We start from the raw sequence: 55,580 nt of genomic DNA, 5'->3' as shown, positions 1-55,580 counted from the left end.
CCGTCTGCAGGTTGTTCTTCACCCGGTGGTGGATCTCGCGGATCGTCGCGTCCTTGGTGATGAGCGTCTGCTCCTGCATGCGCAGGTCGGTGACGTCGCGCACGAGCACGATCGCCCCGAGCCTCGACGCCCCGCGCCGCAGCGGCAGCGCACGGAGCGTCAGCGTCACCGTGCGCGTCTCGATGTCGGTGCGCCAGGGCGCGCGACCGGTCACGACGAGCGGCAGCGCCTCGTCGACCTCGTGCGAGTCGTCGATGAGCTCGGTGGTGATCTCGGCGAGCGACTCCCCCTCGAGCTCGCCGACGAAGCCGAGCCGCGTGAAGGCCGAGAGCGCGTTGGGGCTCGCGAAGGTGACGGTGCCCGCCTGGTCGAGCCGGATCAGGCCGTCGGATGCGCGCGCGGCACCGCGGCGCGGACCGGACGGGGCCGCCTGGTCCGGGAAGTCGCCGTCGGCGATCATGCGGAACAGCTGGTCGGCGCACTCCTTGAAGGTGCGCTCGAGGCGGCCGGCGCTGCGCGTGTCGGCGTGGTTGGCGTGCCGCGTGATGACGGCGATCGGCTGCTCGACGAGCGCGATCGACGGCTCCGCCTCGCGCCGCCGCACGGGGATGGCCCGCACCTTCGCATCGGTCTCGACGCCCCACTCGGGCGAGTCGCCGTCGAGCGAGATGCCCTCCTCGAAGGCGCGGCCGACCTGCTCGCGCCACGCGTTCCGCACCGGCTGACCGACGATGTCGCGGTAGAAGAGCGTCGCCGCGCCGGCGGGACGCGCGTGCTGCACGGCGATGTAGCCGTGCTCGTCGCCGGTCGGCAGCCACAGCACGATGTCGCCGATGGCGAGGTCGGCCAGCAGCTGGAAGTCGGCCACGAGCCGGTGGAGCCAGCGCACTTCCTGCTCATCCAGGCGGCCGTAGCGCTCGGCGATCGACGTCAGGCTCGTCACCCGATCAGCGTAGCGCGGCGCGCCAGCTGCGCCTGGGCCGCTCGGCCGCGCGCAGGGCCGCCCGGCTGGGCGGCGCGTCGCCGGGCAGCAGCGCGGCGGCGAGCTCCTGCACGCGGCGGCGCAGCCGCGAGCGCCCCGCGACGTCGACGAGCGGCCGCCCCTCGAGCAGCGCCGCATCGGCGGCGCGCGCGTCGTAGGGCCAGCACGCCTCGGGCGTGACGGCGGCGAGCCGCCGCAGCGTCTCCTGCACCGCCAGCTCGGGCGCGACGCCGATCGCGGAGGCCCGCACCTTGTTCACCACGACCCGCACCCTGCCCTGCGGCACGAGCTCGCGCAGCTCGGGCAGGGCCCGCACGAGGCGCGCGATCCCGACCGCGTCGCCGCCCGACACCGCGACGATCTCGTCGGCGCCCTCGAGCGCCGCGATCGTCGCCGCATGGCGCCGCGGCGCGAACAGGTCGCTCGAGATCTCCTCGTCGCGCTCGAGGCTCGCGGCCACGTCGACGACGGTGCAGTCGACCCAGTCGCGGCAGCGCTCGAGCACCTCGGCGACGCGATCGCCGCCGAGCTCGGGCCAGCGGCTCGCGCGGCCGATCCCCGTGAGCACGCGCACGACCCCGCCCATCGTGGGCACCTGCTGGGCGACGCGGTCGAGCTCGTCGACGGTGAGGCTGCCGGCGCGCGCGAGGCGCGCCGCGGCGGCGAAGCCGGGCGACTCGTCGAGCAGCCCGAGCGCGGGGGCGACGGATGCGCTCGTGGTGTCGGCGTCGACGAGCGCGACCCTGCGGCCCAGCAGCGCGAGCTCCGCAGCGAGCGCGATGGCGGCCGTCGTGCGGCCGGGCGCGCCCGCCGGGCCCCACACCGCGATGACGCGGCCGCGCTCCCGCGCCGCGGCCGGCGCCTCGTCGGCCGAAGGCGTCGCGGCGGCCTCGACGGCCGCGAACCCGTCGGCCCACGCGACCGCCTCGAGGCCGAGCGTCGCGGCGCGGGCGCGCTCGGCGGCGCTGTCGGCGAGCGCGAGCAGCCGCAGCGCCCGCTCGTCGCACGCCTCGACGAGCGCGCGGCTCGCGTGGTGCTCGTCGGCCACGACCAGCACGAGGTCGATGCGCGGCTCGGCGTCGGCGGGACGGGCGGCGAGCCGCTCGATGAGGTCGGCGGCGGTCGCGGCGCGGATCGCGACGCGGTGCCCGTGCCGCGCGGCCTCGCGCACGATGGCGTCCTCGCGCTCGAGCGGCGCGGAGACGGCGATGCCGATCACGGCGCCGCCTCGACGGGCTGGGTGAGCGGCACGACGCTCAGCGCGTGCTGGTTCGAGACGGCCTCGAGCAGCCGCGCCGTCTCATCCCTCGGCACGAGCAGCTCGAGCTGCGCTCCCGAGGTCGCGAGGATCCCCTCGTCCTCGAGCAGCCCCACCACGACCGCGCCGTCGACCAGCACGTCGGGCGCGGCGAAGCCGTCGTCCGCGGGCGCCGCGGTCCACACGTCGACGATGGCGCCGGCGCGCACCGAGCGCGGCAGCGCGCCCTCGACGTCGATCACGACCGCGGCGCGATCCTCGCTCGCGGCGGTGCCGACCGCGCGCACCGGCAGCACCTCGCCCTGCCCGACCGTCGACGCGACGACGAGCCCCACCGGGTCGTGCGACGCATCCAGGTAGTGGGCGTGCGACTGCGGCAGGCGCACGTCGACCGGCTCGACGTCGCCGGCGCCGATCGTCTCGCCCGGCAGCAGCGTGCGGGTCGCCGACCACGCTCGTTCGGTGCGCGACGACTCCTGCACGACGAGCCACACGCCCGCGAGCGACGCGAGCACGAGGACGACGCCGATCACGAGCCTCGGATCCATCCAGGTGCGGCGTGCTGCCATGGCGTCCTCCCTCGTCGGTGGCACCACCGTGGCAGGACGCCCGGGCGCGTCGCTGAAGTTCTCCACAGGGTCGGCTCACGCGGCGCGACCCTCCCCCACAATGGGGCCATGCCCATCGAAGCCCGCCGGTTCCTCGCCGTCGCCGACGTCGCCGAGGTGCTCGGCACGACGCCGGCCGCGGTCGTCGAGCTGCTCGAGGCGGGCGAGCTGCGCGGCGTGCGCGTGGGCGGCGCCTGGCGCGTCGCCGACGACGAGGTGCAGTCGTGGGTCGACCGCGAGCTCGAGCTCGAGCGCCGTCGCGGGCTGTGGCGGCAGGCGCAGTCGGCGAGCATCGCCGACCTGTTCGGCCAGCGCTGACCCGCTACGGCAGCCGCACCCAGTCGAAGGCCGAGAACGGCACGATCCGCCACGAGCGCACGGTGCCGAGCCGCGGATGCGCGCCCGGCTCGTGCACAGCGAGGTCGAGGTGGTCTCGCCCGACGCGGTCGATCGTACCCGCGACCGGCAGAGCGCCCTCGAGGATGACCGGCGCGCGCCGGCGCGCGAGGTCGCGGAGCGCGAACGCGAAGCTGAGGCGCGCCTGCAGGTCGCCCGCGGCGTCGGTCGGCCGCACCGAGGCCGCGGCGCCGTCGGCGTCGAGCTCGATGCCGGCGATCGCCTGCAGCGGCACGATCGCGCCCGTCTCGGCGGGCGCGCCCTCGAGCACGACGCCGTTGAGCCAGTCGCGCCCGAGCGCCATGCGGCGCAGGCGCAGGCGCCCGCCGCCGCGGAGCGTCAGGTCGAGCGCCCGCGGCGCCGCGGCGATGCGCTCGCGCAGCTCGAGTCGGCCGACGCGGAACCGCTCCTCCTCGGCCTCGAGGTCGCGCCGCTCGGCCCCCAGCTCGGCCTCGAGCTGGCTCTCGAGGTCGTCGAAGAGGTCGTCGAAGCGCACGCGGGCGAATCTAACCGCCGCGCACGCGCCCGTGTCGAGCGCTCTCCACAGGGCAGATCTGCCCATCCCCCGCCCGCCGCGCATCCGGCTACCTTCTCCCGCGACGGCGTCGCCGCGGCGCGAGGCCGACCCGGGAGGCGCCGGATGCGAGGGGGCAGGGCATGACGAGACGACGGATGACGGCGGTCGACGCCGAGGAGTTCTTCGACTTCCAGCCGTGCTCGTCGGCGGCCCTGCCCGACCCGGCGCCGCTGCTCGAGAACCTCGCCACGAGCGTGATCGAGATCCTGCTCGGCGTGCGCGAGGTGCAGCAGATCGCGCGCTGGGTCACCGAGCCGACCTACGACCTGCTCGTGCAGCGGGCGCTCAGCGCCCGGCGAGGCCGTGGCCGCAGCGCCGAGCGCACCGTGCCCGGCTTCGCCATCACGAGCGTGCGCGCGTGCCACACGGCAGACGGGGTCGTCGAGGGCGCGGTGGTCGTGCGCTCGTCGGGGCGCAGCCGCGCGGTCGCGATCCGGCTCGAGGGCCTCGACGGCCGGTGGCGGGCGACGTCGCTCGCCGTGCTGTGAGCCGGCGCTAGAGGAACGGGCCCTCCGGCAGGTGCTCCGGGTCGCGCAGCACCTCGAAGCCCAGGACGTAGCGCGCGCCGCCGCCGGCGTGGTTCGTGAGGAAGTGGTACTCGAGGCCGGTGTGCCGCTGGCCCTCGCCGAGGTACGTCGCGCGATAGCTGGTCGACAGCGCCTCGAGCATGCCGCTCGAGTGCACCACCGTCTGCGTCTCGATCGGGTCGTCGGCGGTGTCGAGCAGCCAGTTGACCGCGTCGGTGATCGTGGAGCTCAGCAGCTGGGCGAGCGCCGCGGGCGGGTAGAAGTAGGCGAGCACGGCGAGCGCCGCCTTGACGAGCGCGTCGATCTCCTCCCGGTACGCGTCCGGGTCGCCCATGTCGTGCTCCATCACGACTGCGGTGAGCGAGACGGTGTCGGCCCTGCCGTGCCAGCACGCGGCGACCGGGCCGAGCCTCGCCTCGTCGGAGTCGACGTCCTCGTACCAGCGATCGTCCTCGGCGACCGGGTGCCGCTCGGTGCGCACCACGTTCGCACCGCCCTCGACGTACACGGCGCTCGTGATGACGTAGATCTCGTCCGCCCACGACACCCAGTCCCAGGTGGTCTCGTCCTCGCACCAGAGCCCTCGGTAGTTGATCGTGTAGACGGGCGGCGCATCCGTCTGCTCGTCGAGCATCTCCTCCCGCACGTCGCCGGCCGCCACGGCCCCGGTGTCGATGAGGCGGCCGAGCCGCGCGAGCACCGTCGACGAGACGGTGAGCGTCACCGGCTGCGCGGTGCGCTCGGGGCGCTCGGGGGTGCGCTCGGCGGGCACGAAGCCCGGGTCGGCGACGTCGCCGAGCAGCGAGAGCAGCGCTCGCCGGGGCATCGCGTCGAGCGTCTGGAGCATGCGCCGGGCGGCGTCGACGGGCACGTCGTTCGCCCGCATCGACTCGGCGATGGCGCGCTCCGCGTCGTTGGCAGGATGCCGCTGCTCGAGATGGACGCGCAGGGCCGCGACGAGCCGGCCGAACCCGTCGATGTCCCTGGGGCTGCGAAGACGACGGCGCATGAGAGCTCCCTCCGGCGGGCATGCCGCGAGCGCCGCCCGGCGCGGGCGACGCTGCTGCGCTCAGTGTCCGCCCGGCCCTCGGGCCCGTCAAGGGGTCGTCTGCGGGGTTCCGGACTCGTCAGGGGGTGCGCGGCGGCGCCTCGTCGGCGCGCCCGTCCGCGTCGTCCGCGCGGTGCCCGGCGGGCGCATCCGGGGCCTCAGCCGCGCGCTGCTCGGCGAGCTCGGCCTCGATGCGCTCCTTCGCCTCGGCGCGGTCGCTGATGCGCCGCACCCGGCGGTTGAAGTCCCACATGAGCGCCATGATGACGATCGCCACGAGCGCCGTGGCGGTGAACCCGATCCAGCCCGGCGTGACCTGGTTGGGGTCGTAGGGCAGCTCCTCGAGCAGCAGCGGCATCATGCGTCCTCCTCGACGCCGGCGAAGAGGTCGTCCTCCGGCCCGTCGGCGGGCACGCGCGAGCGCACGAGCTCGTAGTCGTCGGTCGGCCACGTCTGGCGCAGCAGCTCGTTCGGCCAGAAGAAGAAGCGCGACTCGGGATCCACCTGGCTCGCGTGGGCCCGCAGCGCGAGGTCGCGCGCCTCGAGGTGCGCGGCCACGTCGACGCGGGTCGTCATCGTCTCGCCGCGGTCACCCATCCGCTCGGCCCATTCGCGCACGAACGGCAGCCGCTCGTCGTCGGGCGCCGTGTGCTCGAGCGCCCCCAGGAGCGCGCGCAGCCGTGCGCCGCTCATCGTGCGGTCGAAGTACACCTTCGGCACCTCCCACGGCTCGCCGAGCTCCGGCAGGCCGCTCGCCGCGTGCTCGACCGCCCACATCGTCACCTCGTGGCAGCGGATGTGGTCGGGGTGCGGGTAGCCGCCCGTCTCGTCGTAGGTCACGACCACGTGGGGCCGGAGGCGGCGGATGAGCCGCACGAGCGGGCGGCCCGAGATCTCGAGCGGGATGGTGGCGAACGAGAGCTCGCGCAGCGGCTCGCCCTCGTCGGGCATCCCCGAGTCGACGTAGCCGAGCCACGCGTGGTCGATGCCGAGCGCCTCCTGCGCCGCCGCCATCTCGAGGCGGCGCACGCCCGTCATGTCGCGCACGGCGCGGTGCAGCGGCTCGAAGCGCTCGTTGAGCACGCTGCCGCTCTCGCCGCCGGTGCAGGAGACGACCGTCACCTGCGCGCCCTCGGCGGCGTAGCGGGCGAGCGTCGCCGCGCCCTTGCTGGACTCGTCGTCAGGGTGCGCATGCACCGCGAGCAGCCGTCGCACGGGCTCTCCCCTCGAAGTGCAGCCCGAGCCGCGCCGAGCGGCGCGACGGTAGGCTGGATGGACGCACCCATCCTCCCACGACAGGCCCGCATGACCGATCTCGAAGCCCGCTACGGGCGCACGCGCAGCTGGTCGCGCCGGGAGCGGATCCTGGGCATCGCGGCGGGCGTCGCGGTGCTGGTGGTCGCGACCCTGTGGGTGTGGTGGGTCGGCACCGACCCGAGCCGCACATCTCTGCAGACGCGCGACATCGGCTTCTCGATCGTCGACGACACGACCGTCGAGGTGATCTTCGAGGTGTCGGTCGACGCGGGCACCGAAGTGTCGTGCGCGGTGCAGGCGCTCAACCCCGCGTACGGCGTCGTGGGCTGGCTCGAGCTCGACCTGCCGCCCGCCGAGGGCTTCACGAGCACCCACCGGGTCGAGGTGCGCACGAGCGAGCCGGCGACCACGGGATTGGTCTCGGAGTGCTGGCTGTCATAGACTGTCCCCCGGACCGGCCCACTCGGGGCCGGTTCTGTGCATATCGGGAGACCACATGAACGGCACCACGGAGACCTGGCTGACCCAGGAGGCCCACGACCGCCTGCAGGGTGAGCTGGAGCACCTGCAGGGTCCCGTCCGCGCCGAGATCGCCAAGCGCATCGAGGAGGCCCGCGACGAGGGCGACCTCAAGGAGAACGGCGGCTACCACGCGGCCAAGGACGACCAGGCGCAGATCGAGGCCCGCATCGCCCAGCTCACGCAGCTGCTGCGCACCGCCAAGGTCGGCGACGCGCCCACGGCGAGCGGCGTCGTCGAGCTCGGCACCGTTGTCACGGCGACGATCGCCGGCGACAAGACCACCTTCCTGGTCGGCAACCGCGAGATCGCGGAGGCCGGCGACGACCTCGACGTCTACAGCGAGGCGAGCCCGCTCGGCGCAGCGATCCTCGGCCTGAAGATCGGCGAGAAGGCCAGCTACCAGACGCCGTCGGGCGCGACGATCGACGTCGAGATCACCGACGTGCAGACGTACCGCGGCTAGGCTCGCGCACCGCGGCCGACCGCCGCGACCGACGAAGGGCCCCGCGCTGCGCGGGGCCCTTCGTCGTGCGGCAGCTCGGCTGCGGTCTAGAGCACCTGCGGCTCGTAGCCCGCGCGCCGCAGCGCCTCGAGCACCCGCTCGGCGTGCTCGGGCCCGCGCGTCGTGACCGAGATGTCGATCGAGACGTCGGTGATCGACGTCCACGCGTCGTGCTGCGTGTGCAGCACCTCGACGACGTTGGCCTGCTCGTCGGAGACGATCTGCGCGATGATCGCGAGCTGGCCCGGACGATCGGGCAGGGCCATCCGCACCTTCAGGTAGCGCTGCGAGGCTGCGAGACCGCGCGAGATGACCCGCTCCATGAACAGCGGGTCGACGTTGCCGCCCGAGAGCACCGTGACCGTCGGGCCGTCGGCCGCGACGAGCCCGGTCATGATCGCCGCGATCGCCACCGCCCCGGCCGGCTCGACGACGAGCTTCGCGCGCTCGAGCAGCACGATGAGCGCCCGCGCGATGTCGTCGTCGGAGACCGTGACGACCTCGTCGACGGCGTCGCGGATGATCGCGAACGGCAGGGCGCCGGGGCGCGCGACCGCGATGCCGTCGGCGATGGTCGGGCGCGTGACGATCGTCGTCGGCTCCCCCGCCGCGAGCGAGTCGACGTAGCTCGCCGCGCGCTCCGCCTGCACGCCGATGATGCGGATCTCGCGGCCGTCGAGCGCGGCGCGCTGCCGGATGGCGGAGGCGACCCCGGCCGCGAGCCCGCCGCCGCCGATGGGCACGACCACCGTCGTCGCATCCGGCACCTGGTCGAGGATCTCGAGCCCGAGCGTGCCCTGCCCCTCGATGATGTCGGGGTGGTCGTAGGGCGGCACGAAGGTGGCGCCGGTGCGTTCGACGTGCTCGATCGCGGCCGCGAGCGCCGTCTGGAAGTCGAGGCCGCGCAGCTCGACCGCCGCGCCGTAGTCGCGCGTCGCCTGCAGCTTCGGCAGCGCGACGCCGACGGGCATGAAGATCGTCGAGCGCATGCCGAGCTCGGTCGCGGCGAACGCGACGCCCTGCGCGTGGTTGCCGGCCGATGCGGCGACGACGCCGCGGGCGCGCTGCTCGGCGTCGAGCTTCGCGAGCATGTTGTAGGCGCCGCGGATCTTGTAGGCGCCGGTGCGCTGCAGGTTCTCGCACTTGAGGAACACCTCGGCGCCGAGCATGCCGCTCAGGTAGCGCGAGCGCTCCATCGGCGTGACCTGCACGACGTCGACGAGGCGCGCGCGGGCGGCCTCGAAGCCGGCGAGGTCGGGGCCGGGCAGGGCCGACCCGGTCGGGGCCGGGGCTGCGGTACCGGGCAGCGCGGCGGCTCCCGGTCGGGTCGTGTCGGTCATCGGACGACGTCCTCCACGGATGGGTCGGGGTTGGTGCGCCAGGATCCGGTCGCGATGGTCTTGACGAAGTTGTTGAGGAACGCGACCACCGGCACGGCGAAGAACGCGCCCGCGATGCCCGCGATCGTCGAACCGGCGCCGACCGCGAGCACGACCGCGAGCGGGTGCACCTTGACGGCCGTGCCCATGATGAGCGGCTGCAGCACGTGGCTCTCGATCTGCTGCACGAGCAGCACGATGCCGAGCATGATGACCGCCGGCCAGAAGCCGAACGAGACGAGCACGACGAGCACCGCGATGGTGCCGGTGACGATCGCGCCGATGATGGGGATGAACGAGCCGAGGAAGACGAGGATCGCGATCGGCAGCACGATCGGCATGCCGCCCTCGAAGAACAGCCCCAGGATGAAGGCGCCGAGGCCGATGCCGACCGCGTCGATGAACGCGACGAGCACCTGCACCCGCACGAAGTTGCCGAGCGTGACCCAGCCGGCGCGAGCCGCGCCGTCGGTGGCGGCCTGCGCGTTCTTCGGCAGCACGCCGACGAGCCAGCGCCAGATCCGCTGGCCGTCGGCGAGCACGAAGATGAGCGCGAAGAGCGTCAGCAGCACGCCCGCGAGGAAGTGCCCGACCGAGGAGCCGACCGACAGCGCGCTCGAGAGCACGGAGGAGACGTCGTCGCGGATCGTGCCGATGATGTTGGTGCCGAACCCCTGCAGATCCTGCGCGTCGATCTCGAACGGGAGCGACAGGATCCAGCCGCGCGTCTCATCCCAGAACTCGACCGCCTGCTCCTGCAGCGCCGGGTACTCGTCGCGGATCTGCGAGACCGCGAGCCAGCCGAGCGCGACGACCCCGACGAGCAGGCCCACGATCGACACCGCGACCGCGAGCCCGCGCGGCCAGCGGGCGCGCACGAGGCCGTCGACGACCGGCAGGAGCGCGCTGGTGATGAGGGCCGCGACCAGCAGCGGGATGACCACGATGCGGAAGACGACGATGAGCCAGATGACGATCGCGGCGGCCGCGGCGACGGCGACGAAGCGCCATGCCCAGGCGCCGGCGATGCGCATGCCGCGCGGCACCACCTCGTCGACCGCTCCCGAGGGCGCGTCAGGCCCCTCGGGCGTGGAGCGTCGGAGGACCATTGGTCGATCCTACGGCGCGGGGCGGTCACGGCGCGGGCATGCGTCGGCGGCCGTTGCTAGCCTCCGAGGCGTGACCGCAGCCCGCATCTCCGCCGCCCAGGCGCGCCGCATCGCGATCGCCGCGGGCGGGCTCGACGGGGCGCTGCCCGGCGAGCGCGGCCGCACCGGCGCCAAGACCCTGCAGCGGGCCATCGCCCGGCTCGGCCTCCTGCAGCTCGACTCGGTGAACGTGTTCGAGCGCAGCCACTACCTGCCGCTGCTGAGCCGGCTCGGGCCCTACGACCGCACCGCGCTCGACCGCCTGCTGCACCACGACCACGGGCGGCGGCTCGGCGGCTACACCGAGTACGTCGCGCACGAGGCCGCGGTCATCGACGTCGCCGACTGGCCGCTGTGGGCGTGGAAGCGGCAGCAGCCGATGCGCCCGAACGACGAGCGCTGGGCCGCCGAGCACTCGACGCTCATCGACGGCGTGCTCTCGGAGTTCGCCGAGCGCGGGCCGATGCGGCCGAGCGAGATGGAGCATCCGGCGCACCAGCGGCTGCCGGGCGGGTGGTGGAACAAGTCGGATGCGTACTGGGCGACGGCCGTGCTCTTCCGGCGCGGCGAGCTCGTCACCGTGGGGCGCTCGCGCTTCGAGCGCCGCTACGCGGTCGCCGACGCGGCGCTGCCCGAGGCCGCGCGCGGCGAGGTCGAGCGCGGCGAGGCCCACCGGGTGCTCGTCGCACGCGCCGCCGAGGCCTACGGCGTCGCGACGCTCGACGACCTCGCCGACTACCACCGCCTGCAGCGCGCCGACACGCAGGTGGCGGTGGATGCGCTCGTCGACGCGGGCGAGCTCGAGCCGGTCTCGGTCGAGGGCTGGGCCCGCCCCGCCTACCGGTGGGCGCGGACGCGCAACCCCCGCCGCGTGCGCTCGACGGCCCTGCTGTCGCCGTTCGACCCCATCGTCTGGCACCGCCCGCGCGCGGAGCGGCTGTGGGGCTTCGAGTACCGCATCTCGATCTACACGCCCGCGCCGCAGCGCCTGCACGGGTACTACGTGCTGCCGGTGCTGGTCGACGACGAGCTCGTCGGCCGCGTCGACCTCAAGAGCGACCGCCGAGCCGGCGTGCTGCGCGTGCAGCACGCGACCGTCGAGCCGTCGCACGCCGAGCGGGCCGGTGAGCTGGCCGAGCGGCTCGCGCCCGCGCTCGCCGAGGCGGCGGCGTGGCAGGGCCTCGGCAGCGTCGAGGTGACGGGCCCGGGCACGTGGGCGCGCGAGGTCGCGGCGGCGGTGCGGCGGGGCTGACACCGACCCCGTCCCCGCTCGGTCGAGGAGCGCGCGGGCGGAGCCCGCACGCGTCACGAGACCGGTCAGCTGTGTGGTCTGGTCTCGAGACGCCGCCTGCGGCGGCTCCTCGACCAGCGGGGAGCGTCCCGCTTGGTCGAGGAGCGCGCGGGCGCAGCCCGCACGCGTCACGAGACCTGGCGCACGCGGCTATCGGGTGGTCTCGAGACGCCGCCTGCGGCGGCTCCTCGACCAGCGGGAGGCTCCTTCTCGAGACGGCCGGCTGCGCCGGCTTCCTCGACCAGCGGAGGGTCAGAACTGGATGCGGGGCGGCTCCGCGACGGCGCCCGCCTGGTCGACCTCGAAGAACTCGCGCGGCACGCCCGCGGCGCCCTTGAACAGCGACGTCGGGAACCGGCGGCCCTTGGCGTTCAGCTCGCGCGCGCCCGTGTTGTAGTCGCGGCGGCGCGCCTGCGCCTCGTCGTCGAGCGCCGCGAGCGCGGCACGCGCATCCGCGGCCGCCGATCCCGAGGGCTGCGACCCGGCCGCCTGCACGAGCGGGCGCAGCGCCCGCTGCACCGCGGCCTCCGCCTCGGCCTTCGCCCCCGGCAGCCGCGCGCTCTCGAGCCGGCCGAAGGCATCCGCCGCCGTGCGGCGCTGCCCCTCGTCGGCGGTCGACAGCAGCGGATCGGCCACGCCGCGGCGGCGCTCGAGCGTCTCGGCGAGGGCACGCCAGCGCGCGTCGACCGTCTCGCCGAGGCGCCGCATCGACGCGGCGGCCGAGGCTGTCCACACGACGAGGACGAGCACGACGACGACGATCGCGCCGACCGCGATCCAGAGCCAGAGGAGGGGGTCTTCCATGCCCTCCACTGTAGGACGGTCAGGCCCCGAGCACCCTGCGCGTCCACGAGCTCGCGAAGACGCGCGCGGGGTCGAGCTCGTCGCGCGCCTGGGCGAACGCGGCGAAGCCCGGGAAGCGCTCGGCGAGCTCGGGCGCCCGCAGCGAGTGCAGCTTGCCCCAGTGCGGCCGGCCGTCGTGCGCGAGCAGGATGGGCTCGACGATCTCGAACAGCGGCCGCGGATCCTCGCGCCACCACCGGTGCGCCGCGATGTAGCCCGTGTCGCGCCCGAGCGCCGTCGACAGGTGGGCGTCGTCGGCGGCGGCGGCGCGCAGCTCGAACGGGAACGTCAGCACGAGGTCGGCGCGCCGCAGCGCCCGGTCGATCTCGCGCAGCGCCTCGGGCACGGCCTCGACCGGCAGCCCGTACTCGAGCTCGCGGAACCGCACCGCGCGCGGCGCCGCGAACACCTCGTGGCTCGGCTCGACGAACCTCCCGCGCGGCAGCAGCCGCGCCGACAGCTCGTTGAGCGGCGCGGCCGTCGCGGGCACGAGCGCGCCGAGCGCGAGCAGCGCCCGGTGGCCGACGTCGGTGAGCAGCCGCTCGTCGACGAAGCGGCCGACGGCCGAGCGCGGCCGGAGCGGCCCATCGACGCGCGTGTTCGACTTCGTCGCCGCGACCCGCGTGGCGGCGAACCAGTAGCACTCGAAGTGGTCGGTGCGCTCGAGGAGCCCCATCCAGTCGTCGAGCACGGCGTCGAGCGCCACCGTCGTCTCGACCGCGTCGAGCGCGAACGCGGGCACGCACTGCAGCGTCACGTCGACGAGCACGCCCAGCGCCCCGAGCCCCAGCCGCACGGCGGGGAGCAGGTCGGGCCGCTCCTCGACGCTCACGCGCACGAGGCTGCCGTCGCCCGCGACGAGCGTCGCCGCGACGACGGATGCGCCGATCGAGCGGTGCGCGAGCCCCGTGCCGTGGGTGCCGGTCGAGATCGCACCCGCGATCGTCTGCACGTCGACGTCGCCCAGGTTGTCGAGCGCGAGCCCGTGCTGCGCGAGCAGCAGCGACAGGTCGCGGATGCGCGTGCCGGCCAGCACCGTCGCCCGCCGGCGCTCGCGGTCGACGTCGAGCAGGCCGGTGAGGCCGTCGAGCCGCAGCTGCGCGTCGTCGGGCCGAGCGGCGCCCGAGAACGAGTGCCCGCTGCCCACGGGGCGCATCGTGCCGCCCCGCGCGGCGACGCGCTCGACGGCGCGGCGCACCGACTCGATCGTCAGCGGCGCGTCGACCTCGCGCGGCTCGGCCCGTTGCGACCGGGCCCAGTTCGTCCACGTCACAGCAGCGCCCTCCCCTCGCCACGGTACGTGGGGATGCTGGTCACCACCTGGTCGCCCGAGACGACGTGCAGGCGGTCGATGCGCTCGCACAGCTCGCCGGCCTTCGCATGGCGCAGCCACACGCGGTCGCCGAGCCGCAGCCGGTCGGCGGCCTCCCCGAGCACGGGCGTCTGCACCTCGCCCGCCCCCTCGCGCGGATCCAGGCGCATGCCCTCCGGCCACGCGACGAGCGGCTGCTTGTCGACGCCCGCGGGCCCGGAGGCGACCCAGCCGCCGCCGAGCAGCGTCACGGAGCCCGGCCCCGGGCGACGCACGACCGGCAGGGCGAACGCGAGCGCCGGCGCGGGCCGGAAGCTGCGGTAGCCGTCGAAGAGGTGGGGACCGAACAGGCCGCTGCCCGCCCCGATCTCGGTGACCGACGCATCCGCCGCCGTCGACTCGATCGATCCCGTGCCGCCGCCGTTGACGAGCTCGAGCTCGGCGACCTCGCGCACCGCGGCGATCGCGGCGCCTCGCCGCTCACGCAGCTCGCGGCGCGAGAGCCCCTGCATCGCCCGCACCGCGGCGGCCGGCGCGAGCCCGCGCGACCGGGCGTCCTGCACGCCGGCGATCTGCGCCTCGTACGCCATCACGCCCACGAGCCGGAACCCGCGACGGTCGGCGACGGCCCGCGCGAGCGCGCGCAGCTGCTCGGGGCGGTGCTGGGGCGATCGCCGCACACCCGCCCGCAGGGGCCCCACCTCGAGCGACGCGTCGAGCTCGATCGCCACCCGCAGCTCGGGGTGGCCGGGCGCCGCGCGGTCGATCGCGTCGAGGTGCTCGACGCTGTCGACCATCAGCGTCACCCGCTCGCGCGCCAGGTCGTCGGCGGCCAGCGCGCGCAGCGCACCCCGGTCGACGGTCGGGTACCCGAGCAGCACGTCGTCGACCGTCGCGGCGAGCCAGAGCGCCTCCGGCAGCGTCGCGGCGAGCACGCCGTGCCAGCCGGGCAGGCGCAGCACCGCCTCGATCACCGGGCGGCTGCGCACCGACTTCGTGGCCAGCCGCAGCCGCGTGCCGGCCGCGCGGCGCGCCATGTCGGCGGCGTTGTGCGCGAGCGCCTCGAGCGACAGCGCCGCGAACGGCCCGTCGAGGTGCGCGGTCGCCGCGTCGAGCCGGCGCCAGTGGCCCTCGGCGAGCCAGGGCGCCGCGCCCTCGAGCCGGATCCCGCTCACGAGCGGTCGTCGATCGTGCGCCGCACGAGCGGCACGGCGGCCTCGATGAAGCGGTGGGATGCCTCGGTGTCGTGGGTGCGCAGCCAGCAGTACGTGAGGCCGTCGGTCAGGTGCAGCACGAGCGCCGCCGCATCGCGGGCGGGCATCGCCGCGCTCGCGCCGAAGTGCTCGCGCAGGCCCTCCACCGCATCCGTCACGGCCTCGAGGTAGCGCTCCTGCACCTCGCCCGGCAGGTGCGCGAGCGAGGGCGTGCGGCTGCAGTACGCCATGATCTCCATGATCGCGAGCTCGTACTCGGGGTGCTCGAGGAACCGCTCGAACCACAGCGTGAAGATGGCGCGGATGGCGTCGTCGAGGGTCGCGCCCTCCGGCATCGCCGCCATGGTGTTCTCCTCGGGGCGCAGCGCCACGAAGGCGTAGGCCTCGCCGATCATCTCGTCGCGCGACGAGAACACGTAGTGGAAGGTCGCGAGCGGCACGCCCGCCTCGGCGACGATCGCCCGCACGCTTGCCCCGTGCATCCCCTCGCGCGCGATCACGCGCAGCCCTGCCTCCACGAGGTCCCGACGCCGCACCGCGGCCGGCTTCCGCGCCACGCGAGCTCCGTTCTGCACGCCTACTTGGACGGGCGTCCACGACAACGATACGACAGCGCCGCGCCCCTCGGGAGGGATGCGGCGCTGTCGTGTCGTGCGGGGCGGAGCCTAGGCGTCGACCTTCGGCTTCGGGCGCGACGCGAACGTCTCGAACGCCTGGCGCGGCACCTCGCGGTCGGAGAGCTCGGCGATGTCGCGACCCAGCCAGAAGTTGTTCCACCAGCCCGTGAAGACGCGGATCTTGCGCTCCCACATCGGCATCGCGAGGCCGTGGTAGCCGCGGTGCGCCAGCCAGGCCAGCGGGCCCTTGATGGCGATGTTGCCCTTCTGGAACACGCCGTTCCAGAGGCCGAGGCCCGCGACGGCGCCCTCGTTGTCGTGGATGTACTCGCGGGGCGCGTCGCCGCGCAGCACCGCGACGATGTTCTTCGCGAGGAGCTTCGCCTGGCGCACCGCGTGCTGCGCGTTGGGCACACAGAAGCCGCCGGGGCCGGGGGTCTTCGACTTGTCGGGCACGGCCGAGACGTCGCCCGCCGTCCACGCGTCGGGCACGACGACGCCGTCGCGTGCCACTTGCAGCGTCGCGAGCGCGGTGATGCGGCCGCGGTCGTCGAGCGGCAGGTCGGTCGCGCGCACGACGGGGTTCGCCATGACGCCGGCGGTCCAGATGATGAGGTCGGAGCCGAAGCGCTCGCCGGTGGAGAGCTCGCACACGCCGTCGAGCGCGCTCTGCAGCTGGGTCTCGAGGTGCACGTCGACGCCGCGCTTGCGGAGGTCCTCGACCACCCAGTCGGCGGTCGAGGCGCTCACCTCAGGCATGATGCGGCCCATCGCCTCGACGAGGTGGAACGCGACGTCCTCGAACGCGATCTCGGGGAAGCGCGAGAGCAGGTGCGTGGCGAAGTCGCGCAGCTCGGCGATCGTCTCGATGCCGGCGAAGCCGCCGCCGACGACCACGACGGTCAGGAGCCGGTCGCGCTCGGGGCCGGCGGGCAGCGCCGCGGCCTTCGCGAAGTTCGAGATGAGGCGGTCGCGCACGGCGGCGGCCTCCTCGATCGTCTTCATGCCGATCGCCTCGTCGGCGACGCCCGGGATCGGGAAGGTGCGCGAGACGGAGCCGGCGGTCATGACGATGACGTCGTACGCCATCGCGGTCGGCTCGCCGAGCTCGGGCTGGATCGTCGCGACCTTGGTCGCGTGGTCGACGTTCGTGACCTTCGCCTGCACGACGCGCGTGCGGCTCAGGTGGCGGCGCAGCGGCACGACCGCGTGGCGCGGCTCGATGGAGCCCGCGGCGACCTCCGGCAGGAACGGCAGGTACGTCATGTACGACAGCGGATCCACGATGGTGATCTCGGCCTCGGCCTCCCCGAGCAGACGCTCGAGCCCGCGTGCGGTGTACAGGCCGGCGTAGCCGCCGCCGACGATGAGGATCTTGGTCAAAGCGCGCTTCTTCCCCGGTATCAGATGTGGATGTGCGACGAGTCTATCGCGGGTGGGAATCCGCGCCGGTCGCGCGCGGCCCCCGGTCCTCGGGCGGGCAGGCGCACACCTCGGGCGACCAGTCGGCGAGCGCGAGGGCGGCGTCGCCGATCGGGTTCACGCCCGGTCCGGCGGCGAGCGAGTGCGCGATCACCGCGTGCAGGCACTTCACCCGCGTCGGCATGCCGCCGGCCGAGATGCCGGCGATCTCCTCGACGTGCCCGTGGGCCTCCCGGTCGGCGAGGTACGCCGCATGGGCCGCGGCATACGCATCCGCCGTCTCGGGCTCCTCGAGCCGCCGCTGCAGCTCGGCCATCGTGCCGTCGGCCTCGAGCCGCGACGCGGAGGCGGCGGCGGCCGGATGCGTGAGGTAGTAGAAGGTGGGGAACGGCGTGCCGTCGGGCAGTCGCGGCGCCGTCACCACGACGGTCGGCGCGCCGCACGCGCAGCGGGCGCCGATGCCGAGCACGCCGCGCATCGTGCGGCCGAGCTGGGACGCCATGATCTCGAGGTCGCGCTCGGTGGCCGGGTCGATCACTGCGGCTCCCCCACCTCGGCCGGCTCGCCGAACGACGACGGCCCGTCGTCGGTCAGGCCCGCGACGAGGAACGACGAGGCGGTCGCCGCGACCCAGTCCTCGGCCGGCTGCTCGATCGTCGCCGAGGGCACGTCGGCGGAGGCCGTCTCGAGCGCCGACCGGTCGTCGAGCAGCACGAAGCTCGTCTCGCCCGGGTAGACGAAGAACAGCCGGTCGCGCGCCTGCGCCTCGATGTAGGCGGGGTCGTCCCAGCGCGCCTGCTCCTCCTGCAGCGCCTCGACGTTCTCCTGCTGCGCCGTCACCTGCGCCTCGAGCGCGGCGATGTCGCGGCGCTGCTCGAGCAGCAGCCCGATGGAGGGCGCGAGCGTGACGACGCCGGCGAGGACGAGGCCGACCGCGACGAGCAGCAGCCACGACACGCGCAGCTGACCGGAGGCAGGACGGACGGAGGGCACCCGCCGAGGATATCGGCGAGTGCCCTCCGGTCGCGGCCGAACCGCGCAGGTCAGCCCTCGAAGCGCGGGAACGCGGCGGCGCCGGCGTACTCCGCGGCCTCGCCGAGGTCCTCCTCGATGCGCAGCAGCTGGTTGTACTTCGCCACGCGCTCGCTGCGAGCGGGGGCGCCCGTCTTGATCTGGCCAGCGTTCACGGCGACCGCGATGTCGGCGATCGTGGTGTCCTCGGTCTCGCCCGAGCGGTGCGAGAGCACCGACGAGTAGCCCGCCTGCGTCGCGATGCGGATCGCGTCGAAGGTCTCGGAGAGCGTGCCGATCTGGTTGACCTTCACGAGCAGCGCGTTCGCGGCGCCGCGCTCGATGCCGTCGACGAGGCGCTCGGAGTTCGTGACGAACAGGTCGTCGCCGACGATCTGCACGCGGTCGTCGAGGCGCTCGGTGATGCCGGTCCAGCCCTCCCAGTCCTCCTCGCTCATCGGGTCCTCGATGGTGACGAGCGGGTAGGAGTCGACCAGCTCGGCGAAGTAGTCGGACATGTCGGACGCCGAGCGCTCCTGGCCCTCGAAGCGGTAGACCCCGTTGTCGAAGAACTCCGTCGCCGCCACGTCGAGGCCGAGCGCGATGTCGGTGCCGGGCGTGAAGCCCGCCTTCTCGATGGCCTGCACGAGCAGGTCGAGCGCCGTGCGGTTGCTCGCGAGGTCGGGCGCGAAGCCGCCCTCGTCGCCGAGGCCGGTCGAGAGGCCCTGCTCCTTGAGGATGCTCTTGAGCACGTGGTAGGTCTCCGTGCCCCAGCGCAGGCCCTCGCGGAACGACTCGGCGCCGATCGGCAGGATCATGAACTCCTGGATGTCGACGCCGGTGTCGGCGTGCGCGCCGCCGTTGATGACGTTCATCATCGGCACGGGCAGCAGGAACGCGTTCGGTCCGCCGAGGTAGCGGAACAGGGGCAGCTTCGCCGAGTCGGCGGCGGCCTTCGCGACCGCGAGCGAGACGCCGAGGATGGCGTTGGCGCCGAGGTTCTTCTTGTTGTCGCTGCCGTCGAGCTCGATGAGCGTCGCGTCGACGACGCGCTGGTCGTCGGCGGTGAGGCCCTCGATCGCCTCGGCGATCTCCTCGTTGACCGCGTCGACGGCCTGCTCGACGCCCTTGCCGGCGTAGCGGGCGCTGTCGCCGTCGCGCAGCTCGTACGCCTCGAAGGCGCCGGTGGATGCGCCGCTCGGCACCGCGGCCCGGCCGACCGAGCCGTCCGAGAGCAGCACCTCGACCTCGACGGTCGGGTTGCCGCGGGAGTCGAGGATCTCGCGCGCCTGCAGGGTGTCGATGAGTGCCACGGGTGCTCCTAGGGTTCGCAGTGGACGGCCGCTGACGAGCCTAGTCCTGGGCGCATCCCTGCACACCCGCCCGCTGCGGGAGCGCATCCGCCCTGCCCCCCCCTGCATCGAGTGGCGCCCCCTGACACCGAGCGGCGCGCGCGGCGGTCGAGTGGCGCCTCCCGACATCGAGTGGCGGGTCCGGGGATCGAGTGGCGCCCGCGGACATCGAGTGGCGCCTTCGCGACGGAATCGCGGATGTCGCCAGGGCAAGGGCCGGGCGTCACTCGATCGCGCGAACCGCCACTCGATCGCGCGGAGCGCCACTCGATCACGCAGGGCGCCACTCGATCGCGGGGAGCGCCACTCGATCGCGCGGGGCGCCGCTCGATCGCGCGGAGCGCCACTCGATCGCGGGAGGCGCCGCTCGAGGCGGCGGGTCAGGCGATCGGCTTCACCTCGAGGCTCGCGGCCGAGTCGCCGGGGCGCACGAAGGCGAAGCGGGTGGCGCCGGACGCCGCGAGCTGCTCGAGCATGCCGGTCACGTTCTTCGTGCGGCGCTGCATGCGCACGGTCTCGCCCGCAGCGACGAGGTCGCGCTTGATCGCGAGCGCATCGGCCGGCGGCGTCGCCTTGTCGACGAGGAGCGCGAGCGCATCGCGCGCGCCGCCCGCGGGCAGCTCGACGAGGTCGACGAGCCGCTCGAAGCCGAGCGAGATGCCGACCGCAGGCATGTCCTGGCCGAGGAAGCGGCCGATCATGCCGTCGTAGCGGCCGCCGCCGCCGATCGAGAACGGCAGCTGGGGGTGCGCGATCTCGAAGATGGGGCCGGTGTAGTAGCCCATGCCGCGCACGAGCGTCGGGTCGAACTCGAGACGGATGCCGACGCGGGCGTCGAGCAGGGAGCGCGCGTCGTCGAGCACGGCCGGGTCGAAGCCCTCCGGCAGCGTCGCGCCGTCGCGGATCGCGTCGAGCGTCGCGAGCAGCCGGGCGCCGTCGATGCCGCGGCTGCCCAGCTCCTCGGCCACGCCCTCGCGGCCGATCTTGTCGAGCTTGTCGACCGTGATGAGCGCGCCCTCGCGCTCGGCCTCGGGCACGCCGGCGTGCTCCAGCGCCGCGGCGAGGATGCGGCGGTCGTTGATGCGCACGAACGCGTCCGGGATGCCGAGCCGGGTCAGCGCATCCCCCGTCGCGGCGAGCAGCTCGAGCTCGGCCGCGATGCCCGGCTCGCCGGCGATGTCGATGTCGCACTGCATGAACTGGCGGAAGCGCCCGCGCTGCGGCCGCTCGGCGCGCCACACCGGCGCGATCTGGATCGCGCGGAACACCGGCGGCAGCGCCGCCCGGTGCGTGGCGATGAAGCGCGCGAGCGGCACCGTCAGGTCGAAGCGCAGCCCGAGGTCGGCCAGGTCGAGCGGCGCCGCGGCCGAGCGGAGGTCGTCGACGGCGAGGCCCCGGCGCATGACCGCGAACGCGAGCTTCTCGTTGTCGCCGCCCAGGCCCGCGTGCAGGCGCTCGGCGTCCTCGACGACGGGCGTCTCGATCTCCTCGAACCCGTGGTCCTCGTAGGCGTCCCGGATGACGCGGAGCACGCGCTCGCGGCGGCGCTTCTCGACGGGCAGGAAGTCGCGCATGCCGCGCGGCGGGTGCACCTGGGTTGCCATGGCGACCATTCTCCCGCACGGCGTGCGCGGGCCGCGCCGCCCGCGCATCCGCCGATGCCATCATGGGCGGGTGCGACCTCGCTGGCCCCTCCACGACCGCGCCGTGCCCGTGGTGGCGTGGCGGGTCGGCATCCTCCTCCTCGCCGTCACGGCCGAGATCTGGAACATCAAGAACATGCTCGAGTCGGGCGAGCGCGCGAGCGAGCACTTCGCGTACTTCACGGTGCAGTCGAACCTGCTGGTGATCGCCCTCATGGCGTGGATGCTGGTCGTGCCGCAGTGGCGCAGGCCCCGCTGGTTCGACCACGTGCGCGGCGCGATCACCGCGTACATCGTGCTCACGGGGCTCGTCTACGCGGTGCTGCTCGCGAAGCCCGACGAGGTGTGGGCGTGGACGATCGAGTACACCAACGCCGCCCAGCACCGCTTCATCCCCTGGATGGTCGGGCTCGACTGGCTGCTCGTGCCCGCCGCGGGGCGCATCCGGCTCTCGCGGGCCGCGTGGTGGATGGGCTATCCGGTGGCCTACCTCGCCGCGTCGTGGCTGCGAGGCGCGCTCGTCGACGGCTGGTTCCCCTACCCGTTCCTCGACCCGGGCGAGCACGGCGGATGGGCGGGGCTGGTGTGGCCGACGGGGCAGGTGCTCATCGCGTTCGTCGTGGGCATCTTCATCGTCGCCGGCCTCGGGCGCCTCCGCTACCGCGAGTCGGGCGTCCAGGCCGCCAGCCGTGCCTCGACCGCGTCGAGCACGAGCTCGAGGCCGTACGCGAACTCGTCGCCGTAGTCGTAGTCGCTGCCCACGACGAGCTCGGCGACGAGCTCGGCCAGGCGCGGGAACCGGTCGGCCGGCAGCGCCAGCTCGTCGACCATCGCCTCGGCGCCGCCGGGCTCGAACGGCAGGTGCTGCTCGGTGAGCACGAAGCCGTAGACGTAGGCGTCGAGCACCGAGAAGGCGTGGGCGGCGAGCCGCAGCGGCACGCCGTCCGCCCGCAGGCACTCGAGCACCGCCTCGTGCCCCTGCATGAGCGCCTCCCCGGGGGCGCGGCGCGACTCGACGAAGCCCAGCCCCCAGGCGTGCGCCCCCATGACGGCGCGCGCGGAGTGCGCGCGCCGGCGCAGGCCCTCGCGCCACGCGTCGCCCGGCCGCGGCGGCTCGATCTGCGCCATGAGCCAGCCGGCGAGCTCGTCGAGCAGGGCCTCCTTGCTCGCGACGTGGTGGTAGAGCGACATGGCCTCGACGCCGAGCTCCCGGCCGACGCTGCGCATGCTGACGCCGGCGAGCCCGTCGCGGTCGGCGACGGCGACCGCCGCGGCGACGACGCGCTCGCGGCTGAGCGGCTCGCGGCTGCGCCGCGGTGCTCCGCTCCCCTGGCTCATGCGCCACCTCCTCGACGGGACCCTTGCGGGCTTACAACTGTAAGGCTACGCTGGCGCCAGATCGGCTTACACCTGTAAGGAGCATCGGATGCGCGCAGTGGTCATCGACCGGTACGGCCCGCCCGAGGTCGCGAGGGTCGCCGATGTCGCGGCCCCCGTGGCGGGCCCGGGCGAGGCGCTCGTGCGCGTCGCGGCGGCGACCGTGAGCTCGGGCGACGCCCGGATCCGCGGCGCGCGCTTCCCGCGCGGCTTCGCGGTGCCCGCTCGCCTCGCGCTCGGCCTGCGCGGGCCGCGCCGACGCATCCTCGGCTTCGCCCTCTCGGGCACGGTCGAGGCGGTCGGCGAGGGCGTCGAGGGGCTCGCGCCGGGCGACGCCGTGGTGTGCGCGAGCGGGCACGGCGGCCATGCCGAGCTCATCGCGCTGCGCGCCGACCGGCTCGTGCGGGTTCCCGACGGCGTCGCGCTCGACGACGCGGCGGCCGTCGTGTTCGGCGGCACGACGGCGATGCACTTCCTGCTGGACGTCGCGAAGCTGCGCGAGGGGCAGTCGGTGCTCGTCGTCGGCGCCGCGGGCGCGGTCGGCACGAGCGCGGTGCAGGTGGCGCGGCTCGCGGGCGCGCACGTGACCGCGGTCGTGAGCGCGCAGAACGCCGAGCTCGTGCGTCGGCTCGGCGCGGAGGAGGTGGTCGATCGCGCGACGACCGACGTCACCACGCTCGGCCGGCGCTTCGACGTGGTGCTCGACGCGGTCGGCGCGCTCTCCCCCGCGACCGGCCGGCGGCTCCTCGCCGACGGCGGCACGCTCATCCTGGTCGCCGCCACGCTCTGGCAGACCATCACCGCGCGCGGCGCGGTCAAGGCTGGGATCGCCCGCGCGCGGCGCGAGCACATCGAGCGGCTGCTCGCGCTGCTCGCGACCGGCGAGCTCGACCCGGTCGTGCAGTCCCTGCCGATGGCCGAGATCGCCCGCGCGCACGCGATCGTCGACTCCGGCCACAAGGTCGGGAACGTGGTGGTGCGGCCCTAGGGCCAGCCGCGGCGGTGCCCGCGGCCACCGCTCCCCGCCGATTGGTCACGAAGTGTTGCTCTTCCGGGGCGCAGCCGACCGATCGTGACCAATCGACCGGGGGGGGCTCAGGCGCGGCCCGCCTCCTCGGCGCGGAGGCTCGCCTCGAGCTCGCGGGTGGCGGCGCGGAGCGCCCGCTCGGCGTCGAGCTCGCGGGCAGCCGCGCCGCGCACGAGCGCGAGCAGCTCGGCGCCGAGCGCCTCCTCGGTGGCCGGGCCCGTCGCATCCGACGTCGTCAGGCCCGCGCGCTCGGCGCGGCGCAGCACCTTCTCGGCGCGCGCGAGCGCGGGCAGGCCCGCCGGGATGCCGTCGAGCGCGCTGCCGCGCTCGGGCTTCTCGGCTCGCTTCAGCGCATCCCAGTTCGCCACCACGTCGTCGACGCCCGTGACGGCGACGTCGGCGAAGACGTGCGGATGCCGCCGGCGCAGCTTCTCGGCGAGCCCGCGCGCGACGTCGTCGAGGTCGAAGCGGCCCTCGGCGCGGGCGATGTCGGCGTGGAAGACGACCTGCAGCAGCACGTCGCCGAGCTCCTCGCGCAGGTGGGCGTCGTCGGCGTCGCCCGCCTCGATCGCCTCGGCAAGCTCATGCGCCTCCTCGATGAGGAAGGGCACGAGCGACGCGTGCGTCTGCTCGGCGTCCCACGGGCAGCCTCCGGGCGCCCGCAGCCGCGCCATGACGGCGACGAGGTCGTCGAGGGCGCTCACGCCGTGCGCTCCCCCGCCGGCTCCCCGGCCGGCCGCTCGGCCTGGTCGTCGGCCGGCCTGGGCGGCGGGAAGATCGCCGTCAGCAGCGCATCCACCCATGCGATGAGCTCGGCATCGGGCAGCGGCTCCGCCTGCGTGCCGGCGAGCCGGCCGCCGCCGGCCGTGGGGATCGGCACGACGAGCGTCTTCGCGGTCTCGTTGACCTTCGCGCCCGGGTACATGCGCCGCAGCCGCAGCTGCACCGAGTCGGCGAGCTCGGCGGGGCCGATGCGCAGGTTCGGCCCGACCGTGATGACCTCCGAGAGCTTCGCGCGCTGCGCCTTGCGCCGCAGCCGCGCCATGGCGACGAGCGCCGTCACCTGCGCGGGCGGCGGGCCGTAGCGGTCGCGCAGCTCCTCGAGCACGTGGTCGATCGACTCGTCGTCGCGCGCCGACGCCGCGGACGAGAGCTTCTGGTAGGCCTCGAGGCGCAGGCGCTCCGAGTCGACGTAGTCCTCGGGGATCACCGCGTCGACAGGCAGCTCGAGCCGCAGCTCGCGCGGCCCCTCGTCCTCCTCGCCGCGGAAGACCGCGACGGCCTCGCCCACCATGCGCAGGTACAGGTCGAAGCCGACGCCGGCGATGTGGCCCGACTGCTCGCCGCCCAGGAGATTGCCGGCGCCGCGGATCTCGAGGTCCTTGAGCGCCACCTGCATGCCCGCGCCGAGCTCGTTGTGCACGGCGATCGTCTCGAGCCGGTCGTGCGCGGTCTCGGACAGCGGCGTCTCGGCGTCGTAGAGGAAGTACGCGTAGGCGCGCTCGCGGCCGCGGCCGACGCGCCCGCGCAGCTGGTGCAGCTGGCTGAGCCCGTAGCGCTCGGCGCGATCGACGATGAGCGTGTTGGCGTTGGGGATGTCGAGGCCGGTCTCGACGATGGTGGTGGAGACGAGCACGTCGTACTGCTTCTCCCAGAAGTCGACGATCACGCGCTCGAGCGCCGTCTCCGGCATCTTGCCGTGCGCGACGCCGATGCGCGCCTCGGGCACGAGCTCGGCGAGCTGCGCCGCGACCTTGTTGATCGACGAGACCCGGTTGTGCACGAAGAACACCTGGCCCTCGCGCAGCAGCTCGCGGCGGATCGCCGCAGCCACCTGCTGCTCGTTGTACGCGCCGACGAAGGTGAGCACCGGATGCCGCGCCTCGGGCGGCGTCGCGAGTGTCGACATCTCGCGGATGCCCGTGACCGCCATCTCGAGCGTGCGAGGGATGGGCGTCGCCGACATCGCGAGCACGTCGACGTTGGTCTTCAGCGCCTTGAGCTGCTCCTTGTGCTCGACGCCGAAGCGCTGCTCCTCGTCGATGATGACGAGCCCGAGCTCCTTGAAGCGGATGCGGTCGGAGAGGATGCGGTGGGTGCCGATCACGACGTCGACGGTGCCGTCGGCGAGGCCCGCGATCGTCTCGCGCACCTCCTTGTCGGTCTGGAAGCGGCTGAGGGCGCGCACGTGCACCGGGAAGCCGGCGAAGCGCGACGCGAAGGTCTCGAAGTGCTGCCGCACGAGCAGCGTCGTCGGCACGAGCACCGCGACCTGCGCGCCGTCCTGCACCGCCTTGAAGGCGGCGCGCACGGCGACCTCGGTCTTGCCGTAGCCGACGTCGCCCGAGAGCAGCCGGTCCATCGGCACCGAGCGCTCCATGTCGCGCTTCACCTCGTCGATGGTCGTCAGCTGGTCGGGCGTCTCGGCATACGGGAACGCGTCCTCGAGCTCGCGCTGCCACGGGCTGTCGGGACCGAACGCGCGGCCCTTCGATGCCATCCGCGCGGAGTAGAGCTGCACGAGCTCGACCGCGATCTCGCGCACGGCCTTCCTGGCCTTCGCCTTCGACTGCTGCCAGTCGCTGCCGCCCATCTTCGACAGCTGCGGCGACTCGCCGCCGACGTAGCGGCTCAGCTGGTCGAGCTGGTCGGTGGGCACCGAGAGCCGGTCGCCGGGGTGGCCGCGCTTCGAGGGCGCGTATTCGATGACGAGGTACTCGCGCGTCGTCTTCACGGGGCTGCGCCCGCCGGTGGAGACGGTGCGCTGCGTGAGCTCGACGAAGCGGCCGACGCCGTGCGTGTCGTGCACGACGTAGTCGCCGGGCTTCAGCTGGAGCGGGTCGACGACCGAGCGGCGCCGCGTGGCGAGCCGCCGCGACTGGCGCTGGTCGACGCCGACGGCGCGGCCGAAGAACTCCGCCTCGCTGACGAGCTCGAGCCGCTCCTCGGGGAGCGAGAAGCCGTGCTCGACCGACGCCTGCGTGACGTGCACGACGCCCGGCTCGAGCTCGGCGGGCAGCGCCTCCACCTCGCGGGCGGCGAGGCCGTGCTCGCCCAGCACCTGCGCGGCGCGCTCGACCATGCCGTGCCCGGCGGCGGTGACGACGATGCGCCAGCCCTCGCGGGCGCGCTCGCGCAGGTGCTCGACCGCGCCGTCGGCCTGCCCCGCGAAGCTCGGCACGGCATCCGCCTCGAGGGCGGTGACGTCGTCGCCCCCGCGCAGCACCGAGAACGTCCACCAGGGCGCGCGCACCGACTCGCGCAGCTCGTCGAGGTCGAGGAACCCGCCCGCCAGGTCGACGGGCGCCTCGCCGCCGGCGGTCGCGGCGCTCCACGCGGCCTCGAGGAACTCGTGGTTCGTCTCGTTGAGGCTCGCGACGCGGTCGCGGATGCGCTCGGGCCCGAGCACGAGCACGCCCGCGTCGGGCAGGTAGTGCGTGATGGGGACGAGCCGCGGCAGCAGGGCCGGCGCGAGCGACTCCATGCCCTCCACGGGCATCCCCTCGGCGATCTTCTCGAGCATCTGCTGGATGCCGGGGAACTCGGGGGCGAGCTGGCGGGCCCGCTGCCGCACCGGCTCGGTCAGCAGCAGCTCGCGAGTGGGCGGCAGCACGATGCGCTCGATCGGCTCGGCGTCGGAGCGCTGGTCGGCGACGTGGAACCAGCGCATCTGCTCGACCTCGTCGCCGAAGAGCTCGATGCGCACCGGGTGGTCGTCGGCGGGCGCGAAGACGTCGACGATGCCGCCGCGCACCGCGAACTCGCCACGGCGGGTGACCATGTCGACCCGCGCGTAGGCGAGGTCGACGAGGTGCCGCGAGAGCGCCGCGAGGTCGATGCCGCGCGCACCCGCGACGAGCTCGATCGGCTGCACCGACAGCAGGTTGTCGGCGACAGGCTGCAGCGCGGCGCGCACCGAGGCGATCACGATCGTCGGGCGGGAGCCGTCGCGCTCGGCGACGGCGCGGAGCGTGGCGCCGCGCCTGCCGACGGTCTCGGCGGACGGGCTCAGCCGCTCGTGCGGCAGCGTCTCCCACGCGGGCAGGTCGAGCAGCTCGGCCTCGGGCAGCCACGCGGCGAGGTCGTCGCGCACCGCCTCCGCCTCGCGGCGGGTCGCGGTGATGACGAGCAGCGGCCGCTCGTGGGCGTTCGCGATCGACGCCGCGACGGGCGCGCGCATCGCCTCGATGCCGGTGAGCGCGCCCCCGCGGCTCGCCTCGACGACCGGGGCGAGCGCGCCGCGCTCGAGCAGCTCGAGCAGCGGCCGGAGGCTCACGAGGTCATGACGACCGCGCCGGCGGCGTCGGTCACCTCGAGCCGCCATCCCTGGTCGTTCGCCTCGTAGTCGGGCAGCACGAGCGCGAACACGGAGGGGGCGTCGTCGGCCTCGCGCTCGCCGGCGGTGAGCGGGAGGCTCTCGCCGTACCAGCTGAGGGTCGCGGCGGTGCCCTCGGGCGGCCCGATGACGAGCAGCATCGCCGGCTCGAGCGGGTCGTCCCAGCACATGAGCGGCCCGGAGCCGAGGCACGAGTGGATCATGCGGCCCTCGGGCGTCTCGAGGATGAGGTCGGTGAGCCCCGACTCGGGGCTGCGGTCGGACCAGAGCTCGGATCCGTCGTCGAGCGTGGCGGCGAGCTCGTAGCCGTTCGGGCCCTGCGCCTCGGCGGGTGCCTCGGGGTCGCCGCTCGCGCAGCCGACGAGCACGAGGCTCGCCGCGATGAGGGCTGCGGCTCGCAGGGCGGTTCGGCGCACGGGCGCACTCCTTCCGATTCGGCTCCCCATGCTACGGGGCGTGGATGCGCTGCTGCGCCTCCAGGAAGCCCTCGGCGATGATCCGCTCGACGGCGTCGGCGCCGAGCTGCACGAGCAGGTCGGCCTCGTCCTGCTCGGCCTTCGCGAAGGGCCGGAGCACGAAGTCGGCGGCGTCCTGCCTGCCGGGCGGACGGCCGATCCCGAGCCGCACCCGCAGCACGTCGCCGCCGCGCGCGGCGATGATGTCGCGCATGCCGTTGTGGCCGCCGTGGCCGCCGCCCTGCTTGAGCCGCACGGTGCCGAGCGGCAGGTCGAGCTCGTCGTGCAGGACGATGACGTGGTCGGGCTCGACGCCGTACCAGTCCATGAGCTTCGCGACCGGGCCGCCGGAGCGGTTCATCCAGCTGGTGGGGAACGCGGTGACGACCTTCGGGCCGCCGATGATGCGCGACTCGGCGACGAGCGCCTCGGCGCGGCCGTGGCGCTTCGGCGTCGCGCCGGCGCGCCGCTCGACCTCGGCGAGGGCCATCTGGCCGATGTTGTGGCGCGTGCGCGCGTAGTCGGGCCCGGGATTCCCGAGCCCGACCACGAGCCACGTCTGCGCCACGGAGCGCTCCTCGCGGACTACTCCGCCGACTCGCCCTCGGTCGACTCCTCGGACTCGCCCTCGCCCTCAGCCTCGGCCGTCTCGCCCTCGGCGGGCGCGGCGTCCTCGTCCTCGAGCACGGGGGCCGCGGGCACGATGATGCCGACGACGAGCGCCCCGGGGTCGGTGAGCAGCGTGGCGCCCTTGGGGAGCTCGACCTGGCCGGCGAGCACGTGCGCGCCCTCCTCGAGGCCCTCGATGGAGACCGTGATGGAGTCGGGGATGTGCAGGGCCTCGACCTCGATGGAGATGGAGGTCGACTCGAAGTTGGTGATGGTGCCGGGGGCCGACTCGCCCTCGAGGTGCACGGGCACGTCGACCGTGACCTTCTCGCCGCGCTGGACGATGACGAGGTCGAGGTGCTCGATCGCCTGCACGCCCTGGAGGACGGGGTTGCGCTGGATGTCCTTCACGAGCGCGAGCTGCGACGAGCCCTCGATCTGCAGGTCGAGCACCGCGTTCGAGCGGCGCACGAGCATGAAGACGTCGTGCGCGTCGAAGGTGAGGTGCTGCGGCTCGGTGCCGTGGCCGTAGAGGACCGCGGGGACCTTGCCGGCGGCGCGCAGCTTGCGGGCCGCGCCCTTGCCGAAGGACGAGCGGATCTCGCTGGAGAGCTTGTTGTCGTCGGTGCTCATGGAAGTGCTCCTCGTGGGCCGGGGCCCGTCAGTGTGTGTCGACTCGAACGCGCGAGGCGTGAGGACTGCGCCTGTTGGAGACTGTGTCCGCTGCTGCCACCGCGTCGATCACGGATGCCGATGCACCCCTCGCCGAAGTTCAGCCTCAGACTCTACAGCACCGGGGGCCCCTCGCGAGGCCCCCGGTGCTGCACGACGCGAGCAGCGGTCAGCCGAACAGGCCGCCGACCAGGAAGATCGCGTAGCTGATCACGAAGCCGATGATGGCCATGAGGCCCTGCGCCACCGTCCAGGTCTTCAGCGTCGTCTTCACGTCGAGGCCGAAGAACTTGCTGACGAGCCAGAAGCCCGAGTCGTTCACGTGGCTGAAGCCGACCGAGCCTGCCGCGGTCGCGAGCACGATCGCCGCGACCTCGACGGGGTTGAAGCCGCCGTTCACGACCACGCCCGCCATGAGCGACGCGGCGGTCGTGAGGGCGACGGTCGCCGAGCCCTGCGCGATGCGCACGATGAGCGAGATGAGGAACGCGGCGACGATGACGGGCATGCCGATCGAGTTGAGCGAGTCGGCGATCGCGTCGCCGATGCCGGTGACGCGCAGCACGCCGCCGAACATGCCGCCGGCGCCGGTGACGAGCACGACGGAGGCGATCGGCCCGAGGGCGCTGTCTGCGACCTTGTCGATGAGGCTGCCGGACTTGCCCATGCCCCAGCCGAGGAGCCACATCGAGACGAGCACCGTGATGAGCAGCGCGATGGGCGTCTCGCCGAGCGTGCGCAGCAGCGCGACGACCGGCTCGGCCTTGAAGGCGTCGGGGTCGTCGGTGGTCGAGGCGTACATGTTGAGGCCGGTGTTCATGAGGATGAGCACGAGCGGCAGCGCGAGCAGCAGCATGATCTTGCCGAACGACGGGTTCGACTCCATCTCGCGGTCCTCGTCGGGGGTGCCGTCGAGGATCGTGGGCACCGCGATGTCGTACTTGCGGCCGACCCAGCCGCCGAAGAGCACGCCGACGAGGTACCAGACGGGGATCGCGACGACGAGGCCGAGGATGAGCACGAGGCCGACGTCGGCGCCGAGGATGGCGGATGCCGAGACGGGGCCCGGGTGCGGCGGCACGAAGATGTGCATGGAGCTGAAGGCGAGCGCCGCGGGGAACGCGACGGTCAGCAGCGATCCGCCGAGGCGGCGCGCCACGGCGTAGATGATCGGCATCATGACGACGAGGCCGGCGTCGAAGAAGATCGGGAAGCCCATCAGCAGGCTCGCGACGCCGACGGCCATCGCGGCCCGCTGCTCGCCGAAGCGCGCGATGAGCTTGTCGGTGAGCACGCGCGCGCCGCCGGAGGTCTCGATCATGCGGCCGAGCATCGCGCCGAGCGCGACGAGCAGCATGACGTTGCCGAGCGTCGGGTTGAAGCCGAAGGCGATGGCCTCGAGCAGGCGGTTGAAGGGGATGCCGGCGGCGATCGCCGTCAGCAGGCTCGTGATCATCAGTGCGACGAACGCGTGGATCCGGAAGGCCATGATGAGCACGAGCAGCAGGGCGATGCCCGCGGCTGCGAGCAGCAGCAGGCCTCCCGTGCCGAGCTCCCAGTTGAGGACGAGGTCATCCATCGGTGTCTCCTGTGTGTGGGGTGGTGCGGTGGGGACGCAGTGGGGTCCGACTGCGGCGGTGGGACAGGTGCGGGCGGGTCAGGCGCGCGGGAGGTCGATCGCGCCGGTGAGCGCGGCGCCGGGGCCCGGCTCGACGGGACGGCCGGCCGCGCGGCCGATGAGGATGCGCGTCACCTCGTCGACGATCGCCGCCGGGGTCTGCTCGACCGAGATGACGATGCCGCGCTCCCAGTCGGCGAGCGGCTCGAGGGTCTCGAGCTGGCTCGTGAGCAGGGTCGTCGGCATGAACTCGTGGTCGCGGTGCGCGAGGCGGTCGGCGAGGAGGCCCTGCTCCCCCGACAGGTGCACGAAGACGAGCTCCTGGTCGCTCGAGCGCAGCAGCTCACGGTACCAGCGCTTGAGCGCCGAGCACGCGACGATCGTCACCCGGCCGGCGGCGCGACCGTCGGCGATCGTCTGGCCGATCGTCTTCAGCCACGGCACGCGGTCCTCGTCGGTGAGCGGCGTGCCCGCGGCCATCTTGGCCTTGTTGGCCGGCGGGTGCAGGTCGTCGCCGTCGACGAAGTCGATGTTCAGCCGCTCCGCGAGCGCCTGCCCGATCGTCGACTTCCCCGAACCCTGCACGCCCATGATGATCATCGACGGGTAGCGCGTCTCGCTCATCGCCCTGCTCCTTCGTCAGTCTCGGCCGCGAACGTCAGCAGCACCTTCGAGGATACGGATGCGTCGCGAGCGAGCTCGAGCGCCACGGCGCCCTGCTCGATCGGCAGCTCGTGACTGATGACCGCCTCCGCGTCGAGCGAGCCGTCGGCGAGCGCGGCGAGCACCTCGTCGATCTCGTCGTTGAACCGGAACGAGCCGACGAGCGTCAGCTCGCGGGTGATGGCGCTCGCCATCGGCACCGGCACGTCACCGGCGCGCTGGAGGCCCAGCAGCACGACGGTGCCGCCGCGGCGCGCGCCGCTGATCGCGGCGGCGAGCCCCGGCACGGTGCCCGACGACTCGACGACCACGTCGGCGTGCACGGCCGCGATGCCCTCGGCATCCGCCGCGTCGAGGGCGCGGGCGCCGAGCCGCTCGGCCAGCGCGCGCGGATGCGGGTGGAGGTCGGTCGCGATGACCTCGGCCGCGCCGTGGTGGCGCGCGACGGCGACCGCGAGCGCGCCGATCGGGCCGGTGCCGATCACGAGCACGCGACGGCCGGCGATGTCGCCCGCCTGGCCGACGCCGTGCCAGGCGACGGCGGCCGGCTCGGCGAGCGCCGCGAGGCGCAGCGGCAGCCCGGCCGGGATCGAGCGCAGCATGCGGGCGGGCAGCGCGACGCGCCGCGCGAACGCGCCGTGCGTGTGCGGCATGCGCGCCGCGGAGCCGAGGTAGGTGCCGGCGGGGCTGAGGTTCGGCCGGTCGGCCGGGTAGGGCGCCGAGCCGTCGTCGACGGGCGTCGCGGGGTGCACGGCGACGGGCTGCCCCGCCGCGGGACCGGTGCCGTCGGCGGCGGGGGCGAGCACCGTGCCGACGATCTCGTGCCCGAGCACCATCGGCTCGCGCAGGATCGAGGCGCCCGCGGCGCCGTGCAGCCAGTAGTGCAGGTCGGAGCCGCAGATGCCGCCGTAGGCGATCTCGACGACCGCCTCGTCCGGCGCGGGCTGCGGCTCGGGCAGGGCCTCGACGCGCACGTCGCCCTTCGCGTGGGCCACCAGGGCCAGGTTCTCGCTCAACTCGTGCTCCTCAGACGACCGCGGTCATGCCGCCGTCGACGTAGATGGTCTGGCCGTTGACGAAGGCGCTCGCGTCGCTCGCGAGGAAGACGAGGGTGCCGACGAGGTCCTCGACGCGGCCCCAGCGGCCCGCGGGCGTGCGCTGGGCGACCCAGGCCGAGAACTCGGGGTCGTCGACGAGCCGCTGCGTGAGCTCGGTGGCGAAGTAGCCGGGCGCGAGCGCGTTGACGCTGATGCCGTGCGGCGCGAGGTCGGCGCAGAGGCCCTTCGTGAGCATCACGATCGCGCCCTTGGTCGCGCTGTAGGGCGCGATCGAGGGGCGTGCGAGCTGCGACTGCACGCTGCCGATCGAGACGATGCGGCCCGAGCCGCGCTCGACCATGCCGCGGGCGACGCGGCGCGAGAGCAGGAACGCGCTCGTGAGGTTGGTCGCGACGAGGTCGTGCCAGTCCTCGTCGGTGAACTCCGTGATCGGGGCGCGGCGCTGGATGCCGGCGTTGTTCACGAGGATGTCGGGCGCGCCGAGCCGCTCCTCGACCTCGGCGATCCCGGCGTCGACGGCCGACGCATCCGTCACGTCGAAGGTCGCGACGTGCGCCTCGCGGCCCGTCGCGGCTGCGATCTCGGCGGCGGCGCGCTCGGCCTTCGCACGGTCGCGGCCGTGCACGACGACCGTCGCCCCCGCCTCGGCGAGGCCCTGCGCGAGCGCGCGGCCGATGCCCTGGCTGGAGCCGGTGACGAGCGCCGTGCGCCCCGTCAGGTCGAACAGGGCGGGGCCGGTGCTCGGCATCAGTAGAACTCCTTGGTGTCCATCACGTTCTCGAGCGGTGCGCCGTCGAGGAGGCGGGTGGCGTTCGCGGCGAACAGCTCGGCGATGCGCCGCGGCTCCTGGGTCGAGAGCGCCGCGGTGTGCGGGCTGAGCAGCACGCCCGGGTGCGACCACAGCCGGCTCTCGTCGGGCAGCGGCTCGACGGCGGTGACGTCGAGCGCGGCGAAGCCGATGCGGCCGTCGTCGAGGGCGTCGAGCAGCGCGGCCTCGTCGACGACGGAGCCGCGGCCGACGTTCACGAGGATCGTGTCGGGGCGCACGGCCGCGAGCACCTCGGCGCCGACGAGGCCCTCGGTGCGCTCGGTTCCCGGGAGCGTCACGACGATCGCGTCGACCTCGGCGGCGGCCTCCGCGAGGTCGTCGATGTGCACGAGGCGGTCGACGTGCGCGACCGGCTCGCCGCGCCGCGTCGTGCCCCACACGGTCGCGCCGAGCCCGGCGAAGCGCTCGGCGACGACCTTGCCGATGCCGCCGAGGCCGACGACGAGCACCGTCATCTCGCCGACGTGCCGCATGATGCGGCGGCCGTCGCCCCACGTGCGGCTCGCCTGGTCGGCCTCGAGGCGGCGGAGCCCCTTGGCGCCGGCGAGCACGCCGAAGAGCGCCCACTCGGCGAGCGTCGTCGCGTGCATGCCCGCGCTCGTGGTGACGGCGACGCGCTCGAGCTCGTCCTGCGTGAGCTGCGCCTTCCGCACCTGGCCGCCGCCGCCCGCGGCGGTCGTGTGCACCCAGCGCAGGCGCGGGTTCGCGCGCACGGTGCGGGCGAGCGCGGCCGGGTCGACGTCGGGCAGCCCGAAGAGCGCGTCGGCGCCGTCGAGCAGCGCCTCGAAGGCGGCGTGCTGCTCGGGCGTGCGCTCCCAGTCGGGGTCGCCCTCCCAGTCGCCGCTCCACCGCCACGGGCGGGTGAGCGCGGGGTCGCGCAGCAGCTCGACGCGGGGCTCCAGGGCCCGGATGCGGTCGGCGGATGCGTCGTCGAGGGTCACCGCGACGGCGACCTTCAGGGTGTGCTCGGGCATGGCTGTCCTCCGAAATCAGACTACCCGGGCGGCATGCCCTCGCCGGGCCCGTCAGCGCGCGCGGAGCCTCGGCCCGAGCTCGTCGGCGAAGAACGCGAAGAACGCGTCGGGGTCGGGTCCGCCGTCCATGAGGGCCAGGTGGTCGAAGCCCGCGTCGGCGAACTCGCCGAACGCCTCGACGTGCCGCTCGACGTCGGGACCGCATGCGAACGCATCCGCCATGTCCTCGACGCGCACGTGCTGCGTGGCCTGGTCGAACGCCGTCGGGTCGGGCAGCTCGGCGAGCACCTTCCAGCCGAGCGGGCCGAAGCGGAAGCGCGCGTGGGCGGCCTCGGCGCCGGCGCGCTCGTCGGGCGCGAACGCCGTGGGCACCTCGGCGTAGCGCGGGCCGGAGCCGCCCGCGCGCTGCCACGCCTTGATGAGCGACGCGTCGGGGTCGGTCGCGAAGAGCCCGTCGCCGAGCTCGGCCGCGAGCGCCGCCGACTGCGGGCCGCCGACCGCGACGACGATCTCGGGCAGCACGTCGGGGAGGTCGTAGACGCGCGCGTCCTGCAGCTGCAGGAAGTCGCCGCGGTAGGAGTGGGTGCCGCCCGACCAGAGCAGCCTGATGATCTCGAGCGCCTCGCGCAGGCGCCGGTGGCGGTCGCCCACCTCGGGCCAGCCCTGCCCGACGATGCGCTCGCTGAGCCGCTCGCCCGCGCCGATGCCGAGCGTGAAGCGGCCGTCGGAGATGATCTGCAGCGTCGCCGCGGCTTGGGCGATGATCGCCGGGTGGTACCGGATCGACGGGCACGTGACGCCCGTCGCGAGCCGCAGCGTGTCGGTCCTGGCGGCGATCGCCGACAGGATCGCCCACGCGAACGGCGAGTGCTGGTGCTCGGGCAGCCAGGGGTGGAAGTGGTCGCTGATCTCGACGAAGTCGAAGCCGGCGCGCTCGGCCTCGACGGCACGGCGGATCAGCTCCTTCGGGGCGACGTCCTCGGCGAAGAGCTTGTATCCGATCTGCATGCCCCGACGGTAGGAGCCGCGCCTGGACGCGCGGTGGGCGCGGCGCCGCTCAGTGCGCGGCGGCCGTCGTGGCGGTGCGGATGCGGTAGACGCTCGTGGTCGCGGCGATCCACAGCCAGCCGTCGTCGCCGAAGCAGAGGTTGGCGACCGTCTCGGGGACCGGCACGTGCGCGAGCCGCTCCCCGTCGGGTGCGATGACGTGCACGCCGTCGGCGCTCGACGACCAGATGCGGCCCTCGGCGTCGACGGCGATGCCGTCGGGCGTGCCGGCGTCCATCGCGAACAGGCGGCGCCCGTCCACCGCGCGGGCGTCGGCGCCGGAGCCCTCGATCCGGTAGGCGCGGATCGTGCTCGCCTCCGGCGTCTCGTCCTCCCCCGCCGACTCCGTCACGTAGAGCGTCGCGAGGTCGGGGCTGAAGGCGATGCCGTTGGGCCGGGCCATGTCGGTCACCACCGCGCGGATCCCGTCCTCGGCGCTCCAGCGGAAGACGAAGCATCCGCCGTACTCCAGCTCGCCGGGGTGGCCCTCCTCGGGCTTCTCGATGCCGTAGGGCGGGTCGGTGAACCAGACGGAGCCGTCGGGGTGCACGGCGACGTCGTTGGGCGAGTTGAGGCGGTGCCCCTCGAAGCGGTCGACGAGCACGCGCACGTCGCCGTCGGCCTCGAGCTCGACGGCGCGGCGGCCGTGCGAGCACTGCACCACGCCGCCGAGGCCGAGGGCCCGCCCGTTGGTGAACTCCACCCCGGCGCGGTGCTCGCGCATCCGCCCGGCCTCGTCGACCTCGAGGATGCGATCGCCGTGGATGTCGCTCCAGCGCAGCACGCGCTCGCCGGGCAGCCACAGCGGCCCCTCGCTCCAGGAGGCGCCCGTGGCCATGCGCTCGAGGTGCGCCCCGGGGGCGAGCAGGTGGGACGGGTCGTGCGGCGCGGGTGTGTCCATGCCGTCATGCAACCAGGCGCGGCTCCTCGTCAGCCGAGCACGGGGCGCCGCGCATGCGCCAGCGCATAGCCTGGAGCGAGACCCTCGAGAGGAACTCCCGCCATGCCCCAAGCCAACATCGCCGTCGTCGGCCTCGCCGTGATGGGCTCGAACCTCGCCCGCAACCTCGCCAGCCGCGAGGGCAACACCGTCGCCGTCTACAACCGCACCACCGCGAAGACCGACGACCTCATCGCCGCGCACCCCGAGGCCGGCTTCGTGAAGGCCGCCACGATGCAGGAGCTGGCCGACTCGCTCCAGCGGCCGCGCACCGCGATCATCATGGTCAAGGCCGGCCGCGCCACCGACGCCGTCATCGACGAGCTCGTGAGCGTCTTCGAGCCGGGCGACATCATCGTCGACGGCGGCAACGCGCTCTTCACCGACACCATCCGCCGCGAGGCCGCCGTGCGCGAGACCGGCATCCACTTCGTCGGCTGCGGCATCTCGGGCGGCGAGGAGGGCGCGCTCAACGGCCCGTCGCTCATGCCCGGCGGCACGGCCGAGTCGTACGAGACGCTCGGCCCGATCCTCACCGGCATCGCCGCGGTCGCCGAGGGCGAGCCCTGCGTCACGCACGTCGGCACCGACGGCGCCGGCCACTTCGTGAAGATGGTGCACAACGGCATCGAGTACGCCGACATGCAGCTCATCGCCGAGGCCTACGACCTCATCCGCCGCGGCACGGGCAAGAGCCCGGCCGAGATCGCCGACGTCTTCGACGAGTGGAACCGGGGCGAGCTCGAGTCGTACCTCATCGAGATCACCGCCGAGGTGCTGCGCCAGGTCGACGCCGCGACCGGCCAGCCGCTCGTCGACGTCATCCTCGACGCCGCCGGCGCCAAGGGCACCGGCGCCTGGACGGTGCAGACCGCTCTCGACCTCGGCGTGCCGGTCTCCGGCATCGCCGAGGCCGTCTTCGCCCGCTCGCTCTCCTCGCGGCTCGCGCAGCGCGCCGCCGCCTCCGACCTCCCCGGCCCCGCCGAGGCGTGGCAGGTCGACGACGCGGATGCGTTCATCGAGGACGTGCGGAAGGCCCTGTTCGCGTCGAAGATCGTCGCCTACTCGCAGGGCTTCGACGAGATCGTCGCCGCCGCCGAGGAGCACGGCTGGGACATCAGGAAGGGCGAGGTCGCCCGCATCTGGCGCGCCGGCTGCATCATCCGCGCCCGCTTCCTCAACGACATCACCGACGCCTACGCCGCAGACCCCGACCTGCCCGCGCTCATCCTCGCGCCGTACTTCCGCGACGCGATGGCCGAGACGCAGGAGGCGTGGCGCCGCGTGGTCGTCGCGGCTGCGCAGGCGGGCATCCCGTCGCCGGCCTTCTCGTCGAGCCTCGCCTACTACGACGGGCTCCGCGCCGACCGGCTGCCGGCCGCGCTCGTGCAGGGACAGCGCGACTTCTTCGGCGCGCACACCTACCGCCGGGTCGACCGCGAGGGCACCTTCCACACCCAGTGGTCGGGCGACCGCACCGAGGTCGAGGCGGTCGACACGCACTGACCGTGGCACGACCGAGGGCCGCTCCCTGGCGGGGGCGGCCCTCCGTCGTCCGTGCCCAAGTCGTGCGCGTCAGCGCCGTCCGGGTCAGGCGCTCGCGAGCTCCAGCCCGAGCGCCTCGGCGACCCCGGCGTGCTCGATGCGGCCCGCGCGCACGTTGAGGCCCTTCGCGAGCGCCGCGTCCTGCGCGAGCGCCGCATCCGTGCCGAGGTCCGCGAGCCGCAGCACGTACGGCAGGGTCGCGTTCGTCAGCGCGCGGGTGGAGGTCTCCGGCACCGCGCCGGGCATGTTGGCGACGCAGTAGTACAGCGACTCGTGCACCGGGAAGGTCGGCGCGTCGTGCGTGGTCGGGCGCGAGCCCTCGAAGCAGCCGCCCTGGTCGATCGCGATGTCGACGAGCACCGAGCCGGGCCGCATGGCGCGCGCCATGTCGTCGGTGACGAGCTTCGGCGCGGCGGCGCCCGGGATGAGCACCGACCCGATCACGAGGTCGGCGTCGGCGAGCTGCTCGGCGATCTCGAGCCGCGAGGAGTGACGGGTCTGGATGCTCGTGCCGAACGAGGCCTCGAGCTGCCGCAGGCGCGGCAGCGACAGGTCGATCACCGTCACATCGGCGCCGAGGCCGACGGCGTTGCGCGCGGCGTGCTCGCCCGCGACGCCGCCGCCGAGCACCACCACCTTCGCGCGGCGCGTGCCGGGCACGCCGCCGAGCAGGGTGCCGCGGCCGCCCGCCGGGCCCATGAGGTGGTAGGCGCCCATCGCGATCGAGAGGCGGCCGGCGACCTCGCTCATGGGCGCGAGCAGCGGCAGCGAGCCGTCGGGCAGCTGCACCGTCTCGTAGGCGATCGCGGTCGTGCCCGCGTCGAGCAGCGCACGCGCGCACTCGGGGGCCGCCGCGAGGTGCAGGTAGGTGAAGACGGTCTGGCCCTCGCGCATGCGGGCGAACTCGGGCGCGATCGGCTCCTTGACCTTGAGCAGCAGGTCGCCCGTCGCCCACGCCTCGTCGGCGTCGGCGGCGAGCCGCGCGCCGGCCGCGACGAACTCCTCGTCGGGGATGCGGGAGCCGAGGCCCGCACCCGACTGCACCCACACCTCGTGGCCGCGGCGCACGAGCGCGTCGACACCGGCGGGCGTGATGGCGACCCGTTGCTCGTGGGGCTTGATCTCGGTGGGGACGGCGATGCGCATGGGAGACCTCTCGTCTGGTGGCATCGATCATGGGAGAGGATCCGGCGATGCGGAGCCCTCGCCGAAGCATTCGTCGACGGATCCGCGCTTTCGGTGGAAAGATGCAGGCATGACTCCCGCAGCGCGTCCCGAGCCGAAGCCGTCGCAGCCCGCCGACGGCCTCGACCCGGTCGACCATGAGCTCGTCGCCGCGCTGCGGGCCGACGCGCGCACCACGAACCGCGAGCTCGCGCGCGCCGTCGGCATCGCGGAGTCGACCGCGCATGCCCGCGTGCGACGCCTCGAGGAGCGCAGGGTGATCGCCGGCTACGAGGCGGTCGTGCGGCAGGAGCGGCTGGGCCGCGGGCTGCAGGCGCTCGTGCACGTCACGCTGCGCGCCGGCGCGCGCGCCACGATCCCCGACTTCGCCGAGCGGGTGCAGGCGCTCCCCGAGGTGAGCCAGGTCTTCTTCCTCGGCGGCAACGACGACTTCATCGTCCACGTCGCGGTGCCCGACTCGACGGGGCTGCGCCGCTTCGTCGTCGACCACCTCTCGGCCGACGCGACCGTCGCATCCACCCGCACCAGCATCGTCTTCGAGTACCGGCGCAACGTCTCGACCGCGGCCTTCTCCTAGGCGACCGGCACGGTCTCGAAGCGCTGGCGCGGCAGCGCGTCCGGATGCTGCTCGCGCAGCCACGCCACGAGCCGCTCGCGCACGTCGGCCCGCAGCGACGCGAGCTCGCCGCCGTCGGCCGCGGTGACGAGCACCCGCACCCGCACGACGCCGCCCACCGCATCCGTCACCTGCAGCACGCTGTCGCGGCCGTCCCAGTGCGGATGGCCGTCGAGGATGCGCGCGAGCTCGTCGCGCATGCCGTCGACCGGCACGCTCCAGTCGACGTCGAGCTCGACGGCGCCCATGACCTCGCTCGAGGTGCGGGTCCAGTTCTCGAAGGGCGTGGTCGTGAAGTGCGTCGAGGGCAGCACGAGGCGGCGGTCGTCCCAGATGCGCACCACGACGTAGGTGAGCGTGATCTCCTCGATCGTGCCCCACTCCCCCTCGACCACGACGACGTCGTCGACGCGGATCGCGTCGGAGGCGACGAGCTGGATGCCGGCGAACACGTTGCCGAGCACCGACTGCGCCGCGAGGCCCGCCACGAGCGACGCGACCCCGGCCGAGGCGAGCAGGCTCGTGCCGGCCACCCGCGCCGCCTCGAAGGTGAACAGCACCGCGCCGCACGCGATGACGACCACGACCACCGCGAGCACGCGCCGGAGGATCTCGACCTGCGTGCGCACCTTGCCGGCGCGACGATCGCCGTGCGCCACCCCGTACCGCGCGAGCACGGCGTCGCCCGCCACCCGCAGGAGCCGCACGAGCAGCCAGGCGCCCGCGACGATCGCGAGGACGAGCAGGGCGTGCGCGAGCAGCGGCCCGCTCTCGCCCATCGCGCGCTGCAGGCCCGTCGCCGACGACGCGAGGCTGAACGCGACGAGCAGCGCGAGCACCGCGACCGGCCAGCGCAGCGGCCGTCGCACCGCGGCGATGCGGCTGCGGGAGCGCGTCGCGGCGGCGGCGCCGGCGACGAGCAGGAGGCTCGCCGCGACGGCTGCGGCGACGGCGACGCCGATGGAGATGCCCAGCAGGGCGAGGACGTCGATCACGGGCACGGGGCTCCTCTCGCTCGGGAGCGGGCCACGCTATCGCAGCCGCACCGCGGCCCCCGTTCAGCTCCGGGAGTACTCGAGCTCGGGCCGGCCGCGCGCCGTAGCGCGGCCTGCGCTCGACGTCGCCGGTCGCCGCGAGGTGCTCGAGGTAGCGGCGCGCCGTGACGCGCGAGAGCCCGACCTCGGAGGCGACCTCGGCCGCGGAGCGCGCGGTGCCATCGGCGAGGAGCGCCGCGACCGCCTCGAGCGTCTCGGCGCTCAGGCCCTTCGCGAGGCCGGGCGCGTTCGTGGTGCGCAGCGCCGCGATCGCCTGGTCGACCTCCTGCTGCGTCAGCCGGCCCGCGCCGTCGAGCCGCTCGCGGTACTCGCGGTAGCGCTCGAGCCGCTCGGCGAGCGCCGCGAACGCGAACGGCTTGATGAGGTACTGCACCACGCCGACCGCGATCGCGTCGCGCACGGTCTCGAGCCCGCGCTCGGCCGTCACGGCGATGACGTCGACCAGGTGGCCCTCGGCGCGCATCCGCCGGCACACCTCGAGCCCGTGCCCGTCGGGCAGCTGCATGTCGAGCAGCACGAGCTGCATCGGCACGCCGCTCGCGGCCGCGTCGCGCATCGCCGCCATCGCCGCCGCGGCCGTGTGCGCGACGGCGGCGACCTCGAAGCCCGGGCATCGCCGCACGTAGGCGACGTGCGCGGCAGCGGTGCCCCGCTCGTCCTCGACGACGAGCACCCGGATCACGAGGCGGCCCCCGGCCTCGGCAGCAGCACCGTGACCACCGCGCCCGCGTGCCGCGCATCCGCGCCGCCGGGCTGCCCGATCTCGACGCTGCCGCCCAGTCGCTCGACCGTCTCGCGCACGATGCCGAGCCCGAAGCCGCGCCCGTGCGGGCCCGGCTCCTTCGTCGACCAGCCCGGCGCGAACGCCTGCTCGCGCCGGGCTTCGGGCACGCCGTCGCCGCTGTCGCTCACCTGCACCACGATCGCCCCGTCGTCCTCGTCGAGGTAGACCTCGACCCACGCGTCGGCGCGCGCGCCCGTGCCGATGAGGCGGCCGGCGCGCTCGGCGGCCGCGTCGATCGCGTTGTCGACGAGGTTGCCGAGCACCGTGACGAAGTCGACCGGGTCGATGCCGTGCGTGCCGGGCGCGAGGTGCGTCTCGACGTGCGGCTCGACGCCGCGCTCGTGCGCCTGCGCCGCCTTGCCGAGCAGCAGCGCGGCGATCACCGGCTCCTCGTCGTCGCCGACGACGCGGTCGGCGAGCCGCTGCCCGAGGTCGCGGCCGGCGGTCGCGACCTCGAGCGCCCGCTGCGGCTCGTCGAGCTCGATGAGGGTCGCGACGGTGTGCATGCGATTGCCGAACTCGTGCGTCTGCGCGCGCAGGGCGCTCGCGAGCGTGCGCACCGCGTCGAGCTCGCCCGTCATGCGCCGCAGCTCGGTGCGGTCGCGGATCGTGAGCGTGGTCGTGCCCGCGCGATCGGTCGCCTGCCGCTCCACGAGCAGCCACCGGTCGCCGACCCGCACCTGCCCGTGCGCGGCGAGCGCGTCGCGCACGCCCGCCGGCAGCGGCGCATCCGCCCCGATCGGCAGCGCTCGCTCGCCGAGCCCCAGCAGCGCCCGCGCGCGGTCGTTCGCGAGCACGACCGTGCCGTCCTCGACGAGCACGAGGCCGTCCTCCACCGAGTGCAGCGCCGCCTCGTGCGCGGCGAAGAGCCGCGCGAGCTCCTCGGGGCGCCGGCCGCCCGTGGCGCGGTCGAGGCGGCGGGCGAGCAGCCACGCGCCGAGCGCCGCCACCGCGAGCGCGCCGACGAGCAGCAGGCCCACCGCGAGCAGCCGCTCGACGACGAGCGAGCCGACCCGCTCGATCGTGACGCCGGCCGCGACGAGGCCGACGACGCGGTCGCCCTCCAGCACCGGCGTGACCGCGCGCACCGAGGGCCCGAGCGTGCCTGCGAACACCTCGGTGAAGGTCTGCCCCGCGAGCGCGGGCGCCGTCGAGCCGAGGAAGGTGCGGCCGATCTCGTCGGGGTCCGGATGCGTGTAGCGCGTGCCGTCCGGATGCATGACGGTGACGAAGTCGAGCCGCGTCGCCTGCCGGACGTCCTCGACGTACGACTGCAGCGCATCCGCCGCGCCTGCGACCGCGCCCGCCGGGTCGGCGTCGTAGCGCTCGTGCGCCTCGGCCACCGCCGCGCGCACCGTGGGCGTCGCCGCCATCGCGAGCGCGAGCTCCTGGCTCGCGAGCGCCGCCTCGCGCTCGTGCGCCTGCTGCGCGTCGAGCGCGAGCAGCCCGAACGCCGCGAGCGCCGCCGCCACGAGCAGCGCCGCGGTCTGCACGAACACGCGAGTGGCGATGCTCGCGGACCGCCACCATCGCCGCATCGCCGGGCCCCCTCCGCGTTCGCGCTGAGAACACTATGCACGAAACGGGCCCCGCGCCGAGCCGCGCCCGCAGGCTGGCCACTCGAGAGCACCGCGCAGTTGCGGTGCCCGATGCGAGGAGCACAGCATGGCAACGACGCCCAGCACCGACCGACCGAGGCTCTCGAGGCTGCGGCGGATCGACAAGACCCACTGGCTGTACATCTCGGTGATCGTCGCCGTCGTGCTCGGCGTGATCGTCGGGCTCGTCTCCCCCACCACCGGCGAGGCGCTCGCCCCCATCGGCAAGGGCTTCGTCGCGCTCATCAAGATGATGATCGCGCCCGTCATCTTCTGCACGATCGTCGTCGGCATCGGCTCGATCGCGAAGGCCGCGACGGTCGGCAAGGTCGGCGGGCTCGCGCTGATCTACTTCCTGGCGATGTCGACCTTCGCGCTCGCCATCGGCCTGGTCGTCGGCAACTTCGTGCACCCGGGCGAGGGCCTCAACATCGCCGGCGCCACCTACGAGGCCTCCGGCGAGGCCGAGACCACCACCGACTTCCTGCTCGGCAGCATCCCCACGACGCTGTTCTCCCCGCTGACGGGCGAGTCGGTGCTGCAGACGCTCTTCGTCGCGCTGCTGGTGGGCTTCGCGGTGCAGGCGATGGGCGAGCGCGGCAAGCCGATCCTCACCGTGGTGAAGCACCTGCAGGCGCTCGTGTTCCGCGTGCTGACGATGATCCTGTGGGTCGCCCCCATCGGCGCGTTCGGTGCGATCGCCGGCGTGGTCGGCTCCACCGGCTGGGGCGCGGTCGTCGCCCTCGCGACGCTCATGCTCGGCTTCTACCTCACCTGCATCGTCTTCATCGTCGTCGTGCTCGGCACGCTGCTGAAGCTCGTCACCGGCGTCAACATCTTCACGCTCATGAAGTACCTCGGCCGCGAGTACCTGCTGATCGTCGGCACGTCCTCCTCCGAGTCGGCGCTGCCCCGCCTCATCGCCAAGATGGAGCACGCGGGCGTCTCGAAGCCGGTCGTCGGCATCACCGTGCCGACGGGCTACTCGTTCAACCTCGACGGCACCGCGATCTACCTGACGATGGCGTCGCTGTTCATCTCGACCGCGATGGGCATGCCGATGTCGATCCCCGAGCAGATCGGCCTGCTGGTCTTCATGATCATCGCCTCGAAGGGCGCCGCCGGCGTCACGGGCGCCGGGCTCGCGACGCTCGCGGGCGGCCTGCAGACCTACCGCCCCGACCTCGTCGACGGCGTGGGCGTCATCGTCGGCATCGACCGCTTCATGTCGGAGGCGCGCGCCCTGACGAACTTCACCGGCAACGCCGTGGCGACGTTGCTGATCGGCACGTGGACGAAGCAGATCGACATGGAGCAGGTGCGCGGCGTGCTCGCGGGCGAGCGGCCCTTCGACGAGCGCACGATGCTCGCCGACGACCACGGCGCGGACGCCGAGCCCGACGCCGACGCCGAGCCCCTGGAGCGGCGGGCGCAGGCGGCCCCGGACGACGAGCGCGAGCTCGAGCCGAGCAGCCGCTGACCCCCACGACGGGCCCGTGCGCCGCGCTGCGGCGTGCGGGCCCGTCCGCGTGTGCGGGCCCTGCCGCGCTCAGCGTCGCGCGACCGCCCGCACGGCCAATCCGAGCCCCAGCCACGCGGCCGCGGCGACGACCCCCTGCCACGGCAGCGTCAGCACGAGCACGGCGCAGAGCGCGATGCCGACGACCGGCACCCAACGGGGCAGCCACCACGGCACCGGGCGCGCATCCGGGTCGGCCGACGCCGCCGCCGGCCGCCCGGCGCCGCGCATCGCGCTCAGATGGGCGACCGCGTAGTAGGTGAGGACGCACGTCGAGGAGAAGGCGACCAGCTGCCCGACCGGCAGCAGCAGCACCGCCGCGGCCGCCACCGCGGCCGTCGTCGCCTCGGCGACCGCCGGCGCCTTCGTCACCGCCCAGATCGTCGACAGCGGGCCCGGGAGGTCGCGGTTGCGGGCCATCGCGAGCCCCGTGCGCGACAGGCCCGCGAGGATGCCGGTGAGGCTCCCGACGCTCGCGAGCGCCGCCGCGGCGAGCAGCGCCACGTGCAGCCATCCCGCGCCGACGAGATCGGCCACCGGCGTCGCCGACGACGCGAGCGCATCCCCCAACCGCGCCGTCGTCGCCCACGCGACGAGCCCGTAGAGCACGAGCACGATCGCGAGCCCCGTGCCGATCGCGCGCGGCAGCGTGCGCACCGGGTCGCGCACCTCCTCGCCGAGCGTCGCCATGCGGGCGTAGCCGGCGAACGCGAAGAACAGCAGCCCGGCCGCCGGCAGGATGCCGAGCGGGCCGCTCAGCGCCCCGTCGACGCGGTTGGCCTCCACCGGCGCGAGCGTGCCGATGCCGGCGTCGGATGCGGTGGGCAGGCCGAGCGCCGACCACACGAGCGCCGCCGTCACGAGCAGCAGCACGACGCTCACGATCGCGCTCGTGACGCGCACGGTGGAGCGGATGCCCGCCATGTTGACGAGCGCCAGTCCGACGATGAGCGCGGCGGCGAGCCACGGCGCGCCCTCGGGCCACACGTGCCGGGCGGCGATGAGGGCGATCGCGCCCGCGGAGGCGGTCTTGCCGGTGAGGAACATCCAGCCGGCGGCGAAGCCGACCGCGGGCGACACCTCGGCGCGGCCGTAGGCGTACGCGCCGCCGGAGACCGGGTGCCGCATCGCGAGCTGCGCCGTCGACATGGCGTTGAGCGTCGCGACCGTCGCCGCGAGCAGCAGCGCCGCCCACAGCCACGGCCCGGCGAGCTGCGACGCCGGCACCCAGACGAAGAAGAGCCCGGCGCCGACCATCGAGCCGAGACCGATCATGATCGCGCCGGGGATGCCGACGCGGCGCTGCAGAGCCGTCACCCGCCCAACCTATGCGGCGCGGGTGAACGGCCGGTGCCGCGACTCCACCCCGCCGCGCCGAGGAGCCTCCGCCACGACCGGCCTCCTCCCGCACAACGCAAGCCCGCGCCGACGGGACCGCGGGAGATCCCGGATGCGTCGCCGATAGGGGGCGCAACGCGCGGCGCGGGCTTGCGTTGTGCACTCGGCCCGCGGCATCTGGCGGGCAGGGCGGTCAGCCGCGGACGAGCTCGACCAGCACCTCGGCGTGGCCGGTGTGCGGGAACATGTCGAACACGCGGCCGCGGAGCGGCACGAGGCTCGGCATCGCCTGCAGGTCGCGCGCGAGCGTCACCGGGTTGCAGCTCGAGTAGACGACGCGGCGCACCGCGCTCGCCTCGAGCCGCTCGGCGAGCTCGCCGATGCCGCGCCTCGGCGGGTTCACGACCACGAGCTCCGGCGCCCCCGCGCCCTCGAGGTCGACCGAGCCGGCGTCGCCGACGGTGAACGTCGCATCCGCGCCGAGCTCGACCGCGCTCTCGCGAGCGGCGTCGATCGCCTCGGCCGTCACCTCGACGCCCGCGACCCGCCGGCCGGGCCGCGCCGCGTGCAGCGCGAAGCCGCCCACCCCGCAGTAGAGGTCGAGCACGCTCGCGGGGTCGGCCTCGTCGATCCACGCCGTCGCCTGCCGGTAGAGCGCCGCCGCGACCGCCGTGTTGGTCTGGAAGAAGCTGCGCGGGCGCAGCCGCAGCGGCACGTCGTTGACGCGCATGCGCAGCACGCCGTCGCCGGCGAGCAGCAGCTCGTCGGCGCCCTCGAGCACCGCCTTGTGCTCGGGCTGCAGGTTGACCGAGACGCTCACGAGCGGCAGGGCCGCGAGCAGCGGAAGGTGCTTGGCGAGCCGCGGCACCGCCTCGCTCGAGCGCAGCACGAGGCGCAGCGCGAGCTCGCCGTCGGGCGAGGCGGTGAGGATGAGGTGCTTGAGCTCGCCGCGCCGGCTCGGCACGTCGTAGGGCGTCAGCCGCGCCTCGCGCACGAGCTGCTCGAGGAGCGGCATCGCGGCCACGATGGGCGGCTCGTGGAGCGGGCACGCCTGCAGGTCGATGCCGGAGCCGTCGGCGGCGAGGATGCCGATCGTCGGGGCGTCGACGGTGCCGGCGACCGCCATCTTCGCCTTGTTCCGGAACCCGCCGACGGCACTGGCGTGCGGCGCATCCCACGCCATCGGCGGCAGCATCGCATCGATGCGCGCCTGCTGGTCGGCCAGCTGGCGCTCGTACGGCGTCGGCAGCAGGGTGCAGGAGCGGCAGCGCCCGGCGTCGAAGTAGGCGCAGTCGAGCGCGACCGAGACGGGCTCAGTGGTCGGCATCGCTCGGCGACGGCCCTCCCGCGTCCTCGATGCGCTCGACGAGGAACGCGGCGACGACCTCGGCGCGCAGCCGCTCGACGTGCGACTCGAGCTGGCGGCGCTCCGTGGCTGACCCGCCGGCCCCAACGAGCGCATGCACGCGCTCGAGGCGATCGAGCTTCGCGTCCCACGCCTCCGCGCGCCGGCGCTCGGCGGCGTCGTCGGCGCTCGCGTGCAGGTAGGCGACGTGCTCGCGGAGGGTCCCGATGGTGGCACCGACGTCGGCGGCTCCCCCATCGTCGACCCGGGCAGTGCCGCTCGGCGCCTCAGCGGACGCGGACGCGGTCGCGGTCGCGTCCGTGCGCTCATCGTCCTGCCGCGGCCGGGTGCGCGCCTGGGCGACGAGGTCGCGCACGAGCTCCGGGTGCTGGCGCGCCCATGCGAGCGCGGCGGGGCCGTACTGCTTGGCGAGGTGCGGGGCCTCCCGCAGCACGAGAGCCAGCCATGGCGGGATGGGCATGCGAGCCTCCGGAGATGGGCTAGGCGGCGCCGTCGAACAGGCTCGTGACCGAGCCGTCCTCGAAGACCTCGGTGATGGCCCGCGCGAGCAGCGGCGCGATCGAGAGCACCTGCAGCTTCTCGAAGCGCTGCTCGTCGCGCAGCGGCAGGGTGTCGGTGACGACCACCTTGTCGATGAAGTCGGAGTTGAGGATCTCGGGCGCGGGGTCGGAGAAGATCGCGTGCGTCGCCGCCACCACGACCCCCGTCGCGCCGTTCTTCTTCAGCGCCTCGGCGGCCTTCACGATCGTGCGGCCGGTGTCGATCATGTCGTCGACGAGGAGGCACACGCGCCCCTCGACCGTGCCGACGATCTCGTGCACCGACACCTGGTTCGGCACGAGCGGGTCGCGGCGCTTGTGGATGATCGCGAGCGGCACGCCCAGCTTGTCGCTCCAGACGTCGGCGACGCGCACGCGGCCCATGTCGGGCGAGACGACCGTGAGCGTCTCGGGGTCGATCGTGTGCTGGAAGTGCTCGAGCAGCACCGGCATCGCGAACAGGTGGTCGAAGGGGCCGTCGAAGAAGCCCTGGATCTGCGACGCGTGGATGTCGATCGACATGATGCGGTCGGCGCCGGCGGTCTTGAAGAGGTCGGCGATGAGGCGCGCGGAGATGGGCTCGCGGCCGCGGCCCTTCTTGTCCTGGCGCGAGTACGGGTAGTACGGCATGACGACCGTGATGCGCTTCGCCGAGGCGCGCTTGAGCGCGTCGACCATGATGAGCTGCTCCATGAGCCACTCGTTCACGGGCCGGCCGTACGACTGCAGGATGAACGCGTCCGAGCCGCGCACCGAGCCCTCGAAGCGGGCGTAGATCTCGCCGTTCGCGAAGGTGCGGCTGTCGACGTCCATGAGCTCGGTGCCGATCTCGCGGGCCACCGCCCTCGCCAGCTCGGGGTGCGACCTGCCGGTCGCGAGCACGAGGTGCTTGCGGTTCTTCGCGACGATCGATCCCACTCGGGTGCCTCCTAGGCCTCAGGTGCTTCCGTGCTCGCCGCCGCTGCCGCGTCAGCTGCCTTCGATCCGGGACGGTTCGCCTGGACCCAGCCCGCCATGTTGCGCTGCGGTGCGACCGAGATCGCGAGCGCGCCGGGCTCGACGTCCTTGCGGATCACGGCACCTGCGCCGGTCTTCGCACCAGCGCCAATCCTAACCGGCGCCACGAAGCTGTTGTGGACGCCCGTCTGCACCTGGTCGTCGATCGTCGTGCGGTGCTTGCGCTCGCCGTCGTAGTTGGCGGTGATCGCGCCGCCGCCGACGTTGACCCCGTCGCCGATCGTCGCGTCGCCGATGTACGACAGGTGCGGCACCTTGCTGCCGGCGCCGATCTGCGAGTTCTTCGTCTCGACGAACGTGCCGACCTTGCCGCCCTCGCCGATGACGGAGTTGGGGCGCAGGTACGCCCAGGGCCCGACGGATGCGCGGGCACCGATCACCGACAGGGTCGCGTCGGTGCGCTTCACGACGGCGTCCTCCCCCACCTCGGTGTCGACGAGCGTGGTGTCCGGGCCGATGATCGCGCCGGCGGCGACGGCGGTCGCGCCGTGCAGCTGCGAGCCGGGCAGGATCGTGACGTCCTCGGCGAGCGTCACGTCGATGTCGATCCAGGTGGAGGCCGGGTCGACGACCGTCACGCCCTCGGCCTGCCAGCGGCGGATGATGCGGTCGTTCAGCTCGTGCGCCGCCGCGGCGAGCTGGATGCGGTCGTTGATGCCCCAGATCGCCCAGTGGTCGGCGGCCGGCACGGCCTGGATCCGGCCGCCGGCGGCCTGGATCCGCACCGCCGCATCCGTCAGGTACATCTCGCCCTGGGCGTTGGCGCGGTCGATGGTCGCGAGCGCCGAGCGCAGCGCCGCCGCGTCGAAGACGTAGATGCCGCCGTTGACCTCGTCGATGGCGCGCTCGGCGTCGCTCGCGTCCTTCTGCTCGACGATGCGCACGAAGGCGCCGGCCTCGTCGCGCACGATGCGGCCGAGGCCGGTCGGGTCGCCGAGGTGCGCCGACAGCAGCGTGAGCTGGTTGCCCTCGCGCTCGTGGCGCTCGACGAGCCCGCGGAGCGTGTCGGCGTCGATGAGCGGCACATCGCCCGAGAGCACCACGACGTGGCCCTCGAAGCCCGCGATCGCCTCGAGCCCGAGCTCGACGGCGCGGCCTGTGCCGGGCACGTCGTCCTGGTCGGCGATCCGCACGTGCGGAGCGAACTCGAGCACCGCCTCGGCCATCCTGTCGCGCTCGTGGCGCACGACGGCGACGATGCTCTCGGGGTGCAGCTCGCCCGCGGTGCGCAGCACGTGCGCGATGAGCGGCTTGCCCGCGAGCGGGTGGAGCGGCTTCGGCGTGCGGCTCTTCATGCGGGTGCCTGCGCCTGCGGCGAGGACGATCACGGCTACCTGGGGCACGGTCTCTCCGATCGGGACTTGCGGTTCGGCCCCAGGCTATCGGCGCGCGGCGGGCGGCGGCCCCTGGCGACCGCGCCACCCGTCGCGGGCGCCGCGCAGCATCGCGCGGGCGTTGGGGATGCGCGGGGCGGCGAAGGCGGTCATGCGGGCGAGCTTGAGGAGCATCCTGGGCACGTCCTGCGCCGTCCAGATGCCGGGGGTGCCGCGCCTGCGCCAGAGCGCGACGCGGTTGCGGGTCATCATGTAGAGCCGCAGCGGCGAGTGCACGAACATCGTCGCCCCGCCCGGCAGCTCGACCAGCTCGTCGCCGATCGTGTGCAGCATGCGCGCATCCGCCACCCCGACGAGCTGCAGCCCGGCGCGCTTGGCGCGGAAGCACCACTCCATGTCGACGCTGTCGATGAAGAGGCCCTCGTCGAACGGACCGGCGGCGTCGAGCGCCTCGAGCGGGATGAGCGAGCCGGAGGAGATGAGGAAGTCGACGTCGACGTCGCCGCCCGCGGGCGCGTCGAACTTGCGGTTGAGCGGGAACCCGAAGCGCACGAACGGCGCCGTCTCGCCCGAGCGGGCGTCGACGAAGGTCGGGCCGACCGCGCCGAGCGGCCCGCGGGCGGCGCGCAGGTCGGCATGGCGCAGCAGCGCGTCGACGCAGCCGGGCTCGAGGAGCGAGTCCTGGTCGAGCAGCAGCACGAAGCGGGCGCCGCGCTCGCCGGCGATCGCGGCGGCGCGGTTGTAGGCGGCGCCGAGCCCGGCGTTCGTCGCGCTGCGCTCGACGTCGACGCCGTCGGGCAGTCGGATGCGCTCGGTCCAGTGCGCGCCGTCGGCGTCGGGCGTCGCGTTGTCGAGCACGACCAGCGCGCGCACCTGCGCTGCGGCGCGCCCCAGCACCTCGCCGATCGCGGCCTCGTCGGGCCGGTACGTGACGGCGACGGCGACGACGTCGGCGGGGGTCGATGGCATGCCGTCCATCCTGGCGCACCGCCTGCAGTGTCGCTCGCTCCGCCCTCGCTCCCTCCGGTCGCGACTGGCGGCGTCGCGAACGACACATCGGTGTCGTTCGCTCCGCCACCAGGATTCGAACCTGGACAAACGGCTCCAAAGGCCGCTGTGCTGCCGTTACACCATGGCGGACGGCACCGTCCAGGGTACTGGCGCGCCCCGGGCGGACGCGCGGCGGCGGCGTGGCACGCTGGGCGCACCATGACCATGCCGCCCATGCTCGTCGCCGAGGCCGATCCCGCGCGGCGCTTCGTCTCGGGGTTCTCGCGCGGCCTGTCGTGGTTCGGGATGCTGATCTTCGTCGCGCTCGCGTTCGTCGGGCCCGGCTGGACGGCGCTCGCGATCGCGACCTTCGCCATGACGATCCTCGGCGAGCGGCGCATCCGCCGCATGCGGTGGGAGCTCGACGCGCCGAGCCCCGAGGGGCGCTTCCGCTTCGGTCGCGACGCCTCCCGCAGCGTGCGCGTCGCCGACCTGGGCGGCGTCGTCGTCATGCTCCACGCGGGCGCGCAGTCGCGCGGCATCCCCATCACCCGGCCGCACGAGCACTGGTGGCTCGTCGGCCACGACGGCGCGCTGCTCGGCGACGCCTCGTCCCAGGGGCTCGACCCGATGGCTCCGGAGCGCTTCGGCGCTGCGCTCGGGGTGCCGTTCGTGACCTTCGCCGAGGCTCGGCGCGCGGGCGCGCTGCCGCACGGGCTCCCCTGGTACGCGCTCCGCCCGGGCCTCGCCGTGGTCGTCGCGATCGTCGTCTCCATCGCGGTGATGGCCGTCGTGCTGCTGCTGCCCACCTACTGGGCCTGACGCAGCCCCATGGGAGACTGACGCCATGGCAGCACCCCGCGGCGACGACGTCGACCGCATCATGGAGCAGTGGATGCGCGTGCGGCCCGACGCCGACGTCACCCCGCTCGCGGTGCTCAGCCGCATGACCCGCATCTCGCGCCAGCTCGGGCGCGTGCGTGCGGAGGCCTTCACGCAGGCGGGGCTGGAGCCGTGGGAGTGGGATGTGCTCGCGGCGCTCCGCCGCTCGGGCGGGCCGCTCAGCCCCAAGGACCTCATCGCGCAGACGATGGTCACGAGCGGCACGATGACGAACCGCATCGACAACCTCGTCGCATCCGGCCTCGTCGAGCGCGTGGAGGGCTCGACCGACCGCCGCGTGCGGCTCGTGCAGCTGACCGACGAGGGCGTCGACCGGGTCGACGTGGCGCTCGACGCGCTGCTCGAGTCGGAGCGGCGGCTGCTGCGCTCGATCCCCGCCGACGACCAGTCGCGACTGGCCGAGCTGCTGCGCGTGCTCGCCGACGCGATGCTCTAGGACGCGGGCGCCAGCTCCTGGGCGATCCTGCTCGCGAGCCGCCCCGCCGGCATCGCTGCGTCGAGGCGGAGCCGGTCGTCGGCCCAGTCGTCGAACGCGGACCGTCGCGACTCGACCTCGGCCCAGGTCGGCTCCGGGAAGCCGTCGAGGTCGCGGACCCGCTCCTCGAGCCGCCGCCGGTGCTCGGCGCGATCCTCGAGCAGCACCTCGGCGAACAGCAGCCGCGCCCCGGTGCGCGCGGCGAGGTCGCGCCACTGCTCGCGCGCCGCGGGGTGGTCGTTGACCGCGTCGACGAGCACGACGCCGCCGAGGCGCAGCTGGGCCTCGGCCACCGCCTCCCCCACGACGTAGGCCGCGAGGCCCGTGGGAGCATCGCGTGGCACGCCGGCGCGCCACATGGCCGCCTCGAGCGGGTCGACGGAGACGAGCGTGCACCGCAGCGCCGCCGCGGTGGACGCCGCGACGGCGCTCTTCCCGACGCCGGGCAGCCCGGCGAGCACGATCAGCGTCGCGCAGCCGCTCGCAGCGGGCACGGCGGTCAGTAGCGGTAGTGCTCGGGCTTGAACGGGCCCTCCACCGGCACGCCGATGTAGGCGGCCTGCTGGGGCGTGAGGGTCGTCAGGCGAGCGCCGAGCGCGTCGAGGTGCAGGCGCGCGACCTCCTCGTCGAGCACCTTCGGCAGCCGGAAGACGCCGAGGTCGTAGTCGCCCGTCGCGAGCTCGATCTGCGCGAGCACCTGGTTCGAGAACGAGTTCGACATCACGAACGACGGGTGGCCGGTCGCGTTGCCGAGGTTCATCAGGCGCCCCTCGGAGAGCACGAGGATCGAGCGGCCGCCCTCGAAGCGCCACTCGTGCACCTGCGGCTTGATCTCGATGCGCTCGGCGCCCGACCGCTCGAGGCCGGCGATGTCGATCTCGTTATCGAAGTGGCCGACGTTCGCGACGATCGCGAGGTGCTTCATCGAGCGCAGGTGCTCGAGCGTGATGACGTGCTCGTTGCCGGTCGTCGTGACCCAGATGTCGGCCTCGTCGAGGCAGTCCTCGACGCGCGCGACGCGGAAGCCGTCCATCGCCGCCTGCAGCGCGCAGATCGGGTCGACCTCGCTCACGATCACGCGAGCGCCCTGGCCGCGCAGCGCCTCGGCCGCGCCCTTGCCGACGTCGCCGTAGCCGACGACGAACGCGGTCTTGCCGCCGATGAGCACGTCGGTCGCGCGATTCAGCCCGTCGGGCAGGGAGTGGCGGATGCCGTAGCGGTTGTCGAACTTCGACTTCGTCACCGAGTCGTTGACGTTGATCGCCGGGAAGAGCAGGCGCCCCTCGGCGAACAGCTGCTCGAGGCGGTGCACGCCGGTCGTGGTCTCCTCGGTGACGCCGCGCAGCTGCTCGGCGATGCGCGTCCAGCGCTGCGCGTCGTCGGCGAGCGTCGTCGCGATGAGCGCGTCGATCACCCGCAGCTCGTCCGGCGCGCCCTCGGGCGTGACGGGCGCGGCGCCCGCGAGCTCGGCGTCCCGCCCGCGGTGCACGAGCATCGTGGCGTCGCCGCCGTCGTCGAGGATGAGCGTGGGGCCCTCGGGGAAGTCGAAGATGCGGTTGGTGCACGCCCAGTACTCCTCGAGCGTCTCGCCCTTCCAGGCGAACACCGGCACGCCGGCGGGCGACTCGGCCGAGCCGGCGCCGACGACCACGGCGGCGGCCGCCTCGTCCTGCGTCGAGAAGATGTTGCAGCTCGCCCACCGCACGTCGGCGCCGAGGGCGACGAGCGTCTCGATGAGCACCGCCGTCTGCACGGTCATGTGCAGGCTGCCCGCGATGCGCTGACCGGCGAGCGGCTGCGCGTCGGCGTAGCGGCGCCGCAGCTCCATGAGGCCGGGCATCTCGTGCTCGGCGAGCCGGATCTGGTGGCGGCCGGCCTCGGCGAGGCCGAGGTCGCGCACGTGGTGCTCGAGGGTGCCGTGCTCGTGGGTGCGGGAGGCGGTGTCGGTCATGCCGACCATCCTCCCACCCTTCTCCCGGCGGCCGCCCTCACGCCGAGGGCAGGGCCGCCACGAACTCCTCGAGCATCGCGAGCTGGTCGCGGGGCTCGAAGCCGGTGGCCTCGAGCTTGGCGAGGCTGAGCGCGCTGTGGCGCGGCCTGGGCGCGATGCCCGTCTTCGAGGCGAAGTAGGCGTCGGTGGTCACCGGGCGCACCGCGCCCTCGTCGGCGCCGACGAGGGCGAACACGCGCCGGGCGATCGCCGCCCAGCTGGCGGGCTCGCCGCCGTTGGAGGCGTTGTAGACGCCGGAGGCAGGGTGGGTCGCGAGCAGGTGGTCGATCGCGCGGGCGAGCTCGTCGGCGAAGGTGAGCCGGCCGACCTGGTCGTCGACGACCTCGGGGGCGACGCCTCGGCGGGCGAGGGAGGCCATGGTGGCGACGAAGTTCCTGCCCTCGCCGACGACCCAGGAGGTGCGGACGATGTAGTGGCGGGGGGCGGCGGCGGCGGCGAGGTCGCCGGCGGCCTTCGTCTGCGCGTACACGCCGAGCGGGCCGAGCGGGTCGTCCTCGCGGCGCTCGCCCTCGCGGTCGGCGTAGACGTAGTCGCTCGAGACGTGCACGAGCGTGAGCCCGTGCTCGGCGGCGATCGCGGCGAGCCGGGCGGGGGCGACGGCGTTGACCGACCACGCGTCGCGGCGTCCCTCGTCGGTCTCGGCCGCATCCACCGCCGTGTAGCCGGCGGCGTTCACGATCGTGTCGTAGCCCGACCAGCGGATGCCCTCGAGCGCCGCCGGGTCGGCGAGGTCGATGCGGTCGCGGCCGGCGAACTCGACGTCGGCGCGGTCGGCCCAGCGGTGCCGCAGC

General features: G+C 74.2%; 55 protein-coding genes, 1 tRNA gene and 1 pseudogene (1 of these 57 running past the window's edge). 12 read left to right on the top strand and 45 right to left on the bottom strand.

Annotated elements, in window-relative coordinates; all coding sequences use genetic code 11:
• The 3 genes in view from FQ330_RS12615 to FQ330_RS12605 are tightly spaced (at most 4 nt apart) and all read right to left on the bottom strand, a layout consistent with a single transcriptional unit that may run on beyond the window.
• Nucleotides 1-943, bottom strand: the 5' portion of a protein-coding gene (locus FQ330_RS12615) for a sensor histidine kinase (RefSeq protein ID WP_146358040.1). Its footprint begins 566 nt before the window's first position; the window shows 943 of its 1,509 coding nt (coding positions 1-943); the start codon lies at nt 941-943; the stop codon falls past the left edge of the window.
• A 4-nt stretch (nt 944-947) separates the two neighbouring features.
• Entirely contained in the window at nt 948-2,201 is a 1,254-nt protein-coding gene (locus FQ330_RS12610) for an AAA family ATPase (RefSeq protein ID WP_146358038.1), read from the bottom strand.
• On the bottom strand, nt 2,198-2,809 hold the full coding sequence (locus tag FQ330_RS12605) for a hypothetical protein (RefSeq protein ID WP_146358036.1): 612 nt from the start codon (nt 2,807-2,809) through the stop codon (nt 2,198-2,200). Before FQ330_RS12605 ends, FQ330_RS12610 begins: the two co-directional genes overlap by 4 nt.
• Before the next feature lie 108 nt (nt 2,810-2,917).
• Here FQ330_RS12605 and FQ330_RS12600 point away from each other — a divergent pair, with 108 nt between their 5' ends.
• Nucleotides 2,918-3,166 carry a helix-turn-helix domain-containing protein gene (locus FQ330_RS12600; protein ID WP_146358034.1) on the top strand — a complete coding sequence of 83 codons (249 nt, stop codon included), beginning with the start codon at nt 2,918-2,920 and terminating at the stop codon, nt 3,164-3,166.
• Between the two features lie 4 nt (nt 3,167-3,170).
• Here FQ330_RS12600 and FQ330_RS12595 read toward each other — a convergent pair whose 3' ends face one another.
• On the bottom strand, nt 3,171-3,806 hold the full coding sequence (locus tag FQ330_RS12595; RefSeq protein WP_225792866.1) for a hypothetical protein: 636 nt from the start codon (nt 3,804-3,806) through the stop codon (nt 3,171-3,173).
• 95 nt (nt 3,807-3,901) lie between these two features.
• On the opposite strand from FQ330_RS12595, the gene FQ330_RS12590 reads away from it, so the two are divergent.
• Nucleotides 3,902-4,309: an Rv3235 family protein gene (locus tag FQ330_RS12590; RefSeq protein WP_128189396.1), complete on the top strand. Its 408-nt coding sequence runs from the start codon at nt 3,902-3,904 to the stop codon at nt 4,307-4,309.
• Nucleotides 4,310-4,316: 7 nt separating this feature from the next.
• On the opposite strand, the gene FQ330_RS12585 is transcribed toward FQ330_RS12590, so the two are convergent.
• The 3 genes from FQ330_RS12585 to mca form a co-directional block, all read right to left on the bottom strand.
• Nucleotides 4,317-5,357: a hypothetical protein gene (locus FQ330_RS12585; RefSeq protein ID WP_146358030.1), complete on the bottom strand. Its 1,041-nt coding sequence runs from the start codon at nt 5,355-5,357 to the stop codon at nt 4,317-4,319.
• Nucleotides 5,358-5,475: 118 nt separating this feature from the next.
• Nucleotides 5,476-5,757 (bottom strand): hypothetical protein, encoded by a 282-nt coding sequence (locus FQ330_RS12580; protein ID WP_128189394.1) that lies wholly within the window; start codon nt 5,755-5,757, stop codon nt 5,476-5,478.
• Complete coding sequence (gene mca / locus FQ330_RS12575) at nt 5,754-6,611, bottom strand: mycothiol conjugate amidase Mca (RefSeq protein ID WP_192575949.1); 858 nt, start codon at nt 6,609-6,611, stop codon at nt 5,754-5,756. The genes FQ330_RS12580 and mca overlap by 4 nt, the downstream gene beginning before the upstream one ends.
• Before the next feature lie 90 nt (nt 6,612-6,701).
• On the opposite strand from mca, the gene FQ330_RS12570 reads away from it, so the two are divergent.
• Nucleotides 6,702-7,094, top strand: a complete 393-nt coding sequence (locus FQ330_RS12570) for a DUF4307 domain-containing protein (protein WP_164877096.1) — start codon at nt 6,702-6,704, stop codon at nt 7,092-7,094.
• A gap of 55 nt (nt 7,095-7,149) precedes the next feature.
• Nucleotides 7,150-7,638: a transcription elongation factor GreA gene (gene greA, locus FQ330_RS12565; protein WP_146358028.1), complete on the top strand. Its 489-nt coding sequence runs from the start codon at nt 7,150-7,152 to the stop codon at nt 7,636-7,638.
• 86 nt (nt 7,639-7,724) lie between these two features.
• Here greA and ilvA read toward each other — a convergent pair whose 3' ends face one another.
• Together ilvA and FQ330_RS12555 are read right to left on the bottom strand one after the other, a co-directional pair.
• On the bottom strand, nt 7,725-9,017 hold the full coding sequence (gene ilvA / locus FQ330_RS12560; protein ID WP_146358026.1) for a threonine ammonia-lyase: 1,293 nt from the start codon (nt 9,015-9,017) through the stop codon (nt 7,725-7,727).
• Complete coding sequence (locus tag FQ330_RS12555) at nt 9,014-10,165, bottom strand: AI-2E family transporter (protein WP_225792865.1); 1,152 nt, start codon at nt 10,163-10,165, stop codon at nt 9,014-9,016. Before FQ330_RS12555 ends, ilvA begins: the two co-directional genes overlap by 4 nt.
• 70 nt (nt 10,166-10,235) lie before the next feature.
• Here FQ330_RS12555 and FQ330_RS12550 point away from each other — a divergent pair, with 70 nt between their 5' ends.
• The gene (locus FQ330_RS12550; protein WP_225792864.1) at nt 10,236-11,456 is read left to right on the top strand and encodes a winged helix-turn-helix domain-containing protein; all 1,221 of its coding nucleotides are present in this window, start codon (nt 10,236-10,238) and stop codon (nt 11,454-11,456) included.
• A 291-nt stretch (nt 11,457-11,747) separates the two neighbouring features.
• Here FQ330_RS12550 and FQ330_RS12545 read toward each other — a convergent pair whose 3' ends face one another.
• The 9 genes from FQ330_RS12545 to FQ330_RS12505 form a co-directional block, all read right to left on the bottom strand.
• The gene (locus FQ330_RS12545) at nt 11,748-12,299 is read right to left on the bottom strand and encodes a LemA family protein (protein WP_146358024.1); all 552 of its coding nucleotides are present in this window, start codon (nt 12,297-12,299) and stop codon (nt 11,748-11,750) included.
• A 19-nt stretch (nt 12,300-12,318) separates the two neighbouring features.
• Nucleotides 12,319-13,611 (bottom strand): D-arabinono-1,4-lactone oxidase, encoded by a 1,293-nt coding sequence (locus tag FQ330_RS12540; RefSeq protein ID WP_146358022.1) that lies wholly within the window; start codon nt 13,609-13,611, stop codon nt 12,319-12,321.
• Nucleotides 13,608-14,825, bottom strand: a complete 1,218-nt coding sequence (locus tag FQ330_RS12535) for an alanine racemase (protein ID WP_146358020.1) — start codon at nt 14,823-14,825, stop codon at nt 13,608-13,610. Before FQ330_RS12535 ends, FQ330_RS12540 begins: the two co-directional genes overlap by 4 nt.
• Nucleotides 14,822-15,421: a TetR/AcrR family transcriptional regulator gene (locus FQ330_RS12530; protein ID WP_146358019.1), complete on the bottom strand. Its 600-nt coding sequence runs from the start codon at nt 15,419-15,421 to the stop codon at nt 14,822-14,824. The genes FQ330_RS12535 and FQ330_RS12530 overlap by 4 nt, the downstream gene beginning before the upstream one ends.
• A gap of 108 nt (nt 15,422-15,529) precedes the next feature.
• A complete protein-coding gene (locus tag FQ330_RS12525) occupies nt 15,530-16,864 on the bottom strand; it encodes an NAD(P)/FAD-dependent oxidoreductase (RefSeq protein WP_128190308.1) in 1,335 nt (444 codons plus the stop codon).
• A 43-nt stretch (nt 16,865-16,907) separates the two neighbouring features.
• Nucleotides 16,908-17,405 (bottom strand): DUF501 domain-containing protein, encoded by a 498-nt coding sequence (locus tag FQ330_RS12520; protein ID WP_146358076.1) that lies wholly within the window; start codon nt 17,403-17,405, stop codon nt 16,908-16,910.
• Between the two features lie 32 nt (nt 17,406-17,437).
• Entirely contained in the window at nt 17,438-17,896 is a 459-nt protein-coding gene (locus tag FQ330_RS12515; RefSeq protein ID WP_192575948.1) for an FtsB family cell division protein, read from the bottom strand.
• Nucleotides 17,897-17,946: 50 nt separating this feature from the next.
• Nucleotides 17,947-19,227: a phosphopyruvate hydratase gene (eno, locus tag FQ330_RS12510; protein WP_146358015.1), complete on the bottom strand. Its 1,281-nt coding sequence runs from the start codon at nt 19,225-19,227 to the stop codon at nt 17,947-17,949.
• A gap of 419 nt (nt 19,228-19,646) precedes the next feature.
• Nucleotides 19,647-20,870 (bottom strand): histidine--tRNA ligase, encoded by a 1,224-nt coding sequence (locus tag FQ330_RS12505; RefSeq protein ID WP_146358013.1) that lies wholly within the window; start codon nt 20,868-20,870, stop codon nt 19,647-19,649.
• Between the two features lie 70 nt (nt 20,871-20,940).
• Here FQ330_RS12505 and FQ330_RS12500 point away from each other — a divergent pair, with 70 nt between their 5' ends.
• Nucleotides 20,941-21,654, top strand: a complete 714-nt coding sequence (locus FQ330_RS12500; protein WP_146358011.1) for a Pr6Pr family membrane protein — start codon at nt 20,941-20,943, stop codon at nt 21,652-21,654.
• Here FQ330_RS12500 and FQ330_RS12495 read toward each other — a convergent pair.
• Complete coding sequence (locus tag FQ330_RS12495) at nt 21,567-22,247, bottom strand: TetR/AcrR family transcriptional regulator (RefSeq protein ID WP_146358009.1); 681 nt, start codon at nt 22,245-22,247, stop codon at nt 21,567-21,569. The two genes, FQ330_RS12500 and FQ330_RS12495, sit on opposite strands and share 88 nt — an antisense overlap.
• 88 nt (nt 22,248-22,335) lie before the next feature.
• Between FQ330_RS12495 and FQ330_RS12490 the strand changes: the two genes are divergently transcribed.
• Nucleotides 22,336-23,274, top strand: a complete 939-nt coding sequence (locus FQ330_RS12490) for an NAD(P)-dependent alcohol dehydrogenase (RefSeq protein WP_146358007.1) — start codon at nt 22,336-22,338, stop codon at nt 23,272-23,274.
• Between the two features lie 107 nt (nt 23,275-23,381).
• Here FQ330_RS12490 and mazG read toward each other — a convergent pair whose 3' ends face one another.
• From mazG to FQ330_RS12430, 12 genes are all read right to left on the bottom strand, one after another.
• The gene (gene mazG, locus FQ330_RS12485; RefSeq protein WP_225792863.1) at nt 23,382-24,017 is read right to left on the bottom strand and encodes a nucleoside triphosphate pyrophosphohydrolase; all 636 of its coding nucleotides are present in this window, start codon (nt 24,015-24,017) and stop codon (nt 23,382-23,384) included.
• Nucleotides 24,014-27,589: a transcription-repair coupling factor gene (gene mfd, locus FQ330_RS12480; protein WP_404799857.1), complete on the bottom strand. Its 3,576-nt coding sequence runs from the start codon at nt 27,587-27,589 to the stop codon at nt 24,014-24,016. The genes mazG and mfd overlap by 4 nt, the downstream gene beginning before the upstream one ends.
• Nucleotides 27,586-28,065, bottom strand: a complete 480-nt coding sequence (locus FQ330_RS12475; protein ID WP_146358002.1) for a hypothetical protein — start codon at nt 28,063-28,065, stop codon at nt 27,586-27,588. The genes mfd and FQ330_RS12475 overlap by 4 nt, the downstream gene beginning before the upstream one ends.
• Nucleotides 28,066-28,096: 31 nt before the next feature.
• Complete coding sequence (pth, locus tag FQ330_RS12470; protein WP_146357999.1) at nt 28,097-28,672, bottom strand: aminoacyl-tRNA hydrolase; 576 nt, start codon at nt 28,670-28,672, stop codon at nt 28,097-28,099.
• Nucleotides 28,673-28,689: 17 nt separating this feature from the next.
• A complete protein-coding gene (locus tag FQ330_RS12465) occupies nt 28,690-29,346 on the bottom strand; it encodes a 50S ribosomal protein L25/general stress protein Ctc (RefSeq protein WP_146357997.1) in 657 nt (218 codons plus the stop codon).
• A 208-nt stretch (nt 29,347-29,554) separates the two neighbouring features.
• The gene (locus FQ330_RS12460; protein ID WP_146357995.1) at nt 29,555-30,964 is read right to left on the bottom strand and encodes a GntP family permease; all 1,410 of its coding nucleotides are present in this window, start codon (nt 30,962-30,964) and stop codon (nt 29,555-29,557) included.
• Between the two features lie 78 nt (nt 30,965-31,042).
• Nucleotides 31,043-31,627 carry a gluconokinase gene (locus FQ330_RS12455; RefSeq protein WP_128189900.1) on the bottom strand — a complete coding sequence of 195 codons (585 nt, stop codon included), beginning with the start codon at nt 31,625-31,627 and terminating at the stop codon, nt 31,043-31,045.
• On the bottom strand, nt 31,624-32,682 hold the full coding sequence (locus FQ330_RS12450; protein WP_146357993.1) for a zinc-binding dehydrogenase: 1,059 nt from the start codon (nt 32,680-32,682) through the stop codon (nt 31,624-31,626). Before FQ330_RS12450 ends, FQ330_RS12455 begins: the two co-directional genes overlap by 4 nt.
• A 10-nt stretch (nt 32,683-32,692) precedes the next feature.
• A complete protein-coding gene (locus FQ330_RS12445) occupies nt 32,693-33,472 on the bottom strand; it encodes an SDR family oxidoreductase (RefSeq protein WP_146357991.1) in 780 nt (259 codons plus the stop codon).
• Nucleotides 33,472-34,527, bottom strand: a complete 1,056-nt coding sequence (locus FQ330_RS12440) for a D-2-hydroxyacid dehydrogenase (protein WP_146357989.1) — start codon at nt 34,525-34,527, stop codon at nt 33,472-33,474. Before FQ330_RS12440 ends, FQ330_RS12445 begins: the two co-directional genes overlap by 1 nt.
• 51 nt (nt 34,528-34,578) lie before the next feature.
• Entirely contained in the window at nt 34,579-35,535 is a 957-nt protein-coding gene (locus FQ330_RS12435; protein WP_146357987.1) for a TIGR03557 family F420-dependent LLM class oxidoreductase, read from the bottom strand.
• A gap of 49 nt (nt 35,536-35,584) precedes the next feature.
• A complete protein-coding gene (locus FQ330_RS12430) occupies nt 35,585-36,475 on the bottom strand; it encodes an SMP-30/gluconolactonase/LRE family protein (RefSeq protein ID WP_146357985.1) in 891 nt (296 codons plus the stop codon).
• A 102-nt stretch (nt 36,476-36,577) separates the two neighbouring features.
• On the opposite strand from FQ330_RS12430, the gene gndA reads away from it, so the two are divergent.
• The gene (gndA, locus tag FQ330_RS12425) at nt 36,578-38,020 is read left to right on the top strand and encodes an NADP-dependent phosphogluconate dehydrogenase (protein WP_146357983.1); all 1,443 of its coding nucleotides are present in this window, start codon (nt 36,578-36,580) and stop codon (nt 38,018-38,020) included.
• A gap of 84 nt (nt 38,021-38,104) precedes the next feature.
• Here the strand turns inward: gndA and ald are convergent, their stop codons facing one another.
• Nucleotides 38,105-39,205 carry an alanine dehydrogenase gene (ald, locus tag FQ330_RS12420; RefSeq protein ID WP_146357981.1) on the bottom strand — a complete coding sequence of 367 codons (1,101 nt, stop codon included), beginning with the start codon at nt 39,203-39,205 and terminating at the stop codon, nt 38,105-38,107.
• 109 nt (nt 39,206-39,314) lie between these two features.
• Between ald and FQ330_RS12415 the strand changes: the two genes are divergently transcribed.
• Nucleotides 39,315-39,821, top strand: a complete 507-nt coding sequence (locus FQ330_RS12415; RefSeq protein WP_146357979.1) for an Lrp/AsnC family transcriptional regulator — start codon at nt 39,315-39,317, stop codon at nt 39,819-39,821.
• Here the strand turns inward: FQ330_RS12415 and FQ330_RS12410 are convergent.
• The 3 genes and pseudogenes from FQ330_RS12410 to FQ330_RS12400 form a co-directional block, all read right to left on the bottom strand.
• Nucleotides 39,818-40,861 carry a mechanosensitive ion channel family protein gene (locus FQ330_RS12410; RefSeq protein ID WP_225792862.1) on the bottom strand — a complete coding sequence of 348 codons (1,044 nt, stop codon included), beginning with the start codon at nt 40,859-40,861 and terminating at the stop codon, nt 39,818-39,820. The genes FQ330_RS12415 and FQ330_RS12410 overlap by 4 nt on opposite strands.
• Nucleotides 40,862-41,297: 436 nt before the next feature.
• Nucleotides 41,298-41,537: pseudogene (locus FQ330_RS13700) on the bottom strand (response regulator); the annotation flags it as partial.
• Between the two features lie 56 nt (nt 41,538-41,593).
• Complete coding sequence (locus tag FQ330_RS12400; protein WP_192575947.1) at nt 41,594-43,198, bottom strand: sensor histidine kinase; 1,605 nt, start codon at nt 43,196-43,198, stop codon at nt 41,594-41,596.
• 166 nt (nt 43,199-43,364) lie between these two features.
• On the opposite strand from FQ330_RS12400, the gene FQ330_RS12395 reads away from it, so the two are divergent.
• Nucleotides 43,365-44,777, top strand: a complete 1,413-nt coding sequence (locus FQ330_RS12395) for a cation:dicarboxylate symporter family transporter (protein WP_146357975.1) — start codon at nt 43,365-43,367, stop codon at nt 44,775-44,777.
• A gap of 69 nt (nt 44,778-44,846) precedes the next feature.
• Here FQ330_RS12395 and FQ330_RS12390 read toward each other — a convergent pair whose 3' ends face one another.
• The 7 genes from FQ330_RS12390 to FQ330_RS12360 form a co-directional block, all read right to left on the bottom strand.
• The gene (locus FQ330_RS12390; protein ID WP_225792861.1) at nt 44,847-46,133 is read right to left on the bottom strand and encodes an APC family permease; all 1,287 of its coding nucleotides are present in this window, start codon (nt 46,131-46,133) and stop codon (nt 44,847-44,849) included.
• 214 nt (nt 46,134-46,347) lie between these two features.
• Nucleotides 46,348-47,481 (bottom strand): methyltransferase domain-containing protein, encoded by a 1,134-nt coding sequence (locus FQ330_RS12385; RefSeq protein ID WP_146357973.1) that lies wholly within the window; start codon nt 47,479-47,481, stop codon nt 46,348-46,350.
• Nucleotides 47,468-47,980 (bottom strand): hypothetical protein, encoded by a 513-nt coding sequence (locus FQ330_RS12380; RefSeq protein ID WP_146357971.1) that lies wholly within the window; start codon nt 47,978-47,980, stop codon nt 47,468-47,470. Before FQ330_RS12380 ends, FQ330_RS12385 begins: the two co-directional genes overlap by 14 nt.
• 19 nt (nt 47,981-47,999) lie before the next feature.
• The gene (locus FQ330_RS12375) at nt 48,000-48,977 is read right to left on the bottom strand and encodes a ribose-phosphate diphosphokinase (protein ID WP_128189261.1); all 978 of its coding nucleotides are present in this window, start codon (nt 48,975-48,977) and stop codon (nt 48,000-48,002) included.
• A gap of 11 nt (nt 48,978-48,988) precedes the next feature.
• Nucleotides 48,989-50,419, bottom strand: coding sequence for a bifunctional UDP-N-acetylglucosamine diphosphorylase/glucosamine-1-phosphate N-acetyltransferase GlmU (gene glmU / locus FQ330_RS12370; RefSeq protein WP_225792860.1), 1,431 nt, complete (start codon nt 50,417-50,419; stop codon nt 48,989-48,991).
• 36 nt (nt 50,420-50,455) lie between these two features.
• Entirely contained in the window at nt 50,456-51,379 is a 924-nt protein-coding gene (locus FQ330_RS12365; protein ID WP_146357969.1) for a glycosyltransferase family 2 protein, read from the bottom strand.
• A gap of 100 nt (nt 51,380-51,479) precedes the next feature.
• Nucleotides 51,480-51,550: transfer RNA gene (locus FQ330_RS12360), tRNA-Gln, on the bottom strand.
• Between the two features lie 69 nt (nt 51,551-51,619).
• Here FQ330_RS12360 and FQ330_RS12355 point away from each other — a divergent pair.
• Together FQ330_RS12355 and FQ330_RS12350 are read left to right on the top strand one after the other, a co-directional pair.
• Nucleotides 51,620-52,222: a hypothetical protein gene (locus FQ330_RS12355; RefSeq protein ID WP_146357967.1), complete on the top strand. Its 603-nt coding sequence runs from the start codon at nt 51,620-51,622 to the stop codon at nt 52,220-52,222.
• Between the two features lie 25 nt (nt 52,223-52,247).
• Nucleotides 52,248-52,739 (top strand): MarR family winged helix-turn-helix transcriptional regulator, encoded by a 492-nt coding sequence (locus tag FQ330_RS12350; protein WP_128189264.1) that lies wholly within the window; start codon nt 52,248-52,250, stop codon nt 52,737-52,739.
• Here FQ330_RS12350 and FQ330_RS12345 read toward each other — a convergent pair.
• From FQ330_RS12345 to FQ330_RS12335, 3 genes are all read right to left on the bottom strand, one after another.
• The gene (locus tag FQ330_RS12345; RefSeq protein ID WP_225792859.1) at nt 52,736-53,272 is read right to left on the bottom strand and encodes an AAA family ATPase; all 537 of its coding nucleotides are present in this window, start codon (nt 53,270-53,272) and stop codon (nt 52,736-52,738) included. The two genes, FQ330_RS12350 and FQ330_RS12345, sit on opposite strands and share 4 nt — an antisense overlap.
• A gap of 5 nt (nt 53,273-53,277) precedes the next feature.
• The gene (gene ahcY, locus FQ330_RS12340) at nt 53,278-54,729 is read right to left on the bottom strand and encodes an adenosylhomocysteinase (RefSeq protein WP_146357965.1); all 1,452 of its coding nucleotides are present in this window, start codon (nt 54,727-54,729) and stop codon (nt 53,278-53,280) included.
• Nucleotides 54,730-54,766: 37 nt separating this feature from the next.
• Nucleotides 54,767-55,580 (bottom strand): SDR family oxidoreductase (locus FQ330_RS12335; RefSeq protein WP_146357963.1); only part of this gene is annotated, 814 nt, incomplete at its 5' end.

The organism is Agrococcus sediminis, assembly GCF_007923295.1.
In the GTDB taxonomy this organism is placed as follows: Bacteria; Actinomycetota; Actinomycetes; order Actinomycetales; family Microbacteriaceae; genus Agrococcus; species Agrococcus sediminis.
Note: the sequence above shows the minus strand (reverse complement) of the source record. Positions and strands in the feature narration are given on the sequence as shown.

Bases quoted from the DNA above. Each gene is read 5' to 3' on its own strand.
- ahcY (WP_146357965.1), bottom strand. From the start codon at position 54,729: ATGACCGACACCGCCTCCCGCACCCACGAGCACGGCACCCTCGAGCAC.
- FQ330_RS12435 (WP_146357987.1), bottom strand. From the start codon at position 35,535: ATGCAGATCGGATACAAGCTCTTCGCCGAGGACGTCGCCCCGAAGGAG.
- FQ330_RS12595 (WP_225792866.1), bottom strand. From the start codon at position 3,806: ATGGGCAGATCTGCCCTGTGGAGAGCGCTCGACACGGGCGCGTGCGCG.
- FQ330_RS12490 (WP_146358007.1), top strand. From the start codon at position 22,336: ATGCGCGCAGTGGTCATCGACCGGTACGGCCCGCCCGAGGTCGCGAGG.
- FQ330_RS12350 (WP_128189264.1), top strand. From the start codon at position 52,248: ATGGCAGCACCCCGCGGCGACGACGTCGACCGCATCATGGAGCAGTGG.
- FQ330_RS12395 (WP_146357975.1), top strand. From the start codon at position 43,365: ATGGCAACGACGCCCAGCACCGACCGACCGAGGCTCTCGAGGCTGCGG.
- FQ330_RS12385 (WP_146357973.1), bottom strand. From the start codon at position 47,481: ATGCCGACCACTGAGCCCGTCTCGGTCGCGCTCGACTGCGCCTACTTC.
- FQ330_RS12355 (WP_146357967.1), top strand. From the start codon at position 51,620: ATGACCATGCCGCCCATGCTCGTCGCCGAGGCCGATCCCGCGCGGCGC.
- FQ330_RS12380 (WP_146357971.1), bottom strand. From the start codon at position 47,980: ATGCCCATCCCGCCATGGCTGGCTCTCGTGCTGCGGGAGGCCCCGCAC.
- FQ330_RS12585 (WP_146358030.1), bottom strand. From the start codon at position 5,357: ATGCGCCGTCGTCTTCGCAGCCCCAGGGACATCGACGGGTTCGGCCGG.
- ilvA (WP_146358026.1), bottom strand. From the start codon at position 9,017: ATGACCGACACGACCCGACCGGGAGCCGCCGCGCTGCCCGGTACCGCA.
- FQ330_RS12495 (WP_146358009.1), bottom strand. From the start codon at position 22,247: ATGAGCCAGGGGAGCGGAGCACCGCGGCGCAGCCGCGAGCCGCTCAGC.
- FQ330_RS12570 (WP_164877096.1), top strand. From the start codon at position 6,702: ATGACCGATCTCGAAGCCCGCTACGGGCGCACGCGCAGCTGGTCGCGC.
- gndA (WP_146357983.1), top strand. From the start codon at position 36,578: ATGCCCCAAGCCAACATCGCCGTCGTCGGCCTCGCCGTGATGGGCTCG.
- FQ330_RS12590 (WP_128189396.1), top strand. From the start codon at position 3,902: ATGACGAGACGACGGATGACGGCGGTCGACGCCGAGGAGTTCTTCGAC.
- greA (WP_146358028.1), top strand. From the start codon at position 7,150: ATGAACGGCACCACGGAGACCTGGCTGACCCAGGAGGCCCACGACCGC.
- FQ330_RS12465 (WP_146357997.1), bottom strand. From the start codon at position 29,346: ATGAGCACCGACGACAACAAGCTCTCCAGCGAGATCCGCTCGTCCTTC.
- FQ330_RS12505 (WP_146358013.1), bottom strand. From the start codon at position 20,870: ATGGCAACCCAGGTGCACCCGCCGCGCGGCATGCGCGACTTCCTGCCC.
- FQ330_RS12445 (WP_146357991.1), bottom strand. From the start codon at position 33,472: ATGCCGAGCACCGGCCCCGCCCTGTTCGACCTGACGGGGCGCACGGCG.
- FQ330_RS12600 (WP_146358034.1), top strand. From the start codon at position 2,918: ATGCCCATCGAAGCCCGCCGGTTCCTCGCCGTCGCCGACGTCGCCGAG.
- FQ330_RS12440 (WP_146357989.1), bottom strand. From the start codon at position 34,527: ATGCCCGAGCACACCCTGAAGGTCGCCGTCGCGGTGACCCTCGACGAC.
- FQ330_RS12455 (WP_128189900.1), bottom strand. From the start codon at position 31,627: ATGAGCGAGACGCGCTACCCGTCGATGATCATCATGGGCGTGCAGGGT.
- FQ330_RS12430 (WP_146357985.1), bottom strand. From the start codon at position 36,475: ATGGACACACCCGCGCCGCACGACCCGTCCCACCTGCTCGCCCCCGGG.
- FQ330_RS12415 (WP_146357979.1), top strand. From the start codon at position 39,315: ATGACTCCCGCAGCGCGTCCCGAGCCGAAGCCGTCGCAGCCCGCCGAC.
- ald (WP_146357981.1), bottom strand. From the start codon at position 39,205: ATGCGCATCGCCGTCCCCACCGAGATCAAGCCCCACGAGCAACGGGTC.
- FQ330_RS12520 (WP_146358076.1), bottom strand. From the start codon at position 17,405: ATGGCGTCCCAGCTCGGCCGCACGATGCGCGGCGTGCTCGGCATCGGC.
- FQ330_RS12545 (WP_146358024.1), bottom strand. From the start codon at position 12,299: ATGGAAGACCCCCTCCTCTGGCTCTGGATCGCGGTCGGCGCGATCGTC.
- FQ330_RS12460 (WP_146357995.1), bottom strand. From the start codon at position 30,964: ATGGATGACCTCGTCCTCAACTGGGAGCTCGGCACGGGAGGCCTGCTG.
- FQ330_RS12580 (WP_128189394.1), bottom strand. From the start codon at position 5,757: ATGATGCCGCTGCTGCTCGAGGAGCTGCCCTACGACCCCAACCAGGTC.
- FQ330_RS12605 (WP_146358036.1), bottom strand. From the start codon at position 2,809: ATGGCAGCACGCCGCACCTGGATGGATCCGAGGCTCGTGATCGGCGTC.
- FQ330_RS12365 (WP_146357969.1), bottom strand. From the start codon at position 51,379: ATGCCATCGACCCCCGCCGACGTCGTCGCCGTCGCCGTCACGTACCGG.
- FQ330_RS12555 (WP_225792865.1), bottom strand. From the start codon at position 10,165: ATGGTCCTCCGACGCTCCACGCCCGAGGGGCCTGACGCGCCCTCGGGA.